Raw genomic sequence first — 57,671 nt, 5'->3', positions numbered from 1 at the left:
GAAGTTCATGTAATAGGAAAGAAACTGGAAATAAAAAAACAAGCACTTGTAAAAGTGGACTTTAAAAGATTCGTCAGAGAAGAGAGAAGATTTAACTCTATTGAAGAGCTTAAAAAACAGATTAAATTAGACGTAGACAAAATCTTAAACGAATAAACGGAGGAAACTTTGAGTGAAACACCATTTAAGTCAGGTTACGTTGCAATTCTCGGAAGACCTAACGTAGGAAAATCAACACTTTTGAACAGCTTCCTTGGAACGAAAGTTGCAATAGTCACGGATAAACCACAAACAACAAGACACAGAATTATAGGCATAAAGCATCTGGATAACGCACAAATTGTTTTCCTTGACACACCCGGAATTCACAAAGAAAAGTTCGAACTTAACAGGTATATGAACGAGGTAGCTTTTAGCGTTATACCGGACGCCGATATTATCCTTTTTCTCATAGATGCAAGAACGGGATTAACAGAAGCCGACAAAAAAATTCTCGATAGGATCGGAGAAACGAAAAGAAAAGAAACAAAGGTTTTCGTGGTTATTAACAAAATAGACGGCGTTCCTAAAGAAGAACTCCTACCACTCATTGAAGAAATAAACGAAAAATATCCGTTTGTTGACGAAATAATACCGATATCGGCTGCAAGAGGAACAAACCTTGACAGGCTTCTTGACCTCATTGTAGAGAACCTGCCGGAAGGACCAAAGTATTATGAAGAAAACATGGTAACTGATATACCCCTTGAACAGTATGTTGCCGAAATAATCAGAGAAAAGATAATGCTTCTTACATCTCAGGAAATCCCCCATGCAGTTACTGTAAACGTTTTAAGTATAGAACCTGGAGATAAAAATCCAGATATGCTGGTAATTGATGCTGACATCATCGTAGAAAGACCATCTCAAAAGGCAATAATAATAGGGAAAAACGGCCAGAAGCTCAAAAAGATAGGAACTCTTGCGAGACAGGAACTTGAACAGATATTAGGCAAAAAGGTATACCTTCGACTGTGGGTAAAAGTAAAAGAAGACTGGAGAGACAGAGCAGACTATCTGAGAAGGCTTGGTTATGGTTTCTAAAATAAGGCTGGACCGCTTTCTTGCTGAAAGCGGATACGGAACAAGAAAAGAGGTAAAGCAGATAATAAAAAGGGGCATCGTCGAAGTAAACGGTGTCCCCGTAAAAAATCCTTCATTTAAGTTAGATCCTGAAACAGACAACGTAACCGTTGACGGCAAAGATGTTTTTCACACAAACGATTTTTACATAATGCTCAACAAACCGGAAGGATACATAACTTCAACAAAAGATAAAGAACTAACCGTAATGGAACTTGTATGTAATATCCCGAGATTTGAAAACCTTTTTCCAGTTGGAAGATTAGACAAAGATACAACAGGTTTGCTTCTCATAACAAACGACGGAGAGCTTGCTCACAGACTTACCCACCCAAAATGGAAAGTTCCAAAGACATACATTGCAATAGTAAAAGGGAAACTTTCAGAAGAAGAAAGAGAAAGACTTGAAAGAGGTATAAATCTTGGTGATTTCACAACAAAACCGGCACGTGTAAAAATTTTAAAGGAAGGAAAAACTTCAGAAGTTGAAATAGAAATCAAGGAAGGTAAATATCATCAGGTAAAAAGGATGTTTGAAAGCGTGGGACACTCCGTATTAAAACTTCAGAGAATTGCTTTCGGACCGCTAAAATTAGGAGACCTACCGGAAGGAGAATACAGATTCCTTACTGCTGAAGAAGTAGAAGAACTCAAGAAAGAAACGGGACTGAAATAACAGCCCCGATTTATCAATTAAGAAAGACATTCAATTTCTTTTTAAGAGCATACTCTTTCATCTTTTTCTTTGCCCTTGTCTCAAGCTGTCTTACCCTTTCTCTTGAAATGCCAAGCTTTTCTCCAATCTCTCTCAAAGTTTTAGGATCGTTTCCGTCAAGTCCAAAACGCATAATGATAATTCTTTTTTCCTGAGGGGTAAGCTGTTCAAGCATTTCTTTAATGCTGTGTCTCAGCTCTTCCTGAACAACCTTTTCTTCTACCTCAGCAGTGCCTTCCCCTTTCAAGAAATCTTTAAAAGTAGTGTCCTCTTCGTCTCCAACAGGCGTATCCAGAGAAAGCGGAACCTGACAAACGGTAAGAAGTCTCTCTATATCCTTAGCTTCCATTCCAAGATAATTGGCAAGCTCCTCTGTTGTCGGCTCTCTCCCTAACTTCTTGAGAAGTTCACCGTAAGAACGCGTAATCTTGTTAACCAAAACGGCCTGTTTCACAGGTATCTTAACCGCTCCAGTCTGCTGGGCAAGCGCCTGCATAATTGACTGTCTTATCCACCAGACGGCATAAGAAATGAATTTCACCCCTTTATCTGGATCAAAACGGCGGGCAGCTTCTATAAGCCCTAAAATTCCTTCAGCAATTAAATCGTGAAGTGGCAATCCACAGCCGAGATACTTTTTGGCAACACTTACAACAAATCTCAGGTTTGATTCTACAAGCTTTTTAAGAGCCTCCTGATCACCTTCTTTTGCTCTTTTTGCGTATTCAAGTTCTTCTTCCCTTGACAGAAGAGGTATTTTTGAAATAGCTTTAAGGAAAGCATCAAGGGAATCTTTATCAGGAACAAAAGATTCTATAAGAGAAGGGTCTATTTCTGCATTCAAAACAGAAGCATCACCAAAAGGGTTATTCTCATCATCTATATTTTCAAGTAAAAACTCATCATCTCCAAAAATAAACTCTTTTTCTCCCATAATTGCACTCCTTCGGAAAACTTTTAAAGTCAAAGGGGAATTTTATATGAATAACCTCAAATTTCCAAGTCCTCCGCCTAAAGCATTTTAACATATTAAAAATTATTTGTTAAATAACGGGGCGTAAGCCCCGTAAATTATTCTTCAGCTTTCAAAACAACAAAGAAAGAGAACCCGTTTCTGTAAACTTTCAACAAAACACCGCTATCTTTGGCTTTTTCAACAAGCTTTGCAAAAGCCTCAACGCTTTTCACAGGCTTAAGATTTTGAGGTTTTGTTCCGGCACTGACGATAACATCTCCTTCCTGCAATCCCGCATCATCGGCCGGTGAACCGGGCTTAATATCTGTTACTACAAGCCCTGAAATATTCTCAGGAATACCGAGCTTTTGTTTCAGCTCAGGAGTCAGCTTTTGAACGGAAAGGCCAAGCGTTGATAGTGCATCAGCAATCATCTCATGCTGAGGCATCTGTCCTATTTTAACTGTGATAGTTTCTCTCTCTCCGTTTCTGATTATGCCAAGTCTAACCCTATCACCGGGCCTTGTATTAACAACCTTAAGCTGAAGATCAGAAACTCCCTTTACCTGCTCACCATTATAAGTAACGATTATATCACCGCTCTTCAGCCCGGCTTTTGAAGCAGGGCTCCCCTTTATAACTTTGGTAACAATAACTCCTGATTTTATACCGAACTTAGCTGCAACATCAGGAGAAACATCTTCAATATAAACCCCCAGCCATCCCCTTATAACTTTACCATATTTAAGAAGATCATGCATAACTTTCTTCGCTATGTTTATAGGCACTGCAAAACCAAGGCCCTGAGCATTTCTAACTATAGCAGTGTTAATACCTATAACGTTACCGTAAATATCGCAGAGAGGTCCTCCGCTGTTACCGGGATTAATTGCAGCGTCTGTCTGTATGAAGTTCTCTATCGGATTCAATCCAAGGCCATGTCTTCCTTTTGCGGAAATAATTCCATGAGTCACAGAACCATCTAATCTATAAGGGTTACCTATAGCAATAACAAGTTCTCCTATTTTTATTTTGTCAGAATCTCCGAGCTTTGCGACAGGAACCTTTTTGTTGCCGACTTTAATCTTTATAAGGGCAACATCCGTTTTTGGATCAGCACCGACAACCTTTGCGGTATAAACATCTCCGTTGTAAAGTTTTACACGGATTTTTTTGGCCTTATCTATAACATGATTGTTGGTTAAAATGTAAGCCCAGCCATTCTTAACCTTCACTATGAACCCTGAACCTAGAGATTTCCTTTCAAACTCTTTCGGCATATCGGGAAACTGAGGCATAGGAAAGCCGAACTGTCTGAAAAAATCCCTGAACTCAGGCGGAATAGCAGGATGCTGGAACTTAACAGTTGATACAGATGTAATATCGACAACTGCAGGTCTTACTTTCTCTGCCACAGATTCAATAACCTTCTGAAGAGAAAGAGCTACCCTATAATCTTCCGGTGTTACATTAACCTGTGCCTTTACCGGCATTGAGAAAGATACTGCTGCAACGGTAGTCAAAACTGCCACTTTTAAGAGCTGTCTTGTGTTCATCGCTTACCTCCTTTTTTGCAGTGTTTTTATTGTTTTTATCCTGCAGTTTATCGTAAACTTCCTTTTAACTTTGCCACCACCTCTCTCACTTTTTTCTCACTTAACACTCTCTTGGCTCCGATAAATCTTCTCCTGAAATATCTGCTATTAAGAGAAGAAATAGCAAGACCATGGTTTGAGGATGAAAAATGGACAAACTTTCCGTCACCTATATAAATACCAACGTGGGAAGGAAATCTTGCATAAGTTCTGAAAAATACCAGATCACCAACTTTCAAATGCTCCCTATCAACAGGCACTCCTACGTTAAACTGCCCTCGCGCAGTCCGCGGAAGATGAATTCCCAATTTTCTGTAAACTCTCATGGTAAAAGAAGAACAATCAAGCCCCATAGCTGGATTGTTGTATCCAAATACGTAAGGTGTATTCTTGTAACGTTTAAATATGCTCGCCAGTATCTTTAGCAAAGAACTTTTATACTGAGGAAGATTTAAAATAGAAAGACTCCAGTTATCATAAGAAACATTAAGAGGCGTTGATATTGCATCTGACAGAAGTTCTGATTCCGTTTCTATTGTATCAGTTATGGAATAGATATCTTGGGAATTAAGTTCGGAAAGCGTTTTTATAGCCTGATCTTTCTCTGAAACTTCCGTAGAAAGCTCTTTCGCTTCATTCTCAAGCAAGTTAATAGTAGCAACACTTTTCCTTGGCTTCGCAAATCGACTTCTTCCGGGAACAATTAATCGCTGGCCGGGTCTTAAAAGTTTTCCCCTTATACCGTTTAGACGTCTTATCGTCTCAACACTTGTGTGATATTTGCGGGCTATTTTATAGAGGGAATCGCCTCTTTTCACTATATATAAATCTGCCCTTGCAGCTACTGGCAGAACGAGTAAAGCCACCGTTAGCATTAATTTCCTCATCATTTTCCCTCCCTTAACCCACATTAACCATAACATAAATTAACAGTTTTGTAAAGGCCTAAAACCTTTTCAGCTTCAGGCCTTATTTTCATTTTGCTCCATTTGGCTTTCCACATATTTGAAGTAGTTAAATATACCGTCAACCGTAGCATCCTCTATGTTAGAAATAAGCTCCTCAAACAGGATAAACGCCTCTTTCTTGAATTCAACAATCGGATCTTTCTGAGCATATCCTCTCCATCCGATACTCTCCTTGATGTGATCAAGAGCCCTCAGGTGTTGTCTCCAGTAATGATCAAGCGTTTGAAGCATTATTAGCCTTTCTATTTCTCTGAGTTGCTGGCTACCTATAAGTTTCTCTTTTTCCTCATACTCTTTAACGAGCCTGTCATAGATCAGATGGAACAGCTTATCTCTCTCGTCAACCGCCCCCTCAACCTTCATTTCCATAAGCTCTTTAAATGATGACGGAATAACAAATTCAAGGCCGAAACGTAATTCCAGCGCCTTTTTCAAACCTTCAAAATCCCACTCGTCAGGAACAATATTTTCAGGAGCATAAAGATCTATAAGCTTCCAGACAACTTCTTCAATCATATAGAGAATATCCTCTTTGAAATCTTCTCCGTCAAGGAGCTTGTTTCTCTGCTCATAGATTACCTTCCTCTGAACGTTGTAAACTTCGTCATACTCTAAAAGCCTCTTTCTTATCTGGAAGTTCTGATCTTCAACACGTTTCTGGGCATTTTCAAGAGCCTTTGAAACCATCTTGTGAGTTATAGGCTCATCATCGGGAACATTCATCATTTCCATTAATTTCTTAATTCTGTCAGAACCAAACAACCTTAAAAGATCATCTTCAAGAGAAAGGAAAAATCTTGATTCTCCCGGGTCTCCCTGTCTTCCTGCACGACCTCTTAACTGGTTATCTATACGGCGAGCTTCGTTTCTCTCCGTTCCAATAATATAAAGTCCGCCAAGTTCTATTACCTTTTTCTTTTCTTCTTCCGTTATTTTTCTGAATTTTTCCGTCTCTTCTTTTAGCAGCTCTTCATATTTCTCTTCACCGACTTTCTCTGGCGTTATTCCACGCTTTTTAAGCTCCTGTTTTGCCATGTATTCCGGATTACCACCAAGCAGAATATCCGTTCCACGACCAGCCATGTTTGTAGCTATCGTAACAGCTCCGAGCCGCCCCGCTTGAGCAACGATTTCGGCTTCTCTTTCATGATACTTGGCATTAAGAACGTTGTGAGGAATACCCTTTTTCTTTAATAGCATTGAAAGATACTCAGAAGCCTCAATAGAGTTGGTCCCAACAAGAACAGGTCTTCCCACTTTATAGTTCTTCTCAATTTCCTTAACAACAGCATCATACTTGGCTTTCATTGTCTTGTAAATAACATCCGGATGATCTTTTCTTATAACAGGCTTATTAGTCGGAATAACAACAACATCAAGTCCATAGATTTCTTTAAGTTCAGCCGCTTCCGTTTCGGCAGTTCCCGTCATTCCGGCAAGTTTTTTATATAGACGGAAATAGTTTTGAATGGTTATAGTCGCAAGTGTCTGGTTTTCTGCTTCTATTTTTACTTTCTCTTTCGCTTCTACCGCCTGATGGAGTCCATCGCTCCAGCGTCTCCCCGGCATTATTCTTCCAGTAAATTCATCAACTATGATCACCTTCCCATCTTTTACAACATAATCCACATCTCTTTTGAACAAATGATGAGCTCTCAAAGACTGGATAATACCGTGAAGAAGATCGGCAAATTTAGGGTCATAAAGGTTAAAGTCCTTTATATCCGTCATTTTACTAACTATCTTTTCAACTTCCCTGATTCCTTCATCGGTTAAAACAGCTGTCTTGTTTTTCTCATCAACCGTAAAATGTTTTTCTTTTTTCAGCTGTCTAACAATAGAATCTGCTATGTAATAGATATCGACATTTTCTTCTGAAGGTCCAGAAATAATAAGCGGCGTCCTAGCCTCATCAATAAGAATAGAATCTGCCTCGTCAACTATCGCATAAAAAAGATCCCTCTGTACTCTCTCATCTTTTGAAAACGCCATGTTATCACGGAGATAATCAAATCCAAACTCACTGTTCGTTCCATAAGTTACATCTTTCATATACATCTCTTTTCTTTCCGGTTTCTCCATATTGTTCTGGAGATAGCCAACCGTTATACCGAGATAGTTATAAACAGGTCCCATCCATTCGGCATCTCTCTTGGCAAGGTAATCGTTAACTGTAACAACGTGAACGCCTCTTCCGGCAAGTGCATTTAAATATACAGGAAGCGTAGCAACAAGGGTCTTCCCTTCACCTGTTTTCATTTCGGCAACCTTCCCCTGATGAAGGACCATACCACCTATAAGCTGAACATCATAATGTCTCATACCTAAAGTTCTTTTTGCTGCCTCACGAACTGCTGCAAAAGCTTCAGGTAAAATCTTATCCATATACTTAAATTGCTCTTTCGCATCTTTTATTTTTGAAAGCTCTTCTCTCCACTTTGCCGTAAGAGCTTGAAGTTCTTCTTTACTTTTCTTCTCAAATTCCGGCTCCAATGCGTTTATCTTTTCAACAATAGGCCTCATTTTTTTAACAACTCTTTCGTTCTTGCTACCAAAAAGCTTAGTAAGGACAATATCTATCATTTAAAACCTCCTGATTTTTCATTTAAGATTTAAGTTAAAAACTGAAAACCCTGATTAAGAAAGCGGAGAAGCTCTGGGAGGCAAGGATTTTATCGCAAAAGAACAGAAAGAAAACTGAGTGTAAACATCTGAAAAACCATAATTTTCTTTATAATCTTTGAAAAGTTGCTTAATAGGTAAAAAGACACTTTTTTCTGATTTAATTTTCAAATCTCTTTTGTTATTAACAACCTCTATCTGCTCAACGGAAAAGTTAACAGAAGAAAGGACTTCTGCTGGTGTTTCACCGCAGGTAAAAACTGTTAAAAATATAAATCCAACTATAATGGTATTAATTCTGAACTTTTTCATGGTGGTTTAAAGATACACCAATAAACGAGAAGTGTCAAAACTTCGGAGATTATCACAATCTTCAAAATACAGGCGGGAGCTACCCGCCTGTCAAATTAATCCAGCTTCAGTTTCCGTTCTATTTCAGCCACAGCCTTTCTTGTTTTCAAAAGAGCATCAGGATTAATAGAAATTGTATCTATCCCTTTCTCCACCAGAAATTCGGCAAACTCAGGATAATCGGAAGGAGCCTGTCCACATATACCCACTTTTCGTCCAAGCTTTTTGGCTTTATCTATAACTGTGGCAACCATAAACTTAACTGCATCGTTCCTTTCATCATATATGGAAGCAACAAGCTCGGAATCTCTGTCAAGACCAAGCGTTAACTGTGTCAGATCATTCGAACCTATTGAAAAGCCATCAAAGATTTCGGAAAACTGCTCAGCTAAAATTACATTGGACGGAATTTCACACATAACGTAAACTTTAAGGCTGTTTTTGCCACGCTCAAGGCCATACTCTTCCATAACATTCAGCACTTTCTTGCCCTCTTCGGGAGTGCGACAAAACGGAATCATAACAATAACATTGTCAAGTCCCATCTCTTCCCTGACACGTTTTATAGCAATGCACTCCAGACCAAAAGCCTCTTTAAATTTTTCAGAATAATATCTTGAAGCCCCCCTCCAACCAAGCATAGGATTTTCTTCCTTAGGCTCAAAATGGGATCCACCTAAAAGGTTTGCGTACTCATTAGATTTAAAATCGGAAAATCTTACTATTACCGGCTTAGGATAAAATGCCGCAGCAATTTTGGCAATACCATAAGAAAGTTTATCGACATAGTAATCGACCGGATTGTCATATCCGAATGTCTTTTCTTTTATCAACTCTGCAATTTCTGAATCCTCTTTTTCAATAAAATCAAAATGGATCAGCGCAAGGGGATGAATTCCTATATAGTTATTTATTATGAATTCCTCCCTTGCAAGGCCTACTCCTTCGTTAGGCAAAAACGAAAGTTCAAAGGCTTTGTCTGGAGTAGCAACATTAAACATTATAGGAGTCTTAACCTCAGGAATTTCAGAGATATCAACTTCTTCTACCGAATAAGGAACTGCCCCCTCATAAACGTAACCGTCACTACCTTCCGCGCAGGAAACCGTCACAGTTTGCCCATTCTCTAAGACATCAAGGGCACTTTTTGCTCCAACAACTGCAGGAACACCAAGTTCCCTTGCAACAATAGCAGCATGACAGGTTCTTCCGCCTCTTTCGGTAATAATAGCTGCAGCTTTTTTCATTATAGGTTCCCAATCAGGATCAGTTATCTCAGCAACAAGAATTTCACCCTCATTAAAAGAAGATGCATTTTCCGGAGAGGAAAGCTTCCTCACTTTTCCCGATGCTATCTTGCTTCCAACAGCAGTACCTTTAAGAAGTAATTTTTTATTTTTTTCTTCAGGAGAAAGCTCTATTTTATACACGGTCAATTTACTTCTATCTTTTCTTGACTGAACAGTTTCAGGACGAGCCTGGACCACGAATAACTCCCCGCTTATCCCGTCCTTTGCCCATTCAACATCCATCGGACACCAGCGACCGTAAAGATTGGAATAATGCTCCTCTATTTTTAAAACCCAGTCAGCCAGCTTCAAAACCTCTTCATCTGAAAGACAAAACTTTTCTCTCTCTTTCTCTGGAACAATATCCACTACTGTTCCTTCACCGTCATCGGTATATATAAGCTTTTTCTCTTTATCTCCCAGCTTCTTTTCTATTATGGCTTTATATCCTTTCTTTAGAGTCGGCTTAAATACCAGAAATTCATCAGGAACCACTTCTCCACCAACAATCAACTCTCCGAGCCCATAAATACCTGTTATCAAAACAACATTTTCAAATCCTGTCTCTGTATCGAGAGAGAAACAAACACCAGAAGCACCAAGATCAGAACGAACCATTTTTTGAATACCTACGGAAATTCCGACTTTAAAATGATCAAATCCAAAACTTTCTCTATAAGAAATAGCCCTGGCGGTAAATAATGAAGCAAAACATCTTTTAACTGCATCAAGGAGGGCAGACTCCCCCTTTATATTCAGGTAAGTATCCTGTTGTCCGGCAAAAGAGGCATCTGGAAGATCCTCAGCAGTTGCAGAAGAACGTACTGCAACATCTACATTCTCCATGTTATACTTCTCACCAAGCGCTCGATAATAACTAAGGATTTCCCTCTCCATTTTTTCAGGAAACTTTCCCTCCCTAATAAGCGCTCTTATAACACCGGCTTTGCGCTGCAAATCCTCAACATCTTTCACATCTATGGAAGCTATCACTTCTTCTATCTTTTCACGAAGGTTATTAAAATCGATAAATCTGAAGTAGGCATTAGCCGTTACCACAAACCCATCCGGCACATTTATTCCTTTAAAAGAAAGAACGTTAAGCATTTCTCCTAAAGAAGCGTTTTTCCCTCCTACCAGGTGCACATCTTTCAAAGTTACATCCCTTAACCAGAGAACATTTCTATTGTCCATTTTCAAAAACCCCCCATATTTATAGTATGACAGTCCTATAATGCAATTATAACTTTTACTGAATATTTTAACGGGAGGAATCATGAAAAAAGCATTGATCACAGGAGCTATCACATTAATAGCCATGTCTGCACTATACACAACCTGTTATGCGGCCGAAAACGAAACACAAACCACCATTAATCTACCAGGAAATCAGTGGCGTGTCGGCCTTGACACAATATTTGCAGGAAGGCTGGAAAGAGACGGTAACGGAGCTCCTAAATATCTTTACGGTGTAACAGCAGGGCTAGGATTTGGTTTCAGATATTACTTTACAGTAAACGACGAATTGCAGGCAGTTCATCCTTACCTTGAAGGTGGAACGGCAACAATAATCTACCCATATTTCGGCGGAGGAATAGAATACGATCTTCCGAACGGAGATGATCCTACGGGAGAAAACGGAGCTTTCTCCATAGGCGGAGGTGTTTACTTCTTCAGCAAATTTTTCGGAGCCGACTTTATACCGTTTCCAGTAATTACTGTCTCATATAGTTTTAAATAAGATGATAGTAAAACACTTATACGTCCACGTTCCATTTTGCAGAACTAAATGTTCGTATTGTGACTTTTTTTCGACTATAGAGGTAGCCAATGCTGAGGATTATTTATATCTACTCAAGAAAGAACTTGAAATAAGAAAAATTACAGTTATGCCCGAAACAATATATTTTGGCGGCGGCACTCCTTCACTCATGCCGCCATTCTTCTTTGAATCAATATTGAATATTTTTCCGTCAGCAAAAGAAATAACAGTGGAAATAAACCCTGACGATGTTACATTTCAATATTTAAAAGCCTTAAAATCAGCAGGTATAAATAGAATCAGTATCGGTATTCAAACATTTCAGGAAAAACTCCTAAAAATGCTTAACCGCAGGCACGATTCTGAAAAAGCACTCAAAAGTTTACATACAGCAACTTCTATATTTAACAACGTCTCGGTAGACATTATGTTTGGCATACCAGGTCAGGATGAAAATAATCTGGAAAAAGATCTTTTAACGGCTACCGATTTTCCTATAACTCACATATCCTGTTATGCACTCACAGTCTACGAAGAAACTCCATTCTACGAACAGGTTAAAAAAGGCAGATTAGAATTACCTTCAGAAGAAAAATTCAGCAAATACTACGGGAAAACCACAAAAATATTGCAAAACAAAGGATTTGCTCAATACGAAATATCAAATTTCTCCAAGCCAGGATTTGAATGTAAACATAACCTTGCATACTGGAAACTAAAAAGTTATCTTGGTATAGGACCTTCTGCCGCTTCAATGCTTTCAAAAACATACTTTAAAAACATCAGTGATTATAAAAAATACAAGGAAGGCATACTTTCTGGAAACCCAATACTTGAAGAGAATCTGACTTTTAACGATAAAGAATTTGTTAAAATAAAGATTGCAATGGGATTGAGAAAAAACAGAGGAATTAAACTGAATCCTGAAGAAAAAAATATTTTCTTATCTGCCGTTAGAAAAAGTTCAGTTCTCCAAACTCTGTTGTCAAGCGATATAATTAATTTTGAGAACGAAATTTTGAAACTAAATCCAGACTATTTCTTACTGTCAACAAATATTATCGGAAAAATAATAAATGAAATTGAAGAACAATTTTTATGAATTCTTCCAAAAAAATTGGTATAATTTATAAGGATAAACCAATATTAACTGATGGGTGGTAAATTGGATGAAAATTCTAGGTGTTGATACTTGTCTGCCTCTTGGAAGTGTCGCTCTCATCGATGACAAAAGTGTCCTGTTGTCAAGAAGCTGGAACTCACCAAAGGAACATATATCAAAAGTATTTGAAGCGCTTAACTCTATTTTAGGGACAGGAAAAAACAGATTCGAACCCATTGACTTAATAATTTTTACCGCAGGACCCGGTTCTTTCACCGGTATAAGAATCTGTTTATCTCTTGCAAAAGCTTTCAAAGAAATCCTCGGAAATGAAAAAATCGGAACGGTCTCAACGCTGGAAGCTTTATCTTTTAGTTTCCTGAATGAAAAAACACCAGTATTTGTAATCATGGAAGGAAGAAAAAACAAATACTATATATACTGCCGCAACCGTTACGAAGTAATCGTAAAACCAAAAGACTTAACCATCCAGCAAGTAATAGAAGAGATAGAAAACATCCCTGGCAATCTAATAGTTACCGGCAACTACACGTCCAATTCCGAGATAGGAAATTACATACACTCTTCGAACAGATTAATAGAAAAAACAGCAAACACGTCAATCGCACTAAATGCGGCCCTCTACGCAGCAAAATACGGTTTCAGAAACTCCCTTGAACCCATTTATATAAGGCAACCGGATGCAAAACCTTCAAATAAGAACATGGCAGATTAAAGATCTGGAAGAAGTGGAAAAACTCTTGAGACAAATTTCAACTTACACTGGTAATGTAAAAAGGGATTTCTTTTCTCAACTATACACTGGAAAAGTAGCTCTAACCGATGGAAAAATTGTCGGTTTTGTTTTATACTGGATATTAGAGAATGAAGTTGAAATACATGCTGTTATAGTTGACAAAAACTACAGGAAAAGGAGTATCGGAAAAGCACTTATGGCCTCCATTATAGATGAACTTGCTTCTTTACAGAAACCGTTCACTATCTTTTTAGAGGTATCAGAAAAAAACATACCTGCACTAAAACTTTACCAGCTCTTTGGCTTCAAAAAAGTAGCCGTTAGAAAAAACTACTATAAAAACGGAGACAATGCTCTTGTTTTAATGCTCAAAATAAACCCCACGGAGGTAAAAGATGTACAGAGACGAAAACCTGAAAAAACTGGCCAGGGAAAAGTTCCACCACTTCGCAACACTTGAAAGGAAACATCAGGAACTCGACGACATTATAGATAAATTAGAAAAGAAAGCCTTCCTAACACCATCTGAAGAAGCCGAACTCGACAGGATGAAAAAGGAAAGGTTAAGGCTTAGAGATGAGATGGTAATGCTTATTAAAAAGGCTCAGGAGGCTAAAAGTAATGAGAAGTGATGTTTTAAGAGAATTTGAAAAACTTCCGGCTCGTGCACTAATGATGGCAACAGGCATTAGAAGAGAAGACATTGATAAACCTTTAATTGGAATAATTTCAAGTTATACCGACCTTGTACCAGGCCACGCTGACATGTATGCTCTTGAAAGATTCATAGAAAGAGGAGTTGCTGCCGCCGGCGGCACTCCTTTTATTGTTAGAGTCCCAGCTATATGTGACGGCATAGCAATGGGACATGAAGGAATGAGATTTTCTCTTCCTTTGAGGGAAATCATAGCCGACTCTGTTGAAGATGTTGTTAATGCACATCAGCTTGACGGCATAGTTCTTCTAACAGCATGCGACAAAATAACTCCCGGTATGCTAATGGGAGCGGCAAGAGTGAATATTCCCGCAATAATTGTAACAGCAGGACCGATGCTTGCCGGAAGAAGAGGAAAAGAAAGGTTAGACCTCGTTACTCACACATTTGAAGCTATAGGAAAATACAAAGCTGGAGAGCTAACATTAGAAGAGCTTCTGGAGTATGAACAAACAGCATGTCCATCTTCAGGTGCATGTCAGGGAATGTTCACAGCAAACACAATGGCATGCCTTACCGAAGCTTTAGGAATGTCTCTTCCCTACTGTGGAACATCGCCAGCACCTCTTGCCGAAAAAAAAAGGATCGCAGAAGCTTCAGGTGAAAAAATTGTAGAACTTGTAAAAAAAGGCATAAAGGCAAGAGACATCTTAACGCCTAAAGCCTTCAGAAACGCAATAAGAGTTGACCTTGCCCTTGGTGGCTCAACAAATACCGTTCTTCACCTTCCCGCTATTGCTTACGAAGCAGGAGTTCCCTTTGATATTAAACTATTTGACGACTTAGGTCGTGAAACTCCCAAGATATGCAGCATGAGGCCTGGTGGAAAATATCTTATGGAAGACCTTCACTACGCCGGTGGAATTCCCGGAGTTTTAAAAAGATTGCAAACATTAATTGAAGACAATCCAACCGTTTCAGGCAAATTCATTAAAGAAATTGCATCAAGTGGTAGAATATTTGATGAAGATGTAATAAGACCAATGGACAACCCATACAAGAAAGAAGGTGGTCTGGCGATTCTCTACGGAAATATTGCTCCAGAAGGTGCTGTTATCAAACAGGGTGCCGTAAGTGACAAAATGAAAATCTTTAAAGGAACAGCAAAAGTTTTCAACTGTGAAGAAGACGCTATGAAAGCCGTAATGAACGGAGAAATAAAGCCGGGGCACGTGATAGTTATCAGATATGAAGGGCCAAAAGGCGGTCCCGGCATGAGAGAAATGTTAGCAGTTACTGCTGCTGTTATGGGAATGGGACTTGGAGAATCTGTTGCCCTCATAACAGATGGAAGATTTTCAGGGGGAACGCACGGCCCTTGCGTTGGACATATCTCACCGGAAGCTACTGAAGGCGGTATCATAGGTATAATAGAAGATGGAGACGAAATATACCTTAATATCCCTGAAAGAAAACTGGAACTTCTGGTTCCGGAAGAAGAAATTAAGAAGAGGCTTGAAAACTTCAAACCTCTTCAAAAAGAAGTGAAATCAAAACTCCTAAGAAAATATGCGAAACTTGTATCTTCCGCCTCAAAAGGTGCTGTTCAGGAGATCTGATAAAAGGGGGAATTTATTCTCCCCCTTTCCTTAAATTACTGGAAGAAATCCTTTATTTGTTCTCTTGCAGCTTTTTGTGCATCCTGTAAAACTGTTTGATCAGCTAAATAATCAGAAACTTCAGGATAATAAGAGATATTCGTTGTCAATAAAAATCCATGATTCACGTAAGCCGATGCATTACCAAACATATACCATCCAGAAGCAGCTGTAACATTTGAAAAATCAATAGTCGTATAGTTATTAAACCCTGATACTCTTGCCAGAGAAAGGTTTGAAACATAAGGAAGAATAGAATCTCCATAAGCTGACTGAATTATCGTTTTACTAACGGAGCTACTACTTGCCAGATAAGCAGGATCCGAAGGATCAAGTAATGTCTGAAAAACAGCCATTGTAATGAAATAATCCATTGAATTTCTTTCAACTCCAAGTGTTTTTACCATTCCGGCTATCATCTCATTCGTTGCAGTATCAAGAATAGAAACAAGATTTGCCGCTCCAACATTCAAAACTGCTCTGGAAATCGTATTGTTAGTAACACTATCTATACCTAAAAGAGAGCTGCCAACTATACTTCCAAGTGACATTCCGACAAAATCAATATTCTTTGGAACATCATTTACACCATCACCATCAATATCAAAATTACCGTCGGCAAGTGACCTTAGCAGAACTCTCGTATCAAATATTGATTGATAAAAATTCAATCTATCACTTCCCGGATTTTCCGTAAGAAAGCAACTTCCGGAAACATTTTCAAAACAAGAGGTATAAGGATTATCCGTTGCTTCTACTCTATCACCGTGATCCGGCAAATCTATTGCAACAACTGCATACGGAACATCAGCTGTTAACAACTGAGCAACCGTCCTGTTTCCCCCTAAACCGTGCAGAAATATATAGACAGTATCATTGTAAACAGCATAATTAGCACCATTATAAATGGAATAAGGAACAGCTTCCAGAGATTGCTCTCCTATATTAAAAGTCATAATAGTACTATTTGTTCCGTTAACAAATCCAATATACGACGCAGCAGCACTTGACATAACGGAAGCTTCTATGCCTCTATACTCAAGAGGAACACTGGCATAATTCAAACCGGTAATGAAACTTTCAAGATTATCCGCAATGGTGCTGTTTGTCAGAGCTCTCTTTATAACTTCAAAATCATTTACAGACAGAGTCTTATTTGCCGCAGTAAACGTAAACATCTCCAGAACATTATCTCTGGTTAAGCCAAAATTCGGCAGGACAGAATCATAAATCGGTTTATACTTCTCCCTCAAAGCCTCAAGTTGAGGATCAACAAGTGTGTTGTTCGACTCAAGCTCCTTATAAATGGCTGGCTCCAAAATATCACCGGAGCCATCCTTTATGCCATTCTCAAGAGCAAAAATATACTGATGACCGGCATCTAGATGCTTTACAGGATAAAATTTTAAAAAGTTCCCATCCTGACGAAACGTGAGCTTTGATGTTTCATCCACATCCAAACAAGCCGAAGACGTTCCGTTAGACACAGCACAAGTATAAAAATCTGTAAGATCTATAAGCTTATAATGTTCCGCAACATCAGTTAAAGTCTTATCATTTATCAAAGGAACGGCAATAAACATATTCGGACTAAAGCCTTTTATATGAAGAGCATTAATTGCCCTGTAAAGTAATTTTGTAGCATTATCCGACGCTTTATCAACCGGAAGCGTTACATTGCCACCATATTGAGCCCAGATAATATCATTTGGAAACGGTATTTCCTGAGCTGAAGGGTCAAAAACAAGACCATTCTTATCCACTGCCATCTCAGTCCCCGGAACCGAAGGTGCGTTTTCCGTTTCGGCAAGCTTAGTGCCACATGAACTAACTGCAACCATTATAGTTAAAAGTGCAATCCACTTTCTCATCGTTTACCTCCGTTAAAATGTATAGCTAACAGTTACGCCGTATCCCCAGAGATGACCATCGGCAGAAAGAGAAACGTTTCCGTCATCATAACTCTCATTAAGCTCAACACTCTCTCCACCTATTTCTCGCTTGCTTTCAGCAACACTATACTGAACAACGGTATCTACTTTTACACGACCAAAATTAAATCCAGCGCCAAAAGAGTAAGTTTTCTTATCAGCGTCAGGCCAGGCCATATCAAAAGTATGATCCGGAATAGGTGAAGGATCGTAAAAATATCCTCCCCTTAAAGTAACAACATCGTTCACAGCATAAGAAACACCAACCCTAACCTGCCTTGTATCCTGCCAATCTCTTACAAAAACTTCATGCGTCTTTCCCAGGATAGGTGTTTCAAAGCTAACAACATACTTATCTATTGTGCTCCAGTGCGTCCATACAACATCAAGTTCAATAGAAAGCTTATCATCAGGTGTGTATCTTATACCGCCCTGTATCTGCTCCGGATGATCAATTTTCGTAGTTGCATTGGTATAGTAAGAAGTCCCTTCAATTTCAACACTTCCGGTAAAATCAGTTTTCGCCCTTGAACGATAAGTCAAACCAAGAGCAACCTTTTTCGAAGGTTTATACATAAGACCAAAGTTATATGAAACGTTAAAGTTATCGGAAAACTCAGACTTAATAATCTTGTTATTTAAAGACGGTAAAGTCGGAGCATAAATTCTTCTCTGTGTACCTGCATCAGAACGACCAAGAGAAACACCGAAACCAAACGTTAAATTGTCTGTCAACCTAAAAGCCACCGTCGGCGTAACAACACCTCTTATGTAATAAGATTCAAAACAGTTATACGCAGCAGGATTGACAGAAGGATCTGAATTCCATTTAATATGAAGACCGTAAGGAACATAAGCAGCAATACCTAATGCAAAGTTTTCATTTATTTTTGCACCGTAACCAGCAAAAGGAACCAGAAGCGTATCCGAGACATCAGAAAATGTTACGTCTGAAGGCAAAACAGCATTACCACCTCCGTCAACGGCAGTAAAATCGTGAATCCGCAGAGTCGGATCTAGAACTTCAAAACCAAAAGAAACAATTTGGCCCTCAAGCTGCATCAAACCGGCAGGGTTATAATAAACAGCATAAGGATCATCTGCCGTAGCAGAATACGCACCACCGAGTGCCGTTTCTGCAGAACCTATACCAAACGTATCCACATTACCGCCGTACGCAACAGAAGAAACGGCAAAGAAACAGGATAAAAACAGCAACAGTTTCCGCATCCCTTCCTCCTCAAAAAGATAATAATTATGGAGATTTTATCATATACAAATAGATGAAAAAGGAAAGCCGGAGAAACTTTCCAGCAGGCAGTGCAATCCATTCTTGCCCTAAAGTCAATAACTGCATAAATTTCTTTTTACGTTAGTGCCGAGAGGATAAAACATGAAAGTTACAGCGCACATTCCGGGAAGAGACATAATAAATAATCCCGAAAGAATATACCGAACATTGAACAGGAAGTTCGGAATAGAGCTACAGATAACTGCGGACGTTCTAGAAAATGTCCCTATGAAATTCTTTTCCAAATTAGCAGAGATGGTGGGAACCAAACCTATAACATTCCATGCTCCATTCATGGATCTAAACCCTGGAGCGATAGACAGATACGTGAGAGAAGCAACCATTAAGCGATTTAAAGAACTTCAACCTGTCGCAAAAATTTTGAATCCTGAAGTTATCGTTTTTCATTCGGGATTCCATCCCAGAAAAATCCTTCCAGTTTACGACAGATGGATAAAAAACTGTGTAGAAACCTTCAAACAGGTGTGTGATATGTTTCCCGATTTCAAAATTGCCGTTGAAAACGTTTTTGACGAAGTTCCAGATTATTTGAATGAAATTCTAGAAAAAGTTAATACCGAAAACATCGGCGTATGTATAGACGTAGGGCATTTAAATCTCTTTTCAAAATTTCCTTTAAAAGACTGGCTAAATCGTTTCAATAATAAAATTTTTGAATTCCACATCCACGACAACGATGGCGTTAACGACCTCCACATCGCTGCCGGGAGTGGCACAATAGATTTCAGCGATCTATTCTCATATCTAAAAACGGAAACTTCCGATTCTCTTATTCTTACACTTGAAGCAAAAACGGAAGAAGATCAGCTAAAATCATTCCAATTCCTAACAAACAATTTAACAGGAGATAACAATGGAAATACGAATATATCCTGATGAAGCGCTTAAAAAACATGCCGAAAAAGTGGAAGAGTTCAACGAAGAGATAAGGAACATCGTAAACCAGATGTTTGAAACAATGTATGAGAAAGGGGGCCTCGGATTGGCAGGCAATCAGGTAGGCATTTTAAAACGCATTGTTGTTATTGACCTTAATGCTGGAAAAGAAACGGAAGGAAAAAACCAGATTGTTCTCATAAATCCCGAAATCATAACGATGGAAGGAGAACAGCTTAATCAAGAAGGATGCCTCTCACTACCCGGCCTTTACAAAAAGGTCAAAAGAGCAGCCTATGTAAAGGTAAAAGCCCAAAACGTTGACGGTGAAGATTTTGAAATAGAAGGTGAAGATTTATTGGCAAGAGCTCTTCAACACGAAATAGACCACTTAAACGGAATAGTTTTCATAGACAGGTTATCTCCTCTTCAAAGAAGACTTGCTCTTCAACGCTACAAAAAGCTAAAAAGAGAATACGAAAGAAAAATGAAGAAGAGATAACTGGAGGGCATCCGAAAATGGAAAAAGTCATAATAGAAAGACTGGAAGAGATAAGTAAAAGATTTAAAGAGATAGAAGGCCTTTTAAGTAACCCGGATGTCATATCGGACAGCGGAAAGTATAAAAAACTTGCAAGGGAACATAAAGAACTTCAACCAATATACGAAACTTACCAGAAATATAGAAAAATAGCCAGCGGTATTCAGGAAGCAATAGACGTAATCCATTCAGGAGAAGATGAAGACTTTATAGAACTTGCAAAGGAAGAGAAAAAAGAACTCGAAAAAGAAGCAAAAGAACTTGAAAATCAATTAAAAATGCTCCTGATTCCCAAAGATCCGAACGATGAAAAGAACGTTATCCTTGAAATCCGTGCAGGAACAGGTGGAGAAGAAGCAGCACTTTTTGCAGCAGATCTGTTCAGAATGTATTCAAGATATGCTGAAAGGAAAGGCTGGAAAATAGAGATTCTCTCAGCAAATGAAACAGGGCTCGGAGGATATAAGGAAATATCTGCCCTAATATCCGGGAAGGGAGCCTACAGCAGACTAAAATACGAAAGCGGTGTTCACAGAGTTCAAAGAGTCCCTGTTACAGAATCCGGCGGTAGAATTCACACATCAGCAGCAACAGTAGCAATCCTTCCGGAAGCTGAAGATGTTGAAATAAAAATAGATGAAAAAGACCTGAAAATCGACACTTACCGCTCATCTGGGGCAGGCGGACAACACGTCAACACAACAGATTCAGCAGTTAGAATAACCCACATACCAACTGGAATAGTTGTAACCTGCTCTAACGAACGTTCCCAGATTCAAAACAGGATAAAAGCTATGAAAATCCTACGAGCAAGGCTAAAAGAACTCTACGAAAGACAGCAAAAAGAACACCTCGATTCTACCCGCCGCTCACAGATAGGTAGCGGAGATAGAAGCGAAAAAATCAGAACTTACAACTTCCCGGAAAACAGAGTGACAGATCACAGAATTAAACTAACCCTGTATAATCTTGAACAATTTTTAGATGGTGAAATGGATGAAATGATAGATGCACTTGTTGCTGCTGAACAGGCGAAGAAAATAGAAAATCTTGTTTCAAAGGATAACGAATGAAAAAAGTTCACATCATAGGCGCAGGACTGGCAGGAAGTGAAGCAGCCTGGTATCTGGCACGTAAAGGTATTCCGGTAGTTCTTTATGAAATGAGACCCAAAAAATTTACTCCCGCTCACAGAACCGACCTTTTCGGAGAATTGGTTTGTAGCAACACACTTGGCGGAATTGACGTAACAACGGCAAGAGGCCTCTTGAAAAAAGAGATGGAAATTTTTAACTCTCTCATAGTAGAAGCTGCGAAAAAAACAGCAGTTCCGGCAGGCGGTGCCCTTGCCGTAAATAGACAGGACTTTGCAGCATATATAACAGAAAAATTGTCTCAGCATCCTCTCATAGAAATTATAAGAGAAGAAGTAACAAAAATTCCAGAAAACGAAATCACAATAGTGGCAACAGGCCCTTTAACGTCAGATACTTTCTCCAGATACTTAATAGAATTTTTAGGAGAACAATCCCTCTCCTTTTACGACGCAATAGCCCCCATTGTATATGCAGATACAATAGATTATTCTAAATGTTTCTGGGGCTCTCGCTACGGCAAAGGAGGAGACGATTACCTCAACTGTCCTATGACAAAGGAGGAATACGAACGATTCTACAACGCACTCATGGAAGCAGAAAAAGTTCCTCTAAAAGAATTCGAAAAAGAAGCATACTTTGAAGGTTGCATGCCAATAGAAGAAATGGCAGAAAGGGGAAAAGAAACACTACTCTTTGGCCCCCTTAAACCCGTAGGGCTTACAAATCCGAAAACAGGGAAAAGGCCTTATGCAGTAGTTCAGCTCAGAAAAGAAAACAAAGAAGGCACACTGTTGAACCTTGTAGGATTTCAGACAAAACTCACCTATCCGGCCCAGAAAAAAGTTTTTAGACTTATACCTGGGCTTGAAAACGTAGAATTTGCAAGATACGGAAGTATTCACAGAAACACTTTCATAAATTCCCCAAAACTTCTACTGCCCACACTCCAACTAAATAAAAATGCCAATATCCTTTTTGCAGGACAAATAACAGGCGTTGAAGGCTATCCAGAATCCGCCGCAACCGGTATAATAGCCGGCATAAACGCGGAAAAACTCATAAAAAATACCGAACCGGTATATCCACCACCTACAACAATAATAGGCGGTTTGTTAAAATACATAACAGAAGCTGATCCTGACAGGTTTCAACCTATGAATGCAAACTTTGGACTTCTTCCAGTAGTCAAAGCAAAAGGAAAAAGAGCAAGAAGGAAAATACAGGCTGAAAAAGCTCTAAAGGATATAAAAGAATGGGCTGGAAACGTTTTATAACAACCATAACAACAGCTGCGGTAATTTTATCCGCTTCAGCTTACTGTAAGGAAAACATTTACAAAATAAATATCATAAAAGTTAGAAAAGCTGAACAAAAAACAGGAAAACACATCATCTATTACAAGGTTAAACCGGGAGATACTCTTTACGGAATACTTAAAAAATACGGACTTCCTCTTAAAATGATCGGTGAAGTGATAAAATTAAATAAAATTAAAAATCCAAATTTAATACTAAAGGGGCAAGTTTTAAAAATTCCCCTTCCGGGCGTTAAGAAAAACAAAAACAAAAAAAGGTTTAGGATTAGTAAAAATGTAATGCCCGATTTTTCTCCTGTAATAAATGGAAGAGGCTCAAAAATATATAAAAAAGGTATGATTCTTTTAAACTCAGGCACGATTAACCTTCAACAAAATCCTGTTATAACAATTGCAGGCAATAGTTATATAATTGATTTGAACAGAAACTTAACGAAGCAGGAAGTAAAAGAACTACAAAATGTTGGGTATAAAATAATAAAAAATAAAAAGCAGCTCCGGAAACTCGTCGAAGAAAACATCCTGAATACATTCGGTTCTTTTGAAGCAAACGGAACAATAAAATTAGGCATCTTTGACAAGCTAACTTACCACTATGACTACCTCATATATGATATGGAAACGGGTAGCACAAAAATATTCAACATGACACCGGACACCCCAAAAGAGTTAAAAAATCTCCTCGCAGCATACGGAATTACAGTGGAACAACCTAAAATCAAAGTTGAAAGAGGAAACCCTGGTACTGTTAAAATTTTAACAGGGACAAACATAGAAAAAATTATAGAATTAATACACATCTTAACAGGAGAAAGAGCTGTAAAGGACGGAGGCGGGTACAGCTTCAATAAACTTAAGATCTTTGTAGTGAAAGAAATGACCTCGCCGGAAGAGATAACAAAAAAGAAAATGGCAGGATTCACAATCGTAAAAATATATCCAGACATGAGAAAAAATATAAGAGAAGCTGTCAACGCAATTCCTTTCGCAATACAGAAAATAAGACTGATAATAGTAGAACCACCGGGAACAGAGGGCAAACGTTCAAAATTTGAAATCAGAGGTTTTTCGATAGATACACCTAAAAACCATTATTTCGTAATACCCGGCGTCGAAAAACCGGAAGAAATCCCCTATATGGTCGCAAGAGGTATAAACTTAATAATTTACTAATATCCATCATCCTACCATCATCCTGAGAGCTTCCCACTTACGTCATTCCGAGGCTGAGGCTACATCATAGTAACCGAAGAAACAGAATAGTTCTCTACCTTAAATATATTGCTTTTGGCAATGATATTTCCATAATCTTAAAGACCATTCAAGTAATTACGTCTGGCAAAAGGGTATACTAATAAACCCTATAAACAAAATCTATTACAGAGTGTTCGGAAGGAATTTTTTGATTTCTAACTATAACTTCCACAGAATACACAACACCTTCTCCTTTATTGTTTAGATCTATACGCTTAATAAGCGTAGCAGTTGCATTATAATTCCCAAAAGAAGAATAAGAACCCAACTGTATCGGTTGATTTGTCTTTGAACAGTCGGTATATGAACACAACTTATCATCGTCCATTAATTCCATTAAATATGAAGAAACTCCTTTAGCAACCTCAAGAGAACCTGAATAACGTTTTTTACTTCCAATAGTTACAACATTGTTAAAAAGCATATACAAAAGTGCAGCAATAAATGCCGAAGCGATAAAAGTTACAATCAATGTTACTATCAAAACTAAACCTTTTCTCTGTTTCAAACTTCCTCCAGCATCACATCAAATCCATCGGCTTAACGGAAAATCTAATTAATCTCCAGTCATACTGCTGCCAATTTTTACCTACTTTTGCTTTCACTCTATTACTGAAATCCACTCCGTTATTTTTAAGCTGATTTACAAATTTATACTTCCTGTTTCGTTTTCCCTGCTGAACAACTACGAAAACAGTAACAAGTTTAAGTCTTTTTCTTTCTTCAGCGGCTGATAAAGTGCCTATTTTAGAAATAGGTAAGTATTTTTCATTTTGCTCAATGATACCGTCTCCATTCAAGTCCCAGTCAAATCTGACATCAAAATCAGCAACACAATCAAGTATTGGATCTTGTTGAGATGTTCCTTTAATCCCGCGAACCAGTTCTCCAGTCCCATTGGCACAGTAATCAGGAACCCCGACATTTAAAATCTGGTATGTTATACCTCTACAATACTGTAGAAAACACGCTGACGGCGCTGCGGTAATAAAAGCAGGATAAACGATATAAGTGCCGTTACCTGGACAGGTTAAATAGTTAGCTAATCCGCTCTTAATAGTTCCGTTAATAGAAAGGTAAACAGCTTTCGTCACGGACAATCCAGGGAAAAACTTATTTACTAAAATATTGGCACTGCTGGAAGAACAATCTATAATTTGCCATGCTGATGTTTTTTGATCTAGAATATCATAAAGACTCCTCAATGTTAATTCAGCCTTGGTGCTATTCCATTCTATCGGAAGAGCCGTTTCATTTATCCCTACACCAAGTCCTGCGTGTTCTATATCTTGTCTTAATATCTCAAGTCCCAAAACCCTTTTTATATCTGAAGTTTGATATGAAGATTCCTGAGTATACGTTCCCAACAAATTTGTATATACAACATAAACAGCTGACATAACAAGCGTAGCTGCAAATATGGCTACTAGCAGCTCAAGTAAAGTAAGTGCTTTTCTCATTCCTCTTTCCTTATAATTGTGGAATAATTTAGCTGATGAAATTTTCTGTTATAATTCCAGCAAACATACACAGTAACCTGTTTTATATCCAAACTAGGATCCGCAACAACATCAAAATATTTTCCAAACATATAATTTTGATTTCTCAACTGAACCAATTCAATATTCTTACCAGTTGCCAAAGCCTCCTTACAAGAATTGGTTCCGTTGTCAAGCTCTGCCTTCGTAATATCGGCATAATCTATATTACGAACAAACTCCAGATTTTCCCTTGCAATTTTTGAAGCAGCATTTAGCAGATCATTCCTAGTGCTAACACGATAATAGAATCCGGCAGAATCAAGCAAAGCAATCATTACCAAGGAAAAAATTACAAGTGCTATCAAAACCTCAAGCAGTGTAAATGCTCTTTTCATTAACAATGCTTTAACCTCACATCCGTCCTATATATAACTATACAATCATCACCTTGATAATTAAAAGTTCCGTTATAAATAATTTTAGAAGTTGCATTAAAGGTCCCTTTTTCTGTAACAGAAACAGGAGCCGTTAAAATGAAAGGCTCCTTTAAATTATAAGCCTTATAACTTTTCCAACTGCCATCGTCCCAAACATCAATCAACAACTTATGCCTGTCTGAACTTACACGAATCCTGAACCGCTTTTTCTGAGAAAATGCTTCCATTCTTAAACTTTGAAGCATTGAAGCTATTCTTCGAATTTCAGTATTTATAGCATTTGATTCTATCCAACTTCTATATTTCATGATACTCATAAAAGATAAAACAGCTATCAACGCTATAACTATCAAAAGCTCAAGTAGAGTAAAAGCTTTTTTATTTTTCCATCCATAACAATAGTTCACCTTTTCCTCCTGCCGGAGATACAAACTTAGCCCCACCTTCAGGTGCCACACCGACAAACCAGCTGGAACCTGTAGCGGAATTTAAAGTAGTTCTTTTGCCTGTTGAGTTATCAAACATTGAAGCTGCGCTGCTCAAGTCAACTTTATGAATTGCAGCGGTGGAAAGCTGAACAAGCAGTGTGCCTTTTAATTTCTCGTGATCAAGTGAGTATGTGGTGCAGTTGTCAAAAATGCTACTTCCCGTAGCCCCATTTAAAAGCCAGATCCTTGAACGTCCTCCAAAGCCACAGACATCTGCAGTCGGCTCTGTAGTTACAAATGCAACAACATTTAAATCGGTCGTTGTTGGATCTGAAATTAAACGCTCTTTTAAATATCCACTATCATCCGTGTTAAGCCTTATATACCAACCTTTCGGTGACGAAGATGAAGCAGAACAAACAGAAAATGAAGATGTAGTAACGTCAACTATAGAACTCTCATCAGGCAAAGTCCAATTTTTTCCTGAATGAATTAACGGAATACCGTAAATCCTATTTGCTTGTGAAGGGTCTGGATTATCTTCTTTATAAAACCATCTTCCGGTACCAAAAAATATGTAATATCTTCCAAAATACTTGCCGGCAACAACTCTTGAAGTCACAGGTGGAATTTTATCCTCAAGATACGTATCAAATTTCCAGTCCGAAGGATCACTGCTCCTAACATCCGCAACAATTATTCCACCCTTCCAATCTTGCATATCTGTCCCTTTTTTTAAATAACCAAAAAAGACATAGTCTGTCTTTCCATCTTCATCAACATCAAGGCCATCTGTAAAAAGGCGTCCTGCAAAGGTGTTTTGTAAATTGCTAAAGGTAATATTCCTAACGCTTTTTCCTGTCAACAGATCTAGAATGTAAACGAAAAGCGGCTGATTAACATCACCGTTATAATCGGTAGGACCTGAAGCAAACATGACATAAGCTTTACTTCCCTTATTTATAACTGCAGGACCTGAATATGTAAATCCAAGATCCTTAGTGGTAAATTCCCACAGAAACTTCGGATTTTCGGGATCTGTTATGTCAAGTGCAAAATAGGATGAATAACCAATATCTGCATCGTTTACAGGTGGAGTCAACGTTGGAGAATTACCGGGAACACCGCCAAATCTCATACCACCTATTAAGATTACTCTATTCTGATAGGTAACAACAAACGGTTTTAAATCTACATAATAGGTATGCTGATATTCCGGATCAGCAAGATATTTCAAATAAGGTAAAGCGTTAGAAGGAATAAATGCCCATATCTCTTGACCAACTAATGCTCTAGACGATGAAGAAGAACTATCTGTTAATTTAACAGGATGAAGGCTGTTGTTTAAATCTTTAACATATCCAAGCCTGAAAGCGTGAAGCATTCCATCATTAGCACCTACATATACGACACTGTAACCAGGATACTTAACAACGGTGGGAGATGAATAGATAATATCACCTAATTTCCATGTATCGCCGGAATCATCTATATCCCTGATTCTACATCCTTTTACATCTTTTCCTCTGATAAAGGCAATCAAGTTTGCCACATCATCATTTAAACATGAAGGCTCAGTTAAATTCCCCACATAATTACTTATAAGGTTTTTGTTGAAATCGTTAAACTCAACAAGCATACCCTTCACATCCGTGTAAATTGTCCTACTATCAGGAGACGTAAACGCAAGATTTTCTCCTGCTTCCCAGACAGGATGCAAATTATCAAACGTGTCATAAGTAGCCAATTTACTTTTTTCTGTACCGTTTGCATAACTGCCGTACAGATCTATATGAACCTTACCGGTATCAGGATCCACTCTCCATTTCAAAATACGATCGTCCTCAATATCAAGGATTTTATTTAAGTTTGTATCCTCTCTGAGATTTTGAGCATTCTTCTTATTTAAAAACCACCAGGTATATAGATAACCAGGCCAATCAACATTCTTTCCTGAAAAATCTTTACGAGGATAAAATAGCGTCTGTTCTGCTACAACGCCGGATTTTTTCCTTTCTGGTAGAATACCTGCTGATGTTCCTGAAAATGCATCCTTTAATATGGCTGCTAAAATGTTTTCTATAGCTTTTTTAAGAGCTAACGGATCGTTCCCAGGATAAAAATCATCAGGCCTTCCATCACCATTTGCATCCCAATCAGAAGACGAAGATGGAAGGTTAACAAAAGAACCACAAGGTGGAGCTTGTGTTACAGAACACACTGGATCTGGTGGAACTGAAGAGTAACCTGACGGTAGGCTATCTGAAGAATCGGATTTGTATCCCCCAAAAATAGCTACATTTTCAAGGGCATTTAAACCTACTCTGTCTGAAAACGTAGAATTTCCCATAAAGGCAGATACTGTATATACTTTAACGTTCTGTTTTCCTTTAAGATCAGGAACCAAATCAGCCTGTCCCCCTTCCCACATTTCGTAAGCAGGCTGAACTGGATCTATTGTACAGGCATAATTATATCCGGCATCTACTGGATCAACTACTATGTAAGCTCCATAGGATTTTTCACATGAAAGATCCCATAAACTATTAGCAAATCTATGTCCGTTCCAAGCACCGTCACTGATTAAAAGAACATAATTCTTTGCACAATGAACATCCATTAACGTTCCTTTTATGTTGAACTTATAAGGATCAACATAGTTCGAATCCGTCTTACTAAACCCTCCCCAAACTCCACTTTCACGGGAAAAATATCTTCTGATTTCATCAAGAGCTTCCCCTGTTGGAGTACCTCCATATGCATATTCTCTATTTATTGTGCGTATCAATTTTCTATATTCATAAGAGGGATAAACCCAATCCTGAACAACAGAACCCTTTCTAAGAGAATATATCTCAAGTCCTATTCTTGGATGCTCAGAAAGTCTTTCAATTTTCTGTAAAATTCCTTCTAATTTTCCAGTTTTTTGATTATAAGTACTTACATCATTAACAGGAATAAGAAAACCATCTGCATGAAGATACTTTTTCCCATCGGTAAGTTTTACAACAGGCCCTCCCCCTGTTAATATCCACTTCAAAATATCCAGTTTTGTCATATATGAGTAATTAAGTTCATTTCCAGTATAAGAACCATTTTTATCCTTGTAAAATACCCCTTTAAAATACGAATATTTAGCATCAGGAATAAAGTAACCTATATATGTTTTGCTACTATCGTATTCATCTTCTTTATAAGCATAATCACTCATACTCCCACTATAATCAAGAGCAAGCATTAAATTCGCATACTTTCCCTGTTGTAAAAATGGAGGAATAGCAGTATAAGGATTTGATATAGAAAATGAATTTAGAGGAAAAATCAAAATTCCTAAGCAAAGTATTAAAAGAAGTTCTATTTTTCTCATTTATGAACTCCAAAAACTTTACATTTAATTCCTTTCGAACTGATTTTACAAAAAAGCAATTTTCCTATATCAAAGGTTTCCTTAGAATCCAAGCTAAGTACCATTCCTTTATAAGGATATGTAATAATCCTTATTTTTAAAGGCCTTTCAGAAACTACTTTTGCAACAACATGAACAGGTTCAACAATATCCTTATATGGAAGATGCTCTGCTGATAACTTAGAAAATGAAAAACAAACAAAAAAGGTAATTATTATAATGTAAGGTATCCTCTCTTTAAAGTTCATAATAATGCTCCAAAACAAATAATTTAATCACTACTAATCATTAATTAAATTTTAGCATTAATTTTATCTTCGTCAACTGTAAATAACTGTCACAGAAAATAGAAAATTCATCTATTTAATTATTACTTGAATTCCCCTGGTTTTAATTATTCTCCCGTCAGCATTTTAAATTCGTTAATAATTTCTCTCTGACGTTGAATAATATACCTACTTATAATGTTTCTATCTCTTTCCTTTAAGGATACGAATGCCAACCCGGCCTTTTCTTCTTTCTTTCTACCGGATAGCTCTTCAACGCGAACAACCTTTGCAGGAATATTATTTATTACATCACCTGAAGGAAATTTTAAAGTAACATTTACCTCTTGATTTAGTCCAAGAAGACCTTTGTTTATTATTATTCCTACCCCTCCTTCGCTTATATCAAGAGCTCGCGTAGAAAACGAAACATCTTTATCTTCTACATCAACATAGATAGGCTTCATTTCTGAAACAGTTATTCTGACAGCACTGCGGTTAAATTTGGGTTCAACAGCAAGGGAAGGAAACGTCGTCTCTATATAATCATCATTGTAGTAAAGAACCCCTGCAGAAAGTATCCTTTTTTCCCTGTATTCTGGATGAAGAAAAGTTATATAAAACTTTTGTGTCTGATCTATAGCCGGAATAATTTTAGGGTTACCCTTCCAACCAACTACTTTATTTTCTATTGATAAAGGATTCATTTTTACTCTTACAGGCATCTCATTATAGAAACTTATAATTTCAAGAGGTTCTCTTTTCTCCGTTTTTTCTCTAAGCCACTCCATTACCAGTTTATTGAACGAATCCACAAGCCCTCCGTCAGTAAAGATACATCAAATTTTTCTTTTCTATCTCTCCTTTCAATATTGAAGAAATTTTATCAAAGAAAATAGAAGCCTGACCGCCAAGAATCTTATCAATGAAAGGCTGCTCTTTTTTAACCTCAAACGGCTTTGCATCAGGTGAATGGGCAAGTTTTCTTGCAACAGAAACAGCTTTGTGAAGATCTCCAAGTTCGTCAACAAGTCCAAGTTTTTGAGCTTCTCTTCCTGAAAATATTCTACCGTCGGCTATTGGTTTAAGTTTATCAATAGGGATATGCCTTCCCTTTGAAACAACTTCTAAAAACTGCTGGTAAGTATCGTTTATAACATTTTGGACAATAGCAACATCTCCTGGATCAACTTTCTTAAAAGGATTAAGGAGGTCTTTGTGAGGACCGCTTTTGATCGTAACAACTTTTATACCTATTTTATCAGCTAATTTTCTGAAATTCATTGTTTGCATTATCACACCAATACTTCCCGTAATGGTAGCCGGATCCGCAACTATCTTGTTGGCAGCAACGGAAATATAAAGTCCTCCGGAAGCAGCAACAGAACCCATTGAAACAACAATAGGCTTTTTTTTCTTAACTCTTAAAATTTCGTCATATAATTCCTGACAAGGAACAACAGCTCCACCAGGAGAATCAACTCTCAAAACGATCGCTTTAACATTTTTATTTTTAGAAAGCTTCTCAAGCTCTTTTATGTAGTAATCTGTCTCCGTTATTACACCTTTCACCCTAAGAATAGCTATTCCTTTATGCGAAGGAATACCTGTTGAGAAAAAGAAACGTATTAAGCTAAAAAAGATAATAAGGAGGGAAACTGCTCCCAACATCGTCAAAAATTTCTGGAATTTCCTCAACTAAGACCTCCGTTACACATTCATATTGAAATGCATTTTAACAAGATATGGTAACATATTCTCAGATACGGACTGAAGAAAATGGGAAATCTGATCTTTATTATTACCAGAAGGAATCTTAACTCCAAACTTTTTCTCCAACAGCTGGCATCCTTTCAATTTTTCCGCTCTGGCAACGATGGAAGCTGCAGCAACAACCGGATCACTCTCGGCTTTCTCAACAACAACAATATCAACAGAATCAGGTAAATTGTCACAAAGCTTCTTTTTAATACCGCTACCGTATTTATCAACAATCACACGTTTAGGTTTATACTTTTTCACAAGTTTATCTATAAGAGAAAGATAAACAACATCAAGCAGTCTATTTATATTTTTGTAATTAGCATAGAGTCTGTTATATTCCTGCGGCATCAAAACTCTAACAGCACCGTGTGCAACTTTCTTAATTTCATCAGCAAGCCTCAAAACTTTCTCATCAGAAAGTTTTTTAGAATCTTTAACACCAAGTTTTATTAGCTCTTTAACAGCAGGTTCATCACAATAGATACACGCGACAACCAGTGGCCCCGCATATTCACCTTTACCAGCTTCATCACAGCCTATTCTTGGAGTAATATCTACATTTTCAGTTAAAACACTATCAACAATACTTTTGAGAATCTCTTTATCGTCCCCTTTTCCTCCATAAACGATAGAACCAGATTTATAAATCGTAACAATCCCATCTCCAAGTCTGAACCTGTAAATCGCATGTTGTGGTGGATTTTCGGAAACAGCACCAGCACTTTCTAAAGCTTTCGCTACTTCTTCAATCCTTGAATTTTCCTTTTTATCTTCTCTTCTAACCATATCCAATCCTTAACTCTGAAATCAAATCCAATACCATATTCGTTATGGTAGTAATTACTATACTGATATTCAAGATAAACATTTTTATAATGACCTATGAAATACTGAGCACCTATACTAAATTCAGGATCCTGACCTGTTGTCTGATAACCTATGAGCCTTAACCTATCGCCTATCCTCTTTGCCACCGAAAATTTTATGACCGTTTCACCATACCTGGTTATGTAAGGCTCTAATGAAAAAGACTCAAGTTTCAGCAACTTTGAAAAGGTTTTTTCTACAGGTTTTAAAAAGGTGGAAGTAGCATAATAAGCTACCTGAACAACCGGAAATAGCTCATTACTCCTTTCCATCTCCGACGGCGTCGCCCCTGTCATTATGAGACTTAAAATTTCCTCCTTTGTCAAAGGAGGCTCAGAGGAAAAGTAGAGAACAGGGGAAGAAAGATTTCCCCTGATAAACATGTAAACATAATAATCCCCTATCCGTGAAATAGCAGCAATATTTAAATCACCTTTTAATTCAAGAAGATTGTCAACAATACCAGAACCGTAAGAAACAACAAACTCTTTTCCCATATATTTTATCTTTCCGTCCAGAACAAAGAAATTACCAGAAACAACAGGTATTCCATCGTTCACAGTAACTTTCATAATAGGAAGAATTTTTATACTCCAAACGTCCGTTTTGAATTCAAGGGGTTCAAGAAAATCAAGGTTTACATCAACATCGAACGGTATGGAAAATGAAGGAGAACCTTTCTTTTTCTCCGCAGTAAGTTTTAGAATGACCGGACGAGAGATATTAATTGCTCCAGTCAATTTTTTATTTACAAATTTTAAATTTCCCGTTATACGGGCACGCCAGATACCCCTTTGACCAACAGGCACGTTAAATATCGAAGCTGTAATTACATCACCGCCGGAAACCACAATGTTTCCGTCTTCCACCTCTATCGCAGTAAATAGATATTTCAACTTTCCGTCCTTAACATTTAGAGAAAACTTATCAATCTTTACCGTTCCCAGAAGATAATCCGTTCTGCCAACTATACCGCCCGCTTTAACCTCAACCGAATAAGTAAATTTTTTTTCATATTCAAATGTACCTGAAACGTTGAAATCACCTTCTTTCACAAGAACAGAAGGTAAAAACCTTCTGGCAATGGCTCTGGCACTGACAGAACCTTTAAAGTTCCCTGAAAGTTGACGGTTAACAAATGAAAGATTCAGATTAATCCAACCGCCAGGGAAAGAGAAAGCGGCATCACTCACTTTAATGTTCCCATTGCTAAAATTTAAGTAAATCCCTGAAATAGAATCTATCTCTGGTAAATTTTCCGGAAAGATAGACAAAATCGGAATTCCAACAACACCGTTTAAATGTTCAAAATCAAAATTTTTCACATTGAGATTAAAAACAACTAAACCTGCCGTTCCCTTAACCTTCTCCAGTCCAAATTCCAAGTTTTTAAGAGTGCCTCTTAATGTAAGATCCTTACCGTTTATCTTTGCATAAACTCTACCTTTATTTGAAATAAAATCAATCTCTCCGTTGTTGTCAGGTTCATGAAACCTGCCAGAAAATTTAACGGCAATTTTATCCTTTAAGTAATCTGAAACAACAAAGGCATTCCCTTTGATAGGTACAGTAAAGTTGTCAAAATATCCTTCAATTTTTCCGCTAAGGTTAACATCCGTTGCAAGGTGAGAAAGCTTTTTGTGCCCTTTTAATATAAATTCACCGTTCATTGACTCTTTTTCTGCATCCAGAGCAACAGAAAAGCTAACTGAGCTTTTGTCAAAAAGGGAAGAAGAGAAATTTTCTCCAGAAACATTAATATCTTTTCCCCTCATTACAAAACGGTAACTTCCGCCAAAAAATTTCAAGCCAGCAATTGTAGCATCCTTAGAACTTCCGTGAAGGGAAATCGATAATTGCCTGTCAAAAGCAACGCTACCTGCCCCTGTTGCATTTCCTGAAATAGTATCTCCCAGGGCATAGTGGGAATCATATTTATCAATGATTACACTCATCTTAAAAGGATTCTTTTCACCATGCTTAAAAGAGAGGGAAACGCTACCGTCAGCTGTCCCGCTCAACTTAACAGGCATTTTGATACCGTATCTACCCGTAACTTTCTCAATCGTTCCAAGATGAAAACCTTTAACGGAAGCTACCACATCTATCGCAAAGACAGGAGCAAACTTTAGAGAAACCCTTTTTAAATCAAGCCTGCCTTTTGAATCCCTGGCTTCCACAATAAGAGAAGGATAATCAAGATTAATAATACCAGAAACATCTTCAAACTTTTCCCCAAAATAGGAAAGTTCCCGGGCTTTGTATCTGAAATTTCCTCTTAAGGCAATCAATTTACCAAAAATCTTCCCTCCACCTGTAACCGCTCCTTCAAGCCCTTCAGAAGATAAAAAGTCGAGAGAAGCCAGCTGGAAATTGTTATAAAAAAGATTTCCGTTTACAGAAACCTGAGATGGATTAAAATATCCGCTAAATCCCACCGTTCCATTATATCCCGATATTTTAAAGGACACAGGAAATCTACCGTTTTTCGTCCTTAAAATCAGATAACCTTTACCGTCAAAACCTCTAAAATTAAAACGGGAAATATTAAAAGTTACATTGGCTTCTTTTACCTCCCCCTTTTCAACCTTCCCTTTAAGAGATACGTCCCCTTCAACTTCTGGAATCCATTCTCTAATAGAAGGAGAAAGAGAAGCAATTAAAGGATCCGATTTTAAGTCGAATTTTTTAATATCCGCCACAACGGAAAAGTTTTTTAAAGCAAGGTTGCCCGATATCTTAACTTTACCGCTGTTTCCATCATGCCAGGAAAAATCCGCATCCAAATAATTCGAATCTTTTAATTTAACGGAAACGAATAAATTTCTAAAGTTTCTTCTGTCAAAAGAAACATCGTCTATCTTACCGTTTATAAAACCACTTAAACAGTCCGGCTTCCCGCTAAAACTGTAAGAAACATTCATACCTTTAACAAAAAATTTATTTTCAAAAGTAAAATCACCGATAGAATCTCCCTCAATAGAAATCTGCTCTCCGTCAAAAAAACCTTTAAAAGAAAGTTTAAAAGGCTCGCCCTCCTCAGAAATCTTTCCATTAAACTTTGCTTCCCCATCCAGATAGGCATCAAGAGAAAAATCAAACCGTTTTTTGAAAGTTTCAAAGGCAATATTTCCTGATGCTTTAATTTTGCTAGTTTCCTTAATCAAAACTAAAGCAACCTTTTTTCCGGGAAGCAAAAGTTTCCCATCAAACCTGACATCACGAAAATCAAGAGAAAACATCATCTTACCACTCAAAGAAAGCGAATCCCATGAAAAATCAAACGGATCGGTTTTAACTGTATCCTTTTGAAGAACTCCAACAATATCTGAAAGGTAAAACGGTTTACCCTTTATCCTTCCATCTGTCTTACGCAACAAAAACTTCCCGTTACCCCAATCCAATCCACCAAAATCGGCTAAAAAATTCCGGGAATATATGTTTCCTCTTCCGACGTGAAGATTCTTTACCACGATACCAAAAGGAACAGAAGAAATGTTCGGTAAAACAAGTGCTCCCTTTTTATCATTTTCATTAAAAGATAAGGAAAAATAATCAATAGAAGCTCTAAAAACAACTGGCCTTTTTTCTTTTAAAGACTCAATAAGATCAAGGATTACTTCCCCTCTTCCACCGTGAAATTCCACACTTTTACTTTTATACTCAATTCCGCCAAACGTAACGGCGAAGCGACTTCCCGGCTGAATATGCAGGTTTTCTACATAAATACCGTAACCTTTTAACTTATCAAGGTAATAGTCAATCATTTTCAGGGAAATCTTAAAGGTAAAAAACAGGAAAAGAACAAAAAAACAAAACCTGATAAAGTAGTGGAGCCTACCCCTTAAAAGCGAATGAAAAAAAGATCTTACCCTATCCCTCATATCAATCTATATCCAGCCTCAAGGTTTCCCAGGATTTACACTTTGGACAACACCAATCAAAAGTATCCGTTTTGTAACCGCAATTTTCACAAACGTATTTTTTTCTCTCTTTTTTAAGCCTTTCAAGAGATGAAACGATAACATCTACAACCTGTTTTCTCTTACCAAGTTTCCACATAAGTCTGAGCTGATGTTCTTTAACTTCTGCTTTAAGAGGATATTTTTCAGCAACCTTATTAATAACTTCCAGAGCCTTTTCATCATCACCTCTTCCTGAAAGAAGCTCCACATATCTAAGTGCAACAGGATAGATAAGTCCAACTTTATCTATAAGTCTTTCAAGCTCCTCCACATCAAGGCTCTGATACTTCTCAAGTAGCTTTAAAAACATGTCGGATTGCTTTTCAGAAAGTCTCATGCCCGTAACAACATTCCTGTAAGCTCTATCACTATCACCTATTTCAAAGTAGATCCTTGCCAGCGTATAGTAGAAAAAGGGAACTAACAGAATATTTTTAAGAGTTTTCATAACCTTAAATGCCTTGTCTATCTTTCCGCTGTCAAGAAGCTTATTTATATAGAAAAGTTTCGTGTAAAAAAGCTCTTCTTGAAATATGCCGTTAAGTCCGTTTGCAATTTCAAAGTTCTTAACTGCCTCTTCCCAATCATTATACATCTGCTTCAGCTTGGCAAGCTCATAGTAAAAATACCCTTCTGCAGGAAATCTCTCTATACCTTCTCTTATAATTTGTTCTGCCCTATCAACAAATCCGGCCAGCTTATACGTAATAGCAAGGTTAAGTATTACAAGCTTTTCATCATCTACCGAAAGTTCCCCGGAGAGCAGATTCTCAAGCAGTTTTATAGCCTTGTGGAATTCCCCTTTTTCTCTCAGTAGAATAGCAAGCGTAACATAAGCGTTAAACGGTTTGTCAATATCAAGATCAGGCAGTTCTTTTAATGTGTCAATTCTGTTTATAGAAAGATTTTTAAGGAAACTTTCCACCCTTCTATCTATTCTCTTACCCTTTTTCCCGAGCCAGCTGAAAGGATTAATCATTATCACTCCAGAATTTTTTCAGTATGTCGTAAGTCTCCTCAAGAGACTGTGGAATAACCTTAACACCACCTATTATCGGCATAAAATTTGTATCCCCGTTCCACCTCGGAACGATATGATAATGAATGTGTGTATCGTGGCTTCCTCCGGAAGGTTTCCCGAGATTAAGGCCCACATTAAAACCATCAGGATTGTAAGCTCTCCTTATCACTCTTATCGATTTTTTCAAAAGTTCGTCAATCTCCGCCATTTCCTCAGGAAGCAGGGTTTCAAAATCCCCGGTATGCCGAACAGGACATATCATAAGATGCGCAGTGTTATACGGAAATCTATTCAAAATAACCAGAGCTTTTTTACCTCTGTGGAGAAGAAGATTTTTTTTATCATTTTCAGGACTATCGTTAAAAGCATCGCATATAAAGCAACCGCTACCTTTACTCTCCGTGACTTTCTGAACGTAAGACAACCTCCATGGAGCCCAGAGTATTTCCATATTTTCCTCCTTCATTCTCCATAAACTTCTTTAACTCTCTTTATCAATTGAACAGCAACCTTCTCCGGAATACCAATCTGCCTCAGCTCATCAACCGTAACTGTAGCAAGTTCTTTAACATCCGGATAGAATTTCTCTATTATTCTTCTCCTCTTCATTCCCAGACCTTTCACATCATCAAAAATACTCTTCCTGAGTTTTTTACTCCTCAAATATCTATTATAAGTGATTGCAAACCTGTGAGCCTCATCTCTCAAAACAGTAAAAAATCTAAACAGGTAAGGATACTTCTTTGTTTCAACAACCTCTCCTTCATCAGTATAAATTATCTCCTCTCTTTTGGCTATGGAAAAAACCCTGAAAGAAAAACCAAAAAGCTCTCTAATTTTAATAGCTACATTAAGTTGACCGATACCTCCATCTATAAGTATAAGTGAAGGCATTTTCACTTTTTTATCCTTTATGGAGCGAAAACGACGTGTTAAAACCTCCTCCATAGAGGCATAATCATTAACACCTTTTACCGTTTTTATCCTGTAACGTCTATAATCGTCTTTAACAAATCTTCCTTTTTCCCAGACAATGCAAGAAGCGACGGTAGCTTCTCCCTGAAGAGTTGAAATATCAAAGACTTCCACCCTCTCAGGAAAAGAATCCATAAAAACAGACTCGTATTCTGCCGATAAAGCCTCAAAATCTATATTCAGGTAAATTTTGTCTCTCTTTTTCTTATTCTGAAACACAATCTTCAACATCTCTTCTGGTATCGGCTTCACATTAATGGAAAGTCCGGAAGGAACAAAATTTGCAAAAACATGAGGAGGAATTCCTCTACTTTCGAAATAGTTCCTGAGCCATATAGAACCTATAACATCAATCCCGGCAGTAGTGTCGGAAAAAAGTTCCCTCACAGTATCAGTATCCCAGGGCTCAAATGGATCAAATGAGAAAGTTTCCCTCCCCATTATAATACCGTGACGAACAATAATATGAATACCTTCAAAAAGGCCAGCCTTCTCTTCAAGATAAAAAATATCACAATCCTTATACTCATCCATAAAAACGGCATATTTTTCATAAAGATTTTTTATCGCAACAAACTGATCCCTAAGGAAAGCTGCCCTTTCAAATTCCTGCCTCTGAGCCAGATCCTCTATATGCTCATATAACCGTTGAAGGTAAGATTTAACGTTTCCCTCCAGAAAGGATATTGCACCACTTACCTGCTCCATATACTCTCTTTTAGAAACATATCTACAACACGGTGCACAACATCTTTCCATATGATACTGAATACACGGCCGATCTCGTTTTTTAAGCTCTTTACATTTCCTGAGCCTGAAAAGTCTGTGAATTAAATCCATGGTTAAACGTGCATTCTTTGCCGGTATAAACGGACCGAAGCGGCGGCCCGAAAGTTTATCCGTCTTTCTAACAAGCCTTACAGAAGGAAAAGATTCATCGGTAATCAGAAGGAAAGGATAACTTTTATCATCCTTCATAAGAACATTGAATTTAGGAAGGTGCTTTTTTATAAGTTCCGCTTCCAGAGCCAGTGCTTCCCGTTCATTCCTGACAACTACGAAATCAAAATCAGAAGAAGCCTTTACAATCCTGTAACTCTTATCGGAAGGATCCGTAGCTTTCAAATGAGAAGCTATGCGCTTTTTCAAAGAACGCGCCTTTCCAACATAAACAACCTTACCGTCATCATCATAAAACATATAGACACCGGGAAGATCAGGAACTGCTTTTAACTTTTCCTCAAATCGCTTTACACTCATAAGATAAAAGATAAACTATGAAAAGGGTAAAACAAGTAGAAAGAGCTATATTCAAATAATCAAAAGATGAGAGGTGACAGATGAAACTTTTAGAAATACTTAAAGAACTGATAAATATTCCCTCAACATACGGAAATGAAAAAGAAATCGCCGACTTTACAGAAAATTTCATAAAAGAAAACAACCCTTCTCTTAAAGTAGGAAGAGTTTCAAACACAATTATTGCACATACGGAAATCAACGACGAAAAACCGACAATAGCCTTAGTGGGACACCTTGATACTGTTCCTGGAACAAACGAATTTACTGGAAAAATTATCGACGGGAAACTTTATGGCCTCGGTGCCAGTGACATGAAGGGCGGAGATGCAGTGATATTGAAAATCATTGAAGATTCAGGAAAAGAAAATCTAAAAACACCATACAACATGGTATACATATTTTATGAAAAAGAAGAAGGTCCTTACCTTGAAAGCGGATTAATTCCTTTATATGAGAAATACAAACATCTCATTGAGAAAATAAACCTTGCAATAATCCTTGAACCTACCAACAACGCTGTTCAGGTAGGTTGTCTGGGAGTAATCCACTGCGGAATGACATTTAAAGGAAAGAGAGCCCACTCTGCAAGACCGTGGCAGGGAGAAAATGCTATTCACAAGGGATGGAAGCTACTTAAAATTCTGTCTGAAAAGAAACCTGAAAAATACGAATTCCACGGGCTAATATACCAAGAAGTAATGAACGCAACAATGGTGGATTTCACAGGTGCTAGAAATATTATTCCAGACAGCTTTACCGTTAATGTGAACTACAGATTTTCACCATCAAAAACGTTAGATGAAGCGGTAAAAGATCTGGAAAAATTAGGAAAAGAAGCTGGAGTTGACGAACTGGAGTGGAGAGATTTGTCACCTTCAGGAAGAGTATGCCTTGATAATCCAATCCTTGAAAATTTTATAAAAAGCCACAACTTACAGGTGGAACCTAAACAGGCATGGACAGATGTAGCGAGGTTTTCCCAGTGGGGAATAGATGCTGTTAATTTCGGCCCTGGACAACCTTCCCAGGCACACCAGAAAAACGAGTATATAGAAATAGAAAAACTACAAAAAAATTACGAAATTTTAAAGAGTTTCTTATCAAAATAATAAGGCCCCGAAAATTCGGGGCCTTACTGTAATCAATTCAAATAAGAAATTAGACGCCACAACCACCGCAGCTTCCACAACTTCCGTGTTGCTTAGGACCTTCAATAGCTTCTTGAAGCATTTTATTTATAGTCTCAAGCATAGCTCCAAATTGCTGGTTAGCTTCAAGAAAAGCTTTTGCCTTTTCATTCTCAGCAAATTTCTTGTAAGCTTCCTCAAGCTGTTGCATTACTTCTGGAGTCCCGGCCATTTGAGCCATCTGCTGAAGTCTCTGAAACTCATTGTAAAGTTCCATTGCTTCAGGATCGGCAAGGAGTTCTTGCTCTGCACTTCTAAGGTTTTTAAGCTCGTCTGACTTAGCGATAGCGTCAGCAAGCTCAGCTGCTTTTTTGATTACTTCAGACATATTTCCTCCAAAAATTTAAAAGTGTTAAAGGTAATCTATATCCCGACTTGATAATTTACAAACTCTACATTCTTTACATTATCTTCGAGAGAAACTCTTTTATCCGCGGATTATCCGTGTGTTTGAAAAATGTCTCCACGTCTGTATTTTCCACTATTTTACCTTTATCCATAAAAATTATTCTATCAGCAACTTCCCTTGCAAAACCCATCTCATGAGTAACACAAAGGATGGTAATATCTTCTCTGGCAAGTCCTTTCATAACATCAAGAACTTCATTCACCATCTCAGGATCAAGCGCAGAAGTAGGCTCATCGAAAAGCATAACTTCCGGCTTCATGGCAAGCACTCTGGCTATAGCAACTCTCTGCTTCTGACCTCCCGAAAGCTCGCTCGGATACTTGTGAAGCTGATCCCCCATTCTGACCCGCTCAAGGGTTTCAACAGCTATCTGCTCTGCCTCTTTCTTCTTTTTCTTCTGAACCTTAACAAGTGGAAGCATCACATTCTCAAGAACAGTCAAATGTGGGAACAAATTAAAGTGCTGAAAAACCATACCTATCTTCTTTCTTAATTCTATAGGCTTAATATCTCTTATATCTTTACCGTGAAACAGAATTTTACCCTCGTCTATCTCTTCAAGCCTGTTTATACAGCGAATCATCGTTGATTTACCGCTCCCACTTGGGCCGCATATCACTATAATTTCAGACTTTTTTACATCAAAATTTATATCATCAAGAACTTTGAAATCACCAAAGTACTTACCGACATGAATAAACTCTATAATTTTTTCTTCCATTACGTTCTCCTTAGTCACTTAACTGCTTCCTCCACTTAACCTCAAGATATCTGGCAAATCTGCTCATGGTAAAGGCAATAATAAAGTAAACAATAGCAACAATCGTAAAAATTTCCATACTGAGGAAGAGACGGTTATTTAAAATCGTCGCAGCACGGAAAAACTCTATAACACCGATAATATAGGCAAGTGAAGTATCCTTAAACATCGCAATATATTGGGAAATCAAGGCAGGAAGCATCCTCTTAATAACAAGAGGCATAATGATATAGAAATAGATCTGGAATTTGGTAAAACCCAGGCTCTCTCCGGCTTCTTTTATCCCTTTTGAAATTGAATTAAGACCGCTCCTTACAATTTCTGCAATATAAGCAGAAGTAAATATAGAAAAGGCGATCAGAGCAGCAATTACCGGTTGAACAGATATATCTTCCCCTGTCACACTTTTAACAAAGATAGGAATGGCAAAATAAACCCAGAAAATCACCATTATTAAAGGTGTCGCCCTTACGATTTCAATATAGACAGTGGCAAACCATTTAAAGAATTTAGAATTTCTCATAACGGCAAGAACAGCACCCCAGACGAGCGTAACTGGAATGAGAATAACGGTCATCAAAATAGTAAGAGCCAAACCACCTATTTGATCGGGCATTCCAAGCAACAGAAAACGAATATTATCCTTTGTTAAAACCGGTTTGAGATTAAGATGTTTAAAGTAAAAAAACATCAACACCGCAAGTATTAACATAGAACCTAAATGAATTAGGCGTTCTTTTCTCTTGTTTTCATGCAAATACGCGCCTGCCATTTTTAGAAACCCACCTATTAACAAGACTCATAATAAGCGACGTTGTAAGCGTCAAAAATATGTAAAGTATCGTCACTATGGTTGCCGCTTCAAAACCTCTGAATGTCTCTGCATCTATTTGCTGCGTAACAAAAGTTAACTCTGCAACACCTATTGTCATGGCCAGCGAAGAGTTTTTTATAAGGTTAAGATACTGATTGGTAAGAGCTGGAATAATAACGAGGAAAAGTTCCGGAATGATAACATACATTATTGTTTGAAGTCTTGTAAAACCGAGACTCATCGCTGCTTCTATCTGAGAATAGGGAATAGCGTTAAGTCCCGACCTTACAACTTCAGAAATGTAGGCAGAAGTGTAAAGAACAAGAGCTATTAAAGCAGAGAAAAAAGCGTTTGGATCTTCTACATGAAGAACTTTAGCTACAACTTTCAAGACCGGAAAAACATCAACAATGTTAAAGGAAAAGTAGATAAAGAAAATCTGAACGATAAGAGGTATGTTCCTGAAAAGTTCAACGTAGTAATAACCGAAAATTCTCAACCATTCCGAACGGGAATTTCTGAAAAAACCTATGATAAATCCCCAGATGGTAGATAAAGCTATCCCAATAAGGGATAGCTTTACCGTAGTTAAAAATCCTTGGATTATTAAGTTTCTAAACTCAATCAACAAATCAACAATCATTCAACAAACCTCTATTACTTAGGCCATACTTCAGGAAGTCTTGTAGGCTCCTTACCGAACCATTTTTTATAGATTTTAGCATAAGTGCCATCCATAACAGCATCCTGAATGGCAAAGTTAATGGCATCTCTAAAGTCACTGTCGTTCTCTCTAACACCCATACCGTAAGGTTCATAAGTGAACGGTTCACCTATAACCTTAAGTCTTCCGTGAGAATCTTTTGCTTGAGTAGCACACCAGGTATAATCGGTTGTAATAGCATCCACCTTCCCTTTCATCAAAGCCATAAGAGCCTGAGGATACTCCTGGAAGTAAACAATTTGGGCTTTCGGTTGAACCTTTTTAAAGTTCGGACCGCTTGTGGCACCTTGAATTGCAGCAACTCTCTTACCCGCAAAGTCCTTATAGCTTTTTGCAGTGCAGTCACTCCTTGCTAAAATAGCCTGACCATCAAAGTAGTAGCTAATAGTAAAGTCTATAGGAAGATCCCTTTTCCTTTTATGAGTCATTGAAGCAGCAACAAGATCAACAGTTCCACTTTCAAGCATCGGAATTCTCGTTTTAGATGTAACCTGAACAAGTTTAAGCTTAACTCCAAGCTTTTTAGCAATGTACTTAACAAGATCAACATCAAATCCTACAACCTCACCTTTCTCATTTACAAATCCAAAAGGCTTAAAGTCATACTTAACACCCACGATCATGTATCCACGTTGCTTTATCTTATCAAGCGTTCCAGCCTTTACCGGAAGGAACGAAACAAAAGCAACAAGCAGGGCAAGCAAGGTTAAATAAAGCTTTTTCACCCTTTTCATCTGACTACCTCCATAGGTTTTGATTTTATTTTATTGTAACATAAACTCATTATTATCACTAATCCAGAATATTGAAAAAATAAATAAAAATTCAAGTAAAACCGGTTGATTTTTCCACCGCTTATGATAAATTTTATGATGAACGGTGATTCATTATTCATTACGGAGAGGAAAGGCAATGGACAGAAAAAAGATTTTTTCAGCAGCAGGACTTTTAATAGCAATTGGTGCAACAATCTGGTTGGGACACTACTTTTATCTTCGTCACATTTACGTAATCTCTGAAGACGCCTTTCAAAAAGCAAATATAGTAACAGTATCCACAGAAGATGTATCAGGAAACATCAAAAAGCTGTTCGTGAAGGAATACCAGAATGTAAGAAAAGGAGAACCTCTCTTTAAAGTAGATGATGCTCTCTACAAAAAACAGGTAAAAATGCTGAAAGAAAAACTGGACGCTCTTAAATTCAAGAAAAAGTCTCTTGAAAATAAACTATCTCAGATAAAAGTGCAAATTCCCCAACAGGTCAAAATGGCTCAAGACAAGCTAAAAGCCGAACTGCAACAACTCTCCATGCTTCAAAATAAGGAAGCAATGGCATTCATTAACTATAAAGCTGGTGTTGAAAAGGCAAAAAGCGGTGTTGAAGCTGCAGAAAAAGGTGTTGAAGCTGCTAAAACAGATCTTAAAAGATGGGAAAATCAGTATAAAAGATTCAAAGAGCTTTACAAAAAAGGCATAATCTCAAAACAGCAGTTTGAAGAAATCGAAAGTGCCTACAGCGCAGCACAATTTAAATACCAGAAAGCTCTGGCAGAACTTAAAAACGCACAGGAAGGACTGAAAGAAGCTAAATCACTGATAAACAACGTTTCCATTGTAAGAAAAGAGAGAAAAGCTCTCGAAGCAAAAATCGCAGCCACAAGGAAACAGATAACGGTTGCAAAAGCAACTTTAAAATCAATAGATGAACTTAAAAACTCTATAAAGGCCCTTGAGAAAGAAATTGAAGCAACAAAAGCAGAACTTGGAAAGGCAAAAATTCTTCTGTCACATACACTTGTAAAATCACCAATAAACGGCGTAGTAGCTAAAAAGTGGAGAGAAAACGGAGATTTTGTAACACCGGGACTCCCTGTATATTCTGTATATGACCCAAAAACTTTTTACGTGTTAGCATGGATAGAAGAAGACCGCATTAAAAACTTTAAGGTTGGAGCCTACACTGAAGCTGAACTTGAAGTATGCGGTAAAACATTCAAAGGGAAAGTAACTTCCATAGGAACGGCAGCAGGCTCAACCTTTGCCCTTATCCCGAGAGACACATCTCAGGGAGAATTTACAAAAGTTACACAGCGAATTCCCGTAAAAATAAAACTGAAAGACGTTCCGAAAGTATGCATCAAGCCTGGAACAAGCGTTACCGTTTATATAAGGAAGGATTGAGCATGAATAGAAAGACGCTGATAATAGGTCTTCTAATAGTTATGGGAATGTTCATGACACTCCTTGATACTACAATCGTTGATATTGTCATTCCCCACATGATGAGTGCTTTTGACGCAAAAACAGAAGACGTTCAGTGGGTCATAATCGCATACATGATAGCATCCGCCGTCTCAATGCCGGTAGTAGGATGGCTCGGCGGAAAAATAGGCCACAGAAATACATACATCCTTGGGATTTCTCTTTTTACAACGATGAGTGCTCTTTGCGGTATTGCTCCTAACTTACAATCAATGATTCTGGGAAGAGTTATTCAGGGTGTCGGAGAAGGGCTCGCAGTGCCGATGGCCTTAACGCTTCTGTTTGAAATTTTCCCCCCTGATAAAAAAGGACTCGCCATGGGAATGTATGCAATCGGAGCTGCCTTCGGACCTTCACTGGGACCTACAATAGGTGGATACCTTACAGAACACATGGATTGGCGGTGGGTATTTTACGTTAATGTAATTCCCGGAATTCTGGTTGTTTATTTCCTTACACTACTCCTTGAAAACGTGAAAGAAGAGGAACACGATGACCTTTTCGACATAACAGGATTTAGCCTTCTTTCAATCTCTTTAACAACCCTTTTAATAGCACTTTCCAAAGGCAACAGTTGGGGATGGCACAGCGAAAAAGTTGTTCTTCTGTTTTACACATCCATAATTACAGCAGTAGCTTTTGTCTATGTGGAACTAAAGGTCAAATCACCTCTTATAAACCTGAAACTTTTTAAGTATGACTTCTTCACATACAGCTCCATTTCAAGAGTTCTATTCGGAATGGGACTATATGCATCCTATTTTATGCTTCCGCTATATCTTGAAAGGCTTAGAGGTTTCTCTACAATTGATGCCGGAGAGATTCTGTTTTTTCCTGCATTTTTAACCGGAATTGTCAGTTTAATTACAGGAGTTTTGATAGACAAGAAATTGATAAGCCTTAAAACAGCCATTATTTCTGGAATCTTAATATTTATCTACGGTACACATTTACAGTCCAGACTTGACCTTGTAATGGGAAAAACGCAGATAATTCTCCTGCTTTTGCCATGGGGTATAGGAATGGGAATATTCTTCCCCGCTCTGGCACAGGTAGCTCTTGCCGATTTCAAAGGAGAAATGTTGAGACAGTCCTCAGCACTCCAAAATCTACTAAGACTCGTGGGAGGCAGCATAGGAACATCACTCGCAACATTTATATTAACTTCAACAAAAGACGGACACTCTGTAAATATGACCGAAAGAATATCCAGTGCAGCCCCTCAGATAACAGATTACATGGCAAAGGTAAAAGCTTATTTATACTATTTCCGTTCAACTCCCTTACCTCTACTTGAAGCTAAAGCAAAAGCGATACTTGGCTTTCTGTTCTTAAAAAATGCTTTCTGGATATCTTTCAGAGATGTTTTCTTCTTTGCAACAGTTTGTGGTATTCTCTCAATTATTCCCGCTATTTTCATAAAGCCGAAGGAGGAAAAAAGTGAAGAAGGTAGTAGCAGCACTGCTGATGATTCCGTCACTGTCAATGGCTAAAGGACTGACACTAAGTCAGCTTATAGAAAAAGCAATTACCAACAATCCGGAAATAAAAATAGCAAGAAAAGAAGAGAAGATAAGTCAGTATCAATATCGAGAAGCTATAGGTAAATTTTTTCCTTCTATAAACCTTGAATACAAAAAATTTTCTCATTCTGATGCGCCTGAAATGAGTTTTTCGCTTCCACCGCTCCCTCCAACAAGCTTTCCTTTACTGGAGAAGCACTACCACGACTTCCAGGCTACTTTAACCCAGCCTCTCTTTACGGGAGGCTACCTTTTTTACAACGCAAAACTTAAAAAAGCCGCAGAAACCGCTCAATTTTACAAGTTTCAGGACTGTGTGGCAAAAGTAATAGCAGAGGTTAAGAAAGATTATTACACCCTATCAGAAGCAAAAACAGCCGTTAAAATTGCAGAAGATTATGTAAAGGCAGCAAAAAATCATTTAAGAGACGCAAAAGCTTTTTACGACGAAGGAATAGTCGCAAGGAGAGACTACCTGGAAGCGGAAGTTAAATACAGAGAAGCTCTGGAAGCATTAACAAAGGCAAAAAGCTTTTACACCGTTGCTCTTGAGAAATTAAAAACAGACACCGGCATTCAAGAAGAAAACATTGAAGTGGATAAGCTTTCTTACAAACCTGTAAACTACAACGAATCAGAACTCATAGAAAAAGCCTTTCAAAGCAACCCACTTTTAATGGCACTAAGAAAAATGAAAGAAGGAGCTAATTATGGCGTTAAAATGTCCTATTCTCAATTCTTACCTAAAATTTCCGTTATTATGGGATACGAAAAAACAGACCAGTATCCTGGAATAGGAGAATTTGACGAAACATTCGGAGCACTGGTTGTTCAAATACCAATATTCGAGGGAACTCAAAGATACTGGAGAACACTTGAAGCAAAAGAAAACAGCAAAAAAGTATCTTTAACACTTAAACAGGCAAAAGATAAAATCAAGCTTGGAATTATAGCCGCATTTTCACAACTTAAAAGTGCTGAATCAAGAATAAAAACTGCTCAAACTATGGTAGAACAAGCAAAAGAACTTTTAAGAGACTCAAAAGAACGTTACAAGGCACATGTAGGAACATCCACGGAAGTCTGTGATGCCATTGCTTACTATGTGAAAGCCGAAGGAACGCTAAATTCAGCCATTGCTGACTATAATAGATCCCTGGCCGAACTCGAATACTTTACAGGGGGACTTCCTGCTAGCCAACCTCCTATCAAATGACACTGAAAGGTGGGAGTCTCCCACCTTTTCCCCAAGAACTCCTTCCAGATTCAGTTTCTTAAATAATTTGCTCCAGATCAAAGAAAAAACTATCCCAATTTGATAAACTGAACGAAAATCAAAATCGGAGGCATCGTGAATTCTACAGCTCTTATAATAAATGGACTAACGCTTTTATGCCTCATTTTCGCATTCAAAAAGGACAGACAAAAAGCAAAAAAAGCACTTAAAATAGCACTTAAAGCTTCTTTAAGAATGGCTCCAATGGTAATCATGGTTATCCTGATTATCGGATTAATGCTTGGTTTCATACCAAAAGTCACCATTGCCAGAATTGTTGGTGAAAAAGCAGGACTCAAAGGAATAATTGTCGTCGCTTTCGTCGGAGCAATACTCCACATACCTTCTCTTATTTCGTTTCCTCTTGCTGCATCTCTGTTAAAAAGTGGAGCCTCTATCACATCAGTTGCTGTTTTTATAACAACACTCACAATGATAGGGATCGTCACACTTCCCCTTGAAATAAGAGAATTAGGAAAAAAACTGGCACTACTAAGAAACGGATTTAGTTTCATAATTGCCATAATAATAGGTCTTATAATGGGAGCAATACTATGAACAAGGCAGAAGACAAAAAGAAGCTTAAACAAGACATAATAGCTTTAATTATTACCATTATCGCAACTATCTTTTTACTTTACACATTCCCTTCAAAAAGAGCTGTTGTTTTAACAACCTCCTGGAAGTTTTTCTTCGAAATGGTATCAATACTTCCTGCCGTTATGATACTTATGGGACTTTTTGCCGTTTTTGTTCCTAATGACCTGATAATAAAACATTTAGGAGAAACGGCAGGTTTAAAAGCAATCCTTTTAGGCATACTTTTAGGAACACTTCCAACAGGACCTCTGTATGTTGCATTTCCAATGGCTTCGGCGCTTCTTAAAAAAGGAGCAAGAATCTCATGCATCGTTGCATTTTTATCGGCATGGGCGTGTATAAAAATTCCTCAGGAAATGGTAGAACTTCAATTTCTGGGATTTAAATTCATGATAGCAAGACTAATACTGACAGTTTTCTTCGTAATTATAATGAGTCTGATTATCGAAAAATTTGTCAAATATCAAACCGTTTAACCAAAACTAAAATTTTTTGTTCCTACATAAATCTCTTTTATATGTTTTAAAGAAAACTCGCAAATACGATCAAATTTGTTGAATTTGACTTTTCCCTTTGTTACAGGAATCTCTTCACTACTTCCGTCAAGCTTTCTCACTACCAAAAGATAATGAGAATCTAAATCGTGAACAAAAATTGCCCTAACATCACAGTAAGGTATCCGGTAAATACCATCCTCCCGCGTTTTGCAGGAAAATTCATCTTCCACTAATTCACCGTAAATCCATTCTCCTTCTGTATTCTTAATGTAGTCCCACGTTGGAAGAGACTCTATTCCATCTTTTATCCAAGACTGATATACTTCAGCGAACCTCTTATTCTTGCAAAATTTAATAAAATCAAGAATCTCAGAAACATAAATAAATCCTTTATCGAACGAGTGAATCTTAGATATATCAGAATCTCCATCACAAAAAGCAACCACAGGAATAAAGGCAACTTTCACAAACCGCCTATCTTTGCTGATTAAATATTCTTTCAATTTTTCTATCCGAGATTTTGTTCTTAACATCGGATTCGGATATATTTTCGAATCTTCATAATCGTATGTCTTTCGATAAACTACTATTTTCGAATCATCTATTTCTCCTGACTCTATTTCTATTTCCCGTTTAAAAATTAAAGATTTTTTCGTTATTACTCTTTTCTTTTGCAAAAAATCAATAATTCCCTTATACCGCTTAACCTCTACACAATAGACATTGCCCTCTCCGTAAATAACAGCATCTATCTCACCAAACCATCTATAATTTTTCTTATCGGGAATAAGCCTATTAATTAAAATAATAGACATATCCTGACTTTGAAAGAATAGTCCTTAGATAATCTTCGGCAGCTTCTCCATATTTTGAGAGAAAAGATTTACCAGGCGGTTTAGAAAAATCAAAGATTTTAACAAACTTTCTGAATATACTCATTCTAATTCAAAGCCCCAGATAAGCTTCTTTTACTTTAGGATCATTTTCCAGCTCTGAACCTGTTCCTTCCATAATTATCTTTCCATTTTCCATCACGTAAGCGTAATCGGATATTGCAAGTCCCAGATGAACATTCTGTTCAACCAGTAAAACCGTTAATCCTTCATTTTTAAGTTCCTGAATAATTTTGAAAATATCAAGAACAAGATTTGGAGCAAGGCCGAGACTCGGTTCATCAAGAATAAGAACCTCCGGCAACGCCATGAGTCCTCTTCCTATTGCAACCATCTGCTGCTCACCGCCTGAAAGCGTACCTGCCTTCTGGTTAGCTCTCTCTTTCAACCTCGGGAAAAGTGTGTAAACCCACTCTAATGTTTCATCTCTCTTTGCCCTTGCTCTTTTAGTGAAAGCACCCATCCTTAAATTTTCAAGAACTGTCATTTCAGGGAAAAGCCACCTGCCCTCAGGAACCATAACAAGACCTCTATCCACTCTCTTATGAGTAGGAAGAGCAGAAATATCCTCTCCATTTAAAATTACCGTTCCTCTCACATTTTTAAGAAGTCCACAGATAGATTTAAGTGTTGTTGTTTTACCTGCACCGTTTGCACCTATTATAGTGGTAAGAGAATGTCTTCTAACTTTTAGATTAACTCCCCACAAAACTTGAACATCATCATATCCAGCTTCAAGATTTTTAACTTCAAGGACAATATCATTCGCCATCTCTCTTCTCCTTCAGGAGTTTAAGAGCCATCTCGGGATCCCCCAGATAAGCTTCTATTACTTTAGGATCATTGGCAACCTCTTCCGGTGTCCCATCTGCTATCTTTTGACCGTAATCAAGAACAATTATCCTGTCAGAAACATTCATAATAGCGTGCATCAGGTGCTCGATCATAAGAATTGTTATTCCGAGGTTTCTTATCTCTTTTATAATCTCAACCATCTCTTTAACTTCACCGGGAGTAAGCCCTGCCAAAACCTCATCAAGAAGAAGAAGTTCCGGTTCCCCGGCAAGAGCCCTGGCAAGCTCAAGTCTTTTCTTCTGAGGAACGTTAAGCTTCCCAGCCTCAATATCCTTTTTGTCATAAAGCTTCACAAACTTCAAAACGTCAATCGCGATCTCTTCCGCTTCCTTTAAAGAAGCATACCGTTTACCAAAACATGCCCCTACCATTACATTTTTAAGAACCGTAAGCTCTTTCAAAGGACGAACTATCTGGTGCGTTCTTGCAATACCCAGTCTTGCCTTCTTAAACGTCGGAAGATCCGTAATATCCTGACCTTTAAAATAAACCTTACCTTCAGTAGGTTTATAAACAGACGTTATACACTTAAAAAGTGTCGTTTTACCTGCACCGTTAGGCCCTATAATGCCAAGGATTTTTCTTTTTTCTACCTGAAAAGACACCTTATTTAAAGCAACAAGACCTTTAAAACGTTTGGTCAGATTTTCAACCTTTAAAATAATTTCCGCCATTTTATCTCCCTCTACTCAAATACCTCTTTGAAAAACTTTATCTTTCTTCTTAAAAAACCGACAATACCATCAGGAATAAACAGAACAATAAGAAGAAGAATTACGCCTGAAATCGCCAGATGAAGATCCTTAAATGCAGGATTGAGAAGTAGATACGAACGAATTTCCTCGTAAGTAAGAGCTCCGACAACCGGACCGAATATCGTTCCGATTCCTCCAAGCATAACCATAAAAATCATCTCAACAGACTTCAGCAGATGAAAAGCACTGTTCGGATCAATACTTCCGTTTTTAAAAAAGAAAAGACCGCCTATCATACCCGGGAAAAATGCAGAAATCATAAAGGCAATTGTCTTATAAAGCTTCGTATTTATACCTAAAACTTTAGCAGCATCTTCATCTTCCCTAATCGAAAAAAGACCCAATCCAAACTTTGAACGCTTAACCAGAAAGCTAACAATCAGAGCCGCAAGAGTAACAATAACAAGCAAGATAAACGAATACCAGAGTGCCTTTTGAGAACCCCCATAAGGAGAATAAGCTTTCCTAAGGTTAAAGAAAAGACCTTCAGCACCGCCAAGGTAATCTATGTTCGAGATTAAAGTCTTAAACGCTTCATTAATACCTATGGTGGCTATTGCAAAGTAAGCACCTCTTAAATTTAAAACAGCCATCCCCAGAAGTCCCGCTATAAGAGCGGCAACAATTCCTCCTGCAATAAGAGCCGGAATTAGCCCAATTCCATAGTGATAGATGAGAGCAAACGTAATATATCCACCAATGCCGAAGAATACGACATGACCGAATGAAACATAACCTGTAAAGCCCATTAACACATTAAGAGAAAGAGCCAGACCTATGTAACTCAACATAACAAACATATCTTCCCTTGCCATAGGAGAACCGGTAACAATCGGATAAGCGCCACAGGCAAGTATGATTAACAAGGAAACTATAAATCCCAGATGTTTTTTCATCAGTGTCCTCCAAGAAGACCTTGAGGCTTATAAAGAAGAATTAAAATAAGAATCGTAAACTCTATGAAAGGAACAATCCCTTGATTAACAAAAAGTCCAAATACATTCTCCAGAATCCCGAGAACAATGCCACCAATTAAAGCACCCAAAGGATTTCCCAATCCTCCAATTACACAAATTACAAAACTTTTAAGTTCATAAAGTCCACCTGATAAAACAGAAAAAGGGAATATCATCGAAATCAAAGTTCCTGCTGCCATTGCAAGAGCAACACCAAGGCCAAAAGAAAAAGCCAATATCTTAACAGTATCTATTCCCATAAGCTTTGATGCATCAGGATGCTGAGAAACAGCTCTAATTGCCATACCAGTATCGGTCTTGTAAAGGAAATAATAAAGAATAACAGAAAAAACAAAAGAAAAACCTGCAGCTACCATTTTGGCAGTAAAAATATTCATACCAAGATTAAGGGCTTTCGGAGTTGTAGCAAACACAAACATTAAAAGACCAATAATTATTAAACTAACAGAATAAGTCGAAAGAAGTGTAGAAAGCTCTCCTGCATTCAGAACTCTGTGAAGTGCGGTAAAGTAAGTAATCACACCTGCTAGCAATCCAACAATAATAGCCATAAAAACTGAAATATAAGGAGGAAAATGAAGGGAAGTAAACACCACATAAGAGAAAAACATTCCTAACGTTATAAAAGCTCCGTGAGACAGATTTATAACTTTCATCACTCCCCAGATTAAAGCCAATCCCATGGCAGCAAGGCCATAAATAAGACCCAGCAAAACGCCATTAATCAACGCATCAACATAAACGTTCAAAGCAAACCTCCCACTCTGATAATCTCTAAAAGAGTGGAAAAACACACTAAACCACCCTTTCAGGGATCATCAGGGAATAAGAGGGGGAGCCCCCCTCAATTAAAACTTAGAGCAATAAGGAATAACTATCTTTGCTGTTGCTGCTTTTTCAGGATAAACAATTTCCTTGCTTAACTTACCATTCTTATTAAGCCACTGGATTATAACCATGGTATGACCTATCTGTCTTCCGTGGTATTCACCTGTATCAAATTTGATATGTCCGAAAAGCGTGTAAATGTCCATATTATCAAGAGCTGCTTTAACTTTATTACTATTAAGCGTTCCGGCGTCCTCTATGGCTCTCTCAAGAACAAGGCCTGCCGTATATCCACCAGCCGCATGATAACCTGGTACATTTCCGTAAGCATTTTTATACTCTTTTACAAACTGAGCTGCTGAAATTCCGAAAAACTCATAGCCTGAAGGTGTTGTCTCTTTAGAAAACTTAACTTTTGATTCCCACTGGGAAGGACCAGTAACGTAAAGAGCAGCTTTACCGATTTCACTAAACTCTGGAAGAGCAGGAGCAACAAGGATAGAAAGAAGATCGATTTTCAATTTGGCATCGTTAATCTGCTTGGCAAGTGTTTCACCATCTGTAAAGTGACCACCGCCAATAACTGCTTTAGCTCCAGAAGCCTTTATCTTGTTAATCATAGATGTGAAGTCAGTAGTTCCTGGTTCATAACTTTCGAAAAGAACAACCTTGAATCCGTTCTCCTCAGCATACTTTTTAGCAGCTGTAGCAACACTTTTAGCAAAGTTTGAGTTTTCATAAACAATAGCTATCTTTTTAACCTCAGGATCTTTCTGCTTTAGAATATCCACAGCATCGGTCAAGTAACGTGATGCTGGTGTGTAAATCTGATAAACATACTCGTAACCCTTAGAAAAGATCTTGTCAGAAGCAGCACCTGTTGCAATAAGGATTTTCCCATACTGCTCGGTAACAACTGCCGCAGAAGCTGTAAGACCTGAAGAATAAGGTGAAATAAGGAAGTCTGCCTGATCCTCGTTTATCAACCTTGTGTAAAGCTGTTGAACCCTATCTTTTGAACTCTCATCATCATAGCTCTTGAGAACAACTTTAAGCTTTTTGCCCAAATCCTTAACGTATATTCCACCATTAGCATTTACATCTTTAACCCAAAGTTTAAGACCATTAGACTGCTCACGACTTTCTGTAGCAAATTTACCCGTTTGCGATGAAGTATAACCTATAACTATGACATCTTTTCCTGAAGATTCCGCCTTTTGTCCCTGCTCAACAGCTGATGTTGTCGTCTCAGTTGTAGTTTTTTCCTCTTTGTTCTCACTCTTTGAAAAACAGGAAAAAGAGACCACGGCAAGAACGAGGAGGAAAACTACAGAAAGGAGTTTTTTGAAGTCCCCTTTTTTCATTCCGCAAGCCCTCCTGCAGTGAAGTTTTAAAGTTAGTTTTTAAATAGCTGATATATTATACAATAATAGCTAATATTTTTTCAATATCACTAAAAAACAGAAGCCCGAAAGATTTTCGGGCTTTCATGAATTATCTTATTTCTTTTCCTATCCTGTGAACCGTTTCAACAAGAAATTTTGCCTTTTTCGGATCAGTCTGAGGAAGTATCCCATGACCGAGATTAAAAATATGGCCTTTTGCTCTTAAACCTTCTATAAGTATTTTCCTCACCTTTTCCTCTATTATTTTCTCATCAGCAAAAAGAGCAACGGGATCAAGATTCCCCTGAATTGACTTATCTGTTCTTTCAAGAGCAAAAGGAATTTCCGTCCTCCAGTCAAGCCCTATAACATCAATATTTAACCGGTTATTAATCTCTATCAGGTGAGAGCTATTCACCCCAAAATGGATAACAGGCGTATCCGGATGCCTATCTTTTAAAGAATCAACTATCTTTTTCGTATAAGGGAAAACGTAATTTTTATAATCTTCTGCTGAAAGAACACCCATCCACGAATCAAAAATCTGAACAAGATCAACACCGGCATTTATCTGAGACGACAAATATTCTATAACAACGGCAGTTAACTTATCCATCAGAGCCTGCCACAACTTAGAATTATTCCACATTGTTGTTTTTGCAGCTCTGTAATCTTTGGTGCTCCCTCCTTCAAGAATATAACTTGCAAGCGTAAAAGGAGCCCCTGAAAATCCTATAAGCGGCTTATCAGTCAACTTACTCTTTATTATACTTATAGTTTCAAGAACATAATCTAAATCATCTTCCGGAACAGGAATCTTCAAATTTTCCACATCTTCAACCGTCTTGATGACCGGAGAAAGGACAGGACCTTTTCCAGAAACAAACTCTATATTTATACCCATCTTCTCAACAGGAACGAAAATATCAGAAAAAAGAATCGCAGCATCGACGCCTATCTCCTCTATCGGAAGAAGAGTAACCTCAGCCGCAAGTTCAGGATTTCTACACAAATCCATAAATGAACCGGCCTTTGCCCTTATTTCTCTGTATTTAGCAGAATATCTACCCGCCTGTCGCATAATCCATATAGGCGTGTAATCAGTTTTCTCTCCTTTTGCCGCTTTAAGTATTGGATGATCTTTCATAAGCCTCTCCTTAAAAACTCTTGCTTTGAAACGGAAGAATTATAACAAAGCAGTAAAAATTAAAACCTTGATGAAACATTCTCTGAAGTCCTCTGAAGACAAAATGTTTAGAATTTTAGTTAACACGCAACTTGGCTCAGGAGATGGATGGAAAGTTACAGATAACGGAACATGGGAAAATGTCGGTATTCCATACTATGTTAATGGTGATCTTTACATAGACAATAACGGAAACCCACCCGCACCAACCCTTGAAATAAGAGACACAACCGTGGTGATGGCAGGCGGAAGCTCTATAAATGTTGGAAATGACCCAGGCGGGCTTAAAGCTTACAATTCAACATTCACAACTGTAAACAAATCAAAAGGTCAATGGATAGGTATTATTTTTGAAAACAGTCTTACAGAAGGGCTTCTTGAAAACTGTACCGTAGAGTACGGTGGAGCAGATTCAGGATATTCGGGATACAGCGGTGCCGCAGATGATGACGGAAACATTCTCGTAATAGATAACGCCGTTACCGTCGGTAGTGTACGATATTTTGTGTAAGCTTGAGAAATGGGATAACCTCCTGGGGAACACCCCACAAATACCAACCCCAGGAGGCAAAAATGGAACTACAGAAGATTTTACCAGACCTAGTTAAGGAAGTGGTAAAGCAAACCTTAGAGTCAATCATGACGGCTGAAAGAGAAGTGTTTCTTAAAGAACATGGAGGAACAAAGAACGGCTTTTACGTTAGAAACTTAGATACTGTTATCGGTAAGCTTGAAAATCTGAGAATTCCAAGAGATAGAGAGGGAAAATTCAGAACAAAGTTGATAGAACCTTATAGAAGAAGAGATATCAATCTTGAAGACTTAATACTTGGGATGTTTGCCTCTGGTATGAGTGCAAGAGCAGTAGCCCAGGCTCTTGAAAGCGTGTTTGAACTTAAATACTCACCCTCAACCATAAGCAAAATATCGCAGGTAACCTTAGAGGAAATA

At 37.9% G+C, this 57,671-nt stretch carries 56 protein-coding genes (1 of these 56 running past the window's edge); 22 read left to right on the top strand and 34 right to left on the bottom strand.

The window, feature by feature from the left end; genetic code table 11:
- The 3 genes in view from ribF to BLW93_RS00915 are tightly spaced (at most 12 nt apart) and all read left to right on the top strand, a layout consistent with a single transcriptional unit that may run on beyond the window.
- A protein-coding gene (gene ribF, locus BLW93_RS00925; RefSeq protein WP_076712234.1) for a riboflavin biosynthesis protein RibF crosses the window boundary here: on the top strand, positions 1-156 show its 3' portion. It extends 672 nt beyond the left edge of the window; the window shows 156 of its 828 coding nt (coding positions 673-828); its start codon lies off the left edge, out of view; the stop codon is at positions 154-156.
- 12 nt (positions 157-168) lie between these two features.
- Complete coding sequence (gene era / locus BLW93_RS00920; protein ID WP_076712233.1) at positions 169-1,083, top strand: GTPase Era; 915 nt, start codon at positions 169-171, stop codon at positions 1,081-1,083.
- Positions 1,073-1,798 carry a pseudouridine synthase gene (locus tag BLW93_RS00915; protein ID WP_076712232.1) on the top strand — a complete coding sequence of 242 codons (726 nt, stop codon included), beginning with the start codon at positions 1,073-1,075 and terminating at the stop codon, positions 1,796-1,798. Before era ends, BLW93_RS00915 begins: the two co-directional genes overlap by 11 nt.
- A 13-nt stretch (positions 1,799-1,811) precedes the next feature.
- Here BLW93_RS00915 and BLW93_RS00910 read toward each other — a convergent pair whose 3' ends face one another.
- The 6 genes from BLW93_RS00910 to ppsA all read right to left on the bottom strand — a co-directional run bounded on the left by BLW93_RS00910 (position 1,812) and on the right by ppsA (position 10,811).
- A complete protein-coding gene (locus tag BLW93_RS00910; protein WP_078058046.1) occupies positions 1,812-2,771 on the bottom strand; it encodes a sigma-70 family RNA polymerase sigma factor in 960 nt (319 codons plus the stop codon).
- A 137-nt stretch (positions 2,772-2,908) separates the two neighbouring features.
- The gene (locus tag BLW93_RS00905) at positions 2,909-4,348 is read right to left on the bottom strand and encodes a Do family serine endopeptidase (RefSeq protein WP_076712231.1); all 1,440 of its coding nucleotides are present in this window, start codon (positions 4,346-4,348) and stop codon (positions 2,909-2,911) included.
- 47 nt (positions 4,349-4,395) lie between these two features.
- On the bottom strand, positions 4,396-5,277 hold the full coding sequence (locus BLW93_RS00900) for a C40 family peptidase (protein WP_245791971.1): 882 nt from the start codon (positions 5,275-5,277) through the stop codon (positions 4,396-4,398).
- A 72-nt stretch (positions 5,278-5,349) separates the two neighbouring features.
- Complete coding sequence (gene secA / locus BLW93_RS00895; RefSeq protein WP_076712229.1) at positions 5,350-7,938, bottom strand: preprotein translocase subunit SecA; 2,589 nt, start codon at positions 7,936-7,938, stop codon at positions 5,350-5,352.
- Positions 7,939-7,992: 54 nt separating this feature from the next.
- Complete coding sequence (locus tag BLW93_RS00890) at positions 7,993-8,289, bottom strand: hypothetical protein (RefSeq protein ID WP_076712228.1); 297 nt, start codon at positions 8,287-8,289, stop codon at positions 7,993-7,995.
- A gap of 95 nt (positions 8,290-8,384) precedes the next feature.
- Positions 8,385-10,811: a pyruvate, water dikinase gene (ppsA, locus tag BLW93_RS00885; RefSeq protein WP_144443976.1), complete on the bottom strand. Its 2,427-nt coding sequence runs from the start codon at positions 10,809-10,811 to the stop codon at positions 8,385-8,387.
- A gap of 82 nt (positions 10,812-10,893) precedes the next feature.
- Here ppsA and BLW93_RS00880 point away from each other — a divergent pair, with 82 nt between their 5' ends.
- The 6 genes from BLW93_RS00880 to ilvD all read left to right on the top strand — a co-directional run bounded on the left by BLW93_RS00880 (position 10,894) and on the right by ilvD (position 15,512).
- Positions 10,894-11,358 (top strand): hypothetical protein, encoded by a 465-nt coding sequence (locus BLW93_RS00880; protein WP_076712226.1) that lies wholly within the window; start codon positions 10,894-10,896, stop codon positions 11,356-11,358.
- A 1-nt stretch (position 11,359) separates the two neighbouring features.
- Positions 11,360-12,481: a radical SAM family heme chaperone HemW gene (gene hemW, locus BLW93_RS00875; protein WP_076712225.1), complete on the top strand. Its 1,122-nt coding sequence runs from the start codon at positions 11,360-11,362 to the stop codon at positions 12,479-12,481.
- Between the two features lie 67 nt (positions 12,482-12,548).
- Complete coding sequence (gene tsaB / locus BLW93_RS00870) at positions 12,549-13,217, top strand: tRNA (adenosine(37)-N6)-threonylcarbamoyltransferase complex dimerization subunit type 1 TsaB (RefSeq protein ID WP_076712224.1); 669 nt, start codon at positions 12,549-12,551, stop codon at positions 13,215-13,217.
- Positions 13,183-13,698, top strand: coding sequence for a ribosomal protein S18-alanine N-acetyltransferase (rimI, locus tag BLW93_RS00865; protein ID WP_076712223.1), 516 nt, complete (start codon positions 13,183-13,185; stop codon positions 13,696-13,698). The genes tsaB and rimI overlap by 35 nt, the downstream gene beginning before the upstream one ends.
- A complete protein-coding gene (locus BLW93_RS00860) occupies positions 13,634-13,870 on the top strand; it encodes an HP1242/YdcH family protein (RefSeq protein WP_076712222.1) in 237 nt (78 codons plus the stop codon). Before rimI ends, BLW93_RS00860 begins: the two co-directional genes overlap by 65 nt.
- Complete coding sequence (ilvD, locus tag BLW93_RS00855) at positions 13,860-15,512, top strand: dihydroxy-acid dehydratase (RefSeq protein WP_076712221.1); 1,653 nt, start codon at positions 13,860-13,862, stop codon at positions 15,510-15,512. The genes BLW93_RS00860 and ilvD overlap by 11 nt, the downstream gene beginning before the upstream one ends.
- 35 nt (positions 15,513-15,547) lie before the next feature.
- On the opposite strand, the gene BLW93_RS00850 is transcribed toward ilvD, so the two are convergent.
- Both BLW93_RS00850 and BLW93_RS00845 read right to left on the bottom strand, forming a co-directional pair.
- Positions 15,548-17,422 (bottom strand): hypothetical protein, encoded by a 1,875-nt coding sequence (locus tag BLW93_RS00850; RefSeq protein WP_076712220.1) that lies wholly within the window; start codon positions 17,420-17,422, stop codon positions 15,548-15,550.
- Between the two features lie 12 nt (positions 17,423-17,434).
- The gene (locus tag BLW93_RS00845; RefSeq protein WP_076712219.1) at positions 17,435-18,712 is read right to left on the bottom strand and encodes an OmpP1/FadL family transporter; all 1,278 of its coding nucleotides are present in this window, start codon (positions 18,710-18,712) and stop codon (positions 17,435-17,437) included.
- A 163-nt stretch (positions 18,713-18,875) separates the two neighbouring features.
- On the opposite strand from BLW93_RS00845, the gene BLW93_RS00840 reads away from it, so the two are divergent.
- Genes BLW93_RS00840 through BLW93_RS00820 form a run of 5 tightly spaced genes read left to right on the top strand, consistent with a single transcriptional unit; the run spans position 18,876 to position 23,796 of the window.
- The gene (locus BLW93_RS00840) at positions 18,876-19,670 is read left to right on the top strand and encodes a sugar phosphate isomerase/epimerase family protein (RefSeq protein ID WP_076712218.1); all 795 of its coding nucleotides are present in this window, start codon (positions 18,876-18,878) and stop codon (positions 19,668-19,670) included.
- The gene (gene def, locus BLW93_RS00835; RefSeq protein ID WP_076712217.1) at positions 19,648-20,172 is read left to right on the top strand and encodes a peptide deformylase; all 525 of its coding nucleotides are present in this window, start codon (positions 19,648-19,650) and stop codon (positions 20,170-20,172) included. The genes BLW93_RS00840 and def overlap by 23 nt, the downstream gene beginning before the upstream one ends.
- A 29-nt stretch (positions 20,173-20,201) precedes the next feature.
- Positions 20,202-21,284 carry a peptide chain release factor 1 gene (gene prfA, locus BLW93_RS00830; RefSeq protein ID WP_076712276.1) on the top strand — a complete coding sequence of 361 codons (1,083 nt, stop codon included), beginning with the start codon at positions 20,202-20,204 and terminating at the stop codon, positions 21,282-21,284.
- The gene (gene trmFO, locus BLW93_RS00825) at positions 21,281-22,582 is read left to right on the top strand and encodes a methylenetetrahydrofolate--tRNA-(uracil(54)-C(5))-methyltransferase (FADH(2)-oxidizing) TrmFO (RefSeq protein ID WP_076712216.1); all 1,302 of its coding nucleotides are present in this window, start codon (positions 21,281-21,283) and stop codon (positions 22,580-22,582) included. Before prfA ends, trmFO begins: the two co-directional genes overlap by 4 nt.
- Entirely contained in the window at positions 22,561-23,796 is a 1,236-nt protein-coding gene (locus tag BLW93_RS00820; protein ID WP_076712215.1) for a LysM peptidoglycan-binding domain-containing protein, read from the top strand. Before trmFO ends, BLW93_RS00820 begins: the two co-directional genes overlap by 22 nt.
- 178 nt (positions 23,797-23,974) lie before the next feature.
- On the opposite strand, the gene BLW93_RS00815 is transcribed toward BLW93_RS00820, so the two are convergent.
- The 13 genes from BLW93_RS00815 to BLW93_RS00755 all read right to left on the bottom strand — a co-directional run bounded on the left by BLW93_RS00815 (position 23,975) and on the right by BLW93_RS00755 (position 39,747).
- Positions 23,975-24,361: a hypothetical protein gene (locus BLW93_RS00815; protein WP_144443974.1), complete on the bottom strand. Its 387-nt coding sequence runs from the start codon at positions 24,359-24,361 to the stop codon at positions 23,975-23,977.
- Positions 24,362-24,398: 37 nt separating this feature from the next.
- A complete protein-coding gene (locus tag BLW93_RS00810) occupies positions 24,399-25,337 on the bottom strand; it encodes a PilW family protein (RefSeq protein ID WP_076712213.1) in 939 nt (312 codons plus the stop codon).
- Positions 25,334-25,753 (bottom strand): prepilin-type N-terminal cleavage/methylation domain-containing protein, encoded by a 420-nt coding sequence (locus tag BLW93_RS00805; protein WP_144443973.1) that lies wholly within the window; start codon positions 25,751-25,753, stop codon positions 25,334-25,336. Before BLW93_RS00805 ends, BLW93_RS00810 begins: the two co-directional genes overlap by 4 nt.
- Positions 25,753-26,202 carry a pilus assembly FimT family protein gene (locus tag BLW93_RS00800; protein WP_076712211.1) on the bottom strand — a complete coding sequence of 150 codons (450 nt, stop codon included), beginning with the start codon at positions 26,200-26,202 and terminating at the stop codon, positions 25,753-25,755. The genes BLW93_RS00805 and BLW93_RS00800 overlap by 1 nt, the downstream gene beginning before the upstream one ends.
- Positions 26,174-29,590: a pilus assembly protein gene (locus tag BLW93_RS00795; RefSeq protein ID WP_076712210.1), complete on the bottom strand. Its 3,417-nt coding sequence runs from the start codon at positions 29,588-29,590 to the stop codon at positions 26,174-26,176. The genes BLW93_RS00800 and BLW93_RS00795 overlap by 29 nt, the downstream gene beginning before the upstream one ends.
- Positions 29,587-29,877: a hypothetical protein gene (locus tag BLW93_RS00790; RefSeq protein WP_076712209.1), complete on the bottom strand. Its 291-nt coding sequence runs from the start codon at positions 29,875-29,877 to the stop codon at positions 29,587-29,589. The genes BLW93_RS00795 and BLW93_RS00790 overlap by 4 nt, the downstream gene beginning before the upstream one ends.
- A gap of 146 nt (positions 29,878-30,023) precedes the next feature.
- Positions 30,024-30,710 (bottom strand): flagellar brake protein, encoded by a 687-nt coding sequence (locus BLW93_RS00785; protein WP_076712208.1) that lies wholly within the window; start codon positions 30,708-30,710, stop codon positions 30,024-30,026.
- 10 nt (positions 30,711-30,720) lie between these two features.
- A complete protein-coding gene (sppA, locus tag BLW93_RS00780; protein ID WP_076712207.1) occupies positions 30,721-31,593 on the bottom strand; it encodes a signal peptide peptidase SppA in 873 nt (290 codons plus the stop codon).
- Between the two features lie 12 nt (positions 31,594-31,605).
- Positions 31,606-32,445 (bottom strand): ribonuclease HIII, encoded by an 840-nt coding sequence (gene rnhC, locus BLW93_RS00775; protein ID WP_076712275.1) that lies wholly within the window; start codon positions 32,443-32,445, stop codon positions 31,606-31,608.
- Positions 32,397-36,293 (bottom strand): translocation/assembly module TamB domain-containing protein, encoded by a 3,897-nt coding sequence (locus tag BLW93_RS00770; protein ID WP_158025365.1) that lies wholly within the window; start codon positions 36,291-36,293, stop codon positions 32,397-32,399. The genes rnhC and BLW93_RS00770 overlap by 49 nt, the downstream gene beginning before the upstream one ends.
- 118 nt (positions 36,294-36,411) lie before the next feature.
- Positions 36,412-37,470, bottom strand: coding sequence for a hypothetical protein (locus BLW93_RS00765; protein WP_076712205.1), 1,059 nt, complete (start codon positions 37,468-37,470; stop codon positions 36,412-36,414).
- Complete coding sequence (locus BLW93_RS00760) at positions 37,463-37,963, bottom strand: HIT family protein (RefSeq protein ID WP_076712204.1); 501 nt, start codon at positions 37,961-37,963, stop codon at positions 37,463-37,465. The genes BLW93_RS00765 and BLW93_RS00760 overlap by 8 nt, the downstream gene beginning before the upstream one ends.
- Positions 37,964-37,974: 11 nt before the next feature.
- Positions 37,975-39,747: an excinuclease ABC subunit UvrC gene (locus tag BLW93_RS00755; protein WP_076712203.1), complete on the bottom strand. Its 1,773-nt coding sequence runs from the start codon at positions 39,745-39,747 to the stop codon at positions 37,975-37,977.
- Positions 39,748-39,827: 80 nt separating this feature from the next.
- Here BLW93_RS00755 and dapE point away from each other — a divergent pair, with 80 nt between their 5' ends.
- A complete protein-coding gene (gene dapE, locus BLW93_RS00750) occupies positions 39,828-40,898 on the top strand; it encodes a succinyl-diaminopimelate desuccinylase (RefSeq protein WP_076712202.1) in 1,071 nt (356 codons plus the stop codon).
- Positions 40,899-40,947: 49 nt separating this feature from the next.
- On the opposite strand, the gene BLW93_RS00745 is transcribed toward dapE, so the two are convergent.
- The 5 genes from BLW93_RS00745 to BLW93_RS00725 form a co-directional block, all read right to left on the bottom strand.
- Complete coding sequence (locus BLW93_RS00745; RefSeq protein WP_076712201.1) at positions 40,948-41,304, bottom strand: YlbF/YmcA family competence regulator; 357 nt, start codon at positions 41,302-41,304, stop codon at positions 40,948-40,950.
- Positions 41,305-41,377: 73 nt separating this feature from the next.
- Positions 41,378-42,106 (bottom strand): amino acid ABC transporter ATP-binding protein, encoded by a 729-nt coding sequence (locus tag BLW93_RS00740; RefSeq protein WP_144443972.1) that lies wholly within the window; start codon positions 42,104-42,106, stop codon positions 41,378-41,380.
- Positions 42,107-42,116: 10 nt separating this feature from the next.
- Entirely contained in the window at positions 42,117-42,836 is a 720-nt protein-coding gene (locus BLW93_RS00735) for an amino acid ABC transporter permease (protein WP_216818645.1), read from the bottom strand.
- Between the two features lie 58 nt (positions 42,837-42,894).
- Positions 42,895-43,602 carry an amino acid ABC transporter permease gene (locus tag BLW93_RS00730; RefSeq protein ID WP_076712198.1) on the bottom strand — a complete coding sequence of 236 codons (708 nt, stop codon included), beginning with the start codon at positions 43,600-43,602 and terminating at the stop codon, positions 42,895-42,897.
- Between the two features lie 14 nt (positions 43,603-43,616).
- A complete protein-coding gene (locus tag BLW93_RS00725; protein ID WP_076712197.1) occupies positions 43,617-44,417 on the bottom strand; it encodes a transporter substrate-binding domain-containing protein in 801 nt (266 codons plus the stop codon).
- A 178-nt stretch (positions 44,418-44,595) separates the two neighbouring features.
- Between BLW93_RS00725 and BLW93_RS00720 the strand changes: the two genes are divergently transcribed.
- From BLW93_RS00720 to BLW93_RS00700, 5 genes are all read left to right on the top strand, one after another.
- The gene (locus tag BLW93_RS00720) at positions 44,596-45,864 is read left to right on the top strand and encodes an HlyD family secretion protein (RefSeq protein ID WP_076712196.1); all 1,269 of its coding nucleotides are present in this window, start codon (positions 44,596-44,598) and stop codon (positions 45,862-45,864) included.
- A 2-nt stretch (positions 45,865-45,866) separates the two neighbouring features.
- Positions 45,867-47,438, top strand: a complete 1,572-nt coding sequence (locus BLW93_RS00715) for a DHA2 family efflux MFS transporter permease subunit (protein WP_076712195.1) — start codon at positions 45,867-45,869, stop codon at positions 47,436-47,438.
- The gene (locus BLW93_RS00710; protein ID WP_144443971.1) at positions 47,386-48,684 is read left to right on the top strand and encodes a TolC family protein; all 1,299 of its coding nucleotides are present in this window, start codon (positions 47,386-47,388) and stop codon (positions 48,682-48,684) included. The genes BLW93_RS00715 and BLW93_RS00710 overlap by 53 nt, the downstream gene beginning before the upstream one ends.
- Before the next feature lie 135 nt (positions 48,685-48,819).
- Positions 48,820-49,302 carry a permease gene (locus BLW93_RS00705; RefSeq protein WP_076712193.1) on the top strand — a complete coding sequence of 161 codons (483 nt, stop codon included), beginning with the start codon at positions 48,820-48,822 and terminating at the stop codon, positions 49,300-49,302.
- Complete coding sequence (locus BLW93_RS00700) at positions 49,299-49,820, top strand: permease (RefSeq protein ID WP_076712192.1); 522 nt, start codon at positions 49,299-49,301, stop codon at positions 49,818-49,820. Before BLW93_RS00705 ends, BLW93_RS00700 begins: the two co-directional genes overlap by 4 nt.
- Here BLW93_RS00700 and BLW93_RS00695 read toward each other — a convergent pair.
- The 8 genes from BLW93_RS00695 to hemE form a co-directional block, all read right to left on the bottom strand.
- The gene (locus BLW93_RS00695; RefSeq protein ID WP_076712191.1) at positions 49,817-50,656 is read right to left on the bottom strand and encodes a nuclease-related domain-containing protein; all 840 of its coding nucleotides are present in this window, start codon (positions 50,654-50,656) and stop codon (positions 49,817-49,819) included. The two genes, BLW93_RS00700 and BLW93_RS00695, sit on opposite strands and share 4 nt — an antisense overlap.
- Complete coding sequence (locus BLW93_RS08785; RefSeq protein ID WP_158025364.1) at positions 50,637-50,780, bottom strand: hypothetical protein; 144 nt, start codon at positions 50,778-50,780, stop codon at positions 50,637-50,639. The genes BLW93_RS00695 and BLW93_RS08785 overlap by 20 nt, the downstream gene beginning before the upstream one ends.
- 6 nt (positions 50,781-50,786) lie before the next feature.
- Positions 50,787-51,506 carry an ABC transporter ATP-binding protein gene (locus tag BLW93_RS00690; protein WP_076712190.1) on the bottom strand — a complete coding sequence of 240 codons (720 nt, stop codon included), beginning with the start codon at positions 51,504-51,506 and terminating at the stop codon, positions 50,787-50,789.
- Positions 51,496-52,263: an ABC transporter ATP-binding protein gene (locus tag BLW93_RS00685; protein ID WP_076712189.1), complete on the bottom strand. Its 768-nt coding sequence runs from the start codon at positions 52,261-52,263 to the stop codon at positions 51,496-51,498. The genes BLW93_RS00690 and BLW93_RS00685 overlap by 11 nt, the downstream gene beginning before the upstream one ends.
- Positions 52,264-52,274: 11 nt before the next feature.
- Entirely contained in the window at positions 52,275-53,240 is a 966-nt protein-coding gene (locus tag BLW93_RS00680) for a branched-chain amino acid ABC transporter permease (protein WP_076712188.1), read from the bottom strand.
- Positions 53,240-54,070, bottom strand: coding sequence for a branched-chain amino acid ABC transporter permease (locus BLW93_RS00675; RefSeq protein ID WP_076712187.1), 831 nt, complete (start codon positions 54,068-54,070; stop codon positions 53,240-53,242). The genes BLW93_RS00680 and BLW93_RS00675 overlap by 1 nt, the downstream gene beginning before the upstream one ends.
- A gap of 99 nt (positions 54,071-54,169) precedes the next feature.
- Entirely contained in the window at positions 54,170-55,513 is a 1,344-nt protein-coding gene (locus BLW93_RS00670; protein WP_076712186.1) for an amino acid ABC transporter substrate-binding protein, read from the bottom strand.
- 130 nt (positions 55,514-55,643) lie between these two features.
- Positions 55,644-56,681 carry a uroporphyrinogen decarboxylase gene (gene hemE, locus BLW93_RS00665; protein WP_076712185.1) on the bottom strand — a complete coding sequence of 346 codons (1,038 nt, stop codon included), beginning with the start codon at positions 56,679-56,681 and terminating at the stop codon, positions 55,644-55,646.
- A gap of 103 nt (positions 56,682-56,784) precedes the next feature.
- Between hemE and BLW93_RS00660 the strand changes: the two genes are divergently transcribed.
- Positions 56,785-57,231 (top strand): hypothetical protein, encoded by a 447-nt coding sequence (locus BLW93_RS00660; RefSeq protein WP_144443970.1) that lies wholly within the window; start codon positions 56,785-56,787, stop codon positions 57,229-57,231.
- 2 nt (positions 57,232-57,233) lie between these two features.
- A partial coding sequence (locus tag BLW93_RS00655; RefSeq protein ID WP_245791970.1) for a transposase occupies positions 57,234-57,671 on the top strand: 438 nt, incomplete at its 3' end.

The organism is Desulfurobacterium indicum, from assembly GCF_001968985.1.
Taxonomy (GTDB): Bacteria; Aquificota; Aquificia; order Desulfurobacteriales; family Desulfurobacteriaceae; genus Desulfurobacterium_A; species Desulfurobacterium_A indicum.
The sequence above is the reverse complement of the archived record's forward strand: the minus strand, read 5'-3'. Positions and strand labels throughout refer to the sequence as shown.

Coding starts and splice junctions, on each gene's coding strand:
- BLW93_RS00680 (WP_076712188.1), bottom strand. CDS start 53,240: ATGAAAAAACATCTGGGATTTATAGTTTCCTTGTTAATCATACTTGCC.
- trmFO (WP_076712216.1), top strand. CDS start 21,281: ATGAAAAAAGTTCACATCATAGGCGCAGGACTGGCAGGAAGTGAAGCA.
- BLW93_RS00805 (WP_144443973.1), bottom strand. CDS start 25,753: ATGAAAAGAGCATTTACACTGCTTGAGGTTTTGATAGCACTTGTAATT.
- BLW93_RS00890 (WP_076712228.1), bottom strand. CDS start 8,289: ATGAAAAAGTTCAGAATTAATACCATTATAGTTGGATTTATATTTTTA.
- BLW93_RS00765 (WP_076712205.1), bottom strand. CDS start 37,470: ATGATTAATCCTTTCAGCTGGCTCGGGAAAAAGGGTAAGAGAATAGAT.
- rnhC (WP_076712275.1), bottom strand. CDS start 32,445: ATGGTTAGAAGAGAAGATAAAAAGGAAAATTCAAGGATTGAAGAAGTA.
- BLW93_RS00660 (WP_144443970.1), top strand. CDS start 56,785: ATGTTTAGAATTTTAGTTAACACGCAACTTGGCTCAGGAGATGGATGG.
- BLW93_RS00820 (WP_076712215.1), top strand. CDS start 22,561: ATGGGCTGGAAACGTTTTATAACAACCATAACAACAGCTGCGGTAATT.
- BLW93_RS00700 (WP_076712192.1), top strand. CDS start 49,299: ATGAACAAGGCAGAAGACAAAAAGAAGCTTAAACAAGACATAATAGCT.
- BLW93_RS00730 (WP_076712198.1), bottom strand. CDS start 43,602: ATGATTGTTGATTTGTTGATTGAGTTTAGAAACTTAATAATCCAAGGA.
- BLW93_RS00725 (WP_076712197.1), bottom strand. CDS start 44,417: ATGAAAAGGGTGAAAAAGCTTTATTTAACCTTGCTTGCCCTGCTTGTT.
- BLW93_RS00760 (WP_076712204.1), bottom strand. CDS start 37,963: ATGGAAATACTCTGGGCTCCATGGAGGTTGTCTTACGTTCAGAAAGTC.
- BLW93_RS00790 (WP_076712209.1), bottom strand. CDS start 29,877: ATGAACTTTAAAGAGAGGATACCTTACATTATAATAATTACCTTTTTT.
- BLW93_RS00915 (WP_076712232.1), top strand. CDS start 1,073: ATGGTTTCTAAAATAAGGCTGGACCGCTTTCTTGCTGAAAGCGGATAC.
- BLW93_RS08785 (WP_158025364.1), bottom strand. CDS start 50,780: ATGAGTATATTCAGAAAGTTTGTTAAAATCTTTGATTTTTCTAAACCG.
- BLW93_RS00845 (WP_076712219.1), bottom strand. CDS start 18,712: ATGCGGAAACTGTTGCTGTTTTTATCCTGTTTCTTTGCCGTTTCTTCT.
- def (WP_076712217.1), top strand. CDS start 19,648: ATGGAAATACGAATATATCCTGATGAAGCGCTTAAAAAACATGCCGAA.
- BLW93_RS00900 (WP_245791971.1), bottom strand. CDS start 5,277: ATGATGAGGAAATTAATGCTAACGGTGGCTTTACTCGTTCTGCCAGTA.
- BLW93_RS00740 (WP_144443972.1), bottom strand. CDS start 42,106: ATGGAAGAAAAAATTATAGAGTTTATTCATGTCGGTAAGTACTTTGGT.
- BLW93_RS00720 (WP_076712196.1), top strand. CDS start 44,596: ATGGACAGAAAAAAGATTTTTTCAGCAGCAGGACTTTTAATAGCAATT.
- BLW93_RS00840 (WP_076712218.1), top strand. CDS start 18,876: ATGAAAGTTACAGCGCACATTCCGGGAAGAGACATAATAAATAATCCC.
- secA (WP_076712229.1), bottom strand. CDS start 7,938: ATGATAGATATTGTCCTTACTAAGCTTTTTGGTAGCAAGAACGAAAGA.
- BLW93_RS00910 (WP_078058046.1), bottom strand. CDS start 2,771: ATGGGAGAAAAAGAGTTTATTTTTGGAGATGATGAGTTTTTACTTGAA.
- BLW93_RS00795 (WP_076712210.1), bottom strand. CDS start 29,590: ATGAGAAAAATAGAACTTCTTTTAATACTTTGCTTAGGAATTTTGATT.
- BLW93_RS00755 (WP_076712203.1), bottom strand. CDS start 39,747: ATGAGTGTAAAGCGATTTGAGGAAAAGTTAAAAGCAGTTCCTGATCTT.
- tsaB (WP_076712224.1), top strand. CDS start 12,549: ATGAAAATTCTAGGTGTTGATACTTGTCTGCCTCTTGGAAGTGTCGCT.
- BLW93_RS00860 (WP_076712222.1), top strand. CDS start 13,634: ATGTACAGAGACGAAAACCTGAAAAAACTGGCCAGGGAAAAGTTCCAC.
- rimI (WP_076712223.1), top strand. CDS start 13,183: ATGCAAAACCTTCAAATAAGAACATGGCAGATTAAAGATCTGGAAGAA.
- BLW93_RS00745 (WP_076712201.1), bottom strand. CDS start 41,304: ATGTCTGAAGTAATCAAAAAAGCAGCTGAGCTTGCTGACGCTATCGCT.
- BLW93_RS00670 (WP_076712186.1), bottom strand. CDS start 55,513: ATGAAAAAAGGGGACTTCAAAAAACTCCTTTCTGTAGTTTTCCTCCTC.
- ppsA (WP_144443976.1), bottom strand. CDS start 10,811: ATGGACAATAGAAATGTTCTCTGGTTAAGGGATGTAACTTTGAAAGAT.
- BLW93_RS00690 (WP_076712190.1), bottom strand. CDS start 51,506: ATGGCGAATGATATTGTCCTTGAAGTTAAAAATCTTGAAGCTGGATAT.
- BLW93_RS00850 (WP_076712220.1), bottom strand. CDS start 17,422: ATGAGAAAGTGGATTGCACTTTTAACTATAATGGTTGCAGTTAGTTCA.
- hemE (WP_076712185.1), bottom strand. CDS start 56,681: ATGAAAGATCATCCAATACTTAAAGCGGCAAAAGGAGAGAAAACTGAT.
- BLW93_RS00880 (WP_076712226.1), top strand. CDS start 10,894: ATGAAAAAAGCATTGATCACAGGAGCTATCACATTAATAGCCATGTCT.
- BLW93_RS00735 (WP_216818645.1), bottom strand. CDS start 42,836: ATGTTTTTTTACTTTAAACATCTTAATCTCAAACCGGTTTTAACAAAG.
- ilvD (WP_076712221.1), top strand. CDS start 13,860: ATGAGAAGTGATGTTTTAAGAGAATTTGAAAAACTTCCGGCTCGTGCA.
- hemW (WP_076712225.1), top strand. CDS start 11,360: ATGATAGTAAAACACTTATACGTCCACGTTCCATTTTGCAGAACTAAA.
- BLW93_RS00770 (WP_158025365.1), bottom strand. CDS start 36,293: ATGATTGACTATTACCTTGATAAGTTAAAAGGTTACGGTATTTATGTA.
- BLW93_RS00810 (WP_076712213.1), bottom strand. CDS start 25,337: ATGAGAAAAGCACTTACTTTACTTGAGCTGCTAGTAGCCATATTTGCA.
- BLW93_RS00715 (WP_076712195.1), top strand. CDS start 45,867: ATGAATAGAAAGACGCTGATAATAGGTCTTCTAATAGTTATGGGAATG.
- BLW93_RS00905 (WP_076712231.1), bottom strand. CDS start 4,348: ATGAACACAAGACAGCTCTTAAAAGTGGCAGTTTTGACTACCGTTGCA.
- BLW93_RS00685 (WP_076712189.1), bottom strand. CDS start 52,263: ATGGCGGAAATTATTTTAAAGGTTGAAAATCTGACCAAACGTTTTAAA.
- dapE (WP_076712202.1), top strand. CDS start 39,828: ATGAAACTTTTAGAAATACTTAAAGAACTGATAAATATTCCCTCAACA.
- BLW93_RS00695 (WP_076712191.1), bottom strand. CDS start 50,656: ATGTCTATTATTTTAATTAATAGGCTTATTCCCGATAAGAAAAATTAT.